The organism is Streptosporangium sp. G12 (assembly GCF_052983175.1).
On record NZ_JBRIQO010000006.1, the window covers coordinates 1 to 57,671 of the forward strand.

At 70.8% G+C, this 57,671-nt stretch carries 46 protein-coding genes (1 of these 46 running past the window's edge); 19 read left to right on the forward strand and 27 right to left on the reverse strand.

The window, feature by feature from the left end; genetic code table 11:
• The 11 genes from ACVCAG_RS10800 to ACVCAG_RS10850 all read right to left on the reverse strand — a co-directional run.
• On the reverse strand, window positions 1-437 hold a 437-nt coding region (locus ACVCAG_RS10800; protein ID WP_440083184.1), incomplete at its 3' end, for a helix-turn-helix domain-containing protein.
• Window positions 438-948: 511 nt separating this feature from the next.
• Window positions 949-1,572, reverse strand: a complete 624-nt coding sequence (locus ACVCAG_RS10805) for a TetR family transcriptional regulator (protein ID WP_440083185.1) — start codon at window positions 1,570-1,572, stop codon at window positions 949-951.
• Between the two features lie 68 nt (window positions 1,573-1,640).
• Window positions 1,641-2,168, reverse strand: a complete 528-nt coding sequence (locus ACVCAG_RS10810; RefSeq protein ID WP_440083186.1) for a VOC family protein — start codon at window positions 2,166-2,168, stop codon at window positions 1,641-1,643.
• A 436-nt stretch (window positions 2,169-2,604) separates the two neighbouring features.
• Window positions 2,605-3,216: a WD40 repeat domain-containing protein gene (locus tag ACVCAG_RS10815; RefSeq protein WP_447189792.1), complete on the reverse strand. Its 612-nt coding sequence runs from the start codon at window positions 3,214-3,216 to the stop codon at window positions 2,605-2,607.
• Between the two features lie 43 nt (window positions 3,217-3,259).
• Complete coding sequence (locus ACVCAG_RS10820; protein ID WP_440083188.1) at window positions 3,260-4,780, reverse strand: condensation domain-containing protein; 1,521 nt, start codon at window positions 4,778-4,780, stop codon at window positions 3,260-3,262.
• A 448-nt stretch (window positions 4,781-5,228) separates the two neighbouring features.
• The gene (locus tag ACVCAG_RS10825; RefSeq protein ID WP_447189793.1) at window positions 5,229-6,596 is read right to left on the reverse strand and encodes a pectate lyase family protein; all 1,368 of its coding nucleotides are present in this window, start codon (window positions 6,594-6,596) and stop codon (window positions 5,229-5,231) included.
• Between the two features lie 766 nt (window positions 6,597-7,362).
• Window positions 7,363-11,169 (reverse strand): beta-ketoacyl synthase N-terminal-like domain-containing protein, encoded by a 3,807-nt coding sequence (locus tag ACVCAG_RS10830; RefSeq protein WP_440083190.1) that lies wholly within the window; start codon window positions 11,167-11,169, stop codon window positions 7,363-7,365.
• Window positions 11,170-11,235: 66 nt separating this feature from the next.
• Entirely contained in the window at window positions 11,236-12,279 is a 1,044-nt protein-coding gene (locus ACVCAG_RS10835) for a ketoacyl-ACP synthase III family protein (protein WP_440083191.1), read from the reverse strand.
• A gap of 19 nt (window positions 12,280-12,298) precedes the next feature.
• Window positions 12,299-12,574, reverse strand: coding sequence for a hypothetical protein (locus ACVCAG_RS10840; protein WP_440083192.1), 276 nt, complete (start codon window positions 12,572-12,574; stop codon window positions 12,299-12,301).
• Window positions 12,571-13,581 (reverse strand): ketoacyl-ACP synthase III family protein, encoded by a 1,011-nt coding sequence (locus tag ACVCAG_RS10845; protein WP_440083193.1) that lies wholly within the window; start codon window positions 13,579-13,581, stop codon window positions 12,571-12,573. The genes ACVCAG_RS10840 and ACVCAG_RS10845 overlap by 4 nt, the downstream gene beginning before the upstream one ends.
• Before the next feature lie 409 nt (window positions 13,582-13,990).
• Complete coding sequence (locus tag ACVCAG_RS10850) at window positions 13,991-15,292, reverse strand: cellulose binding domain-containing protein (protein WP_440083194.1); 1,302 nt, start codon at window positions 15,290-15,292, stop codon at window positions 13,991-13,993.
• Between the two features lie 574 nt (window positions 15,293-15,866).
• On the opposite strand from ACVCAG_RS10850, the gene ACVCAG_RS10855 reads away from it, so the two are divergent.
• The 5 genes from ACVCAG_RS10855 (at window position 15,867) to ACVCAG_RS10875 (ending at window position 20,150) form a co-directional block, all read left to right on the forward strand.
• Entirely contained in the window at window positions 15,867-16,085 is a 219-nt protein-coding gene (locus tag ACVCAG_RS10855; protein WP_440083195.1) for a hypothetical protein, read from the forward strand.
• Window positions 16,086-16,449: 364 nt separating this feature from the next.
• The gene (locus ACVCAG_RS10860; protein ID WP_440083196.1) at window positions 16,450-16,809 is read left to right on the forward strand and encodes a PRC-barrel domain containing protein; all 360 of its coding nucleotides are present in this window, start codon (window positions 16,450-16,452) and stop codon (window positions 16,807-16,809) included.
• Between the two features lie 282 nt (window positions 16,810-17,091).
• Window positions 17,092-18,312 (forward strand): Tm-1-like ATP-binding domain-containing protein, encoded by a 1,221-nt coding sequence (locus tag ACVCAG_RS10865; protein ID WP_440083197.1) that lies wholly within the window; start codon window positions 17,092-17,094, stop codon window positions 18,310-18,312.
• Window positions 18,309-19,130, forward strand: coding sequence for a phosphoenolpyruvate hydrolase family protein (locus ACVCAG_RS10870; RefSeq protein ID WP_440083198.1), 822 nt, complete (start codon window positions 18,309-18,311; stop codon window positions 19,128-19,130). Before ACVCAG_RS10865 ends, ACVCAG_RS10870 begins: the two co-directional genes overlap by 4 nt.
• A 270-nt stretch (window positions 19,131-19,400) precedes the next feature.
• Window positions 19,401-20,150, forward strand: coding sequence for an HAD-IA family hydrolase (locus ACVCAG_RS10875; RefSeq protein WP_440083199.1), 750 nt, complete (start codon window positions 19,401-19,403; stop codon window positions 20,148-20,150).
• Between the two features lie 575 nt (window positions 20,151-20,725).
• Here ACVCAG_RS10875 and ACVCAG_RS10880 read toward each other — a convergent pair.
• Window positions 20,726-21,340: a TetR/AcrR family transcriptional regulator gene (locus ACVCAG_RS10880; RefSeq protein WP_440083200.1), complete on the reverse strand. Its 615-nt coding sequence runs from the start codon at window positions 21,338-21,340 to the stop codon at window positions 20,726-20,728.
• 95 nt (window positions 21,341-21,435) lie between these two features.
• Between ACVCAG_RS10880 and ACVCAG_RS10885 the strand changes: the two genes are divergently transcribed.
• Window positions 21,436-23,628 carry an MMPL family transporter gene (locus ACVCAG_RS10885; RefSeq protein WP_440083489.1) on the forward strand — a complete coding sequence of 731 codons (2,193 nt, stop codon included), beginning with the start codon at window positions 21,436-21,438 and terminating at the stop codon, window positions 23,626-23,628.
• Between the two features lie 1,188 nt (window positions 23,629-24,816).
• Here ACVCAG_RS10885 and ACVCAG_RS10890 read toward each other — a convergent pair.
• From ACVCAG_RS10890 to ACVCAG_RS10900, 3 genes are all read right to left on the reverse strand, one after another.
• Window positions 24,817-25,575 carry an SDR family oxidoreductase gene (locus tag ACVCAG_RS10890; protein WP_440083201.1) on the reverse strand — a complete coding sequence of 253 codons (759 nt, stop codon included), beginning with the start codon at window positions 25,573-25,575 and terminating at the stop codon, window positions 24,817-24,819.
• Window positions 25,576-25,670: 95 nt separating this feature from the next.
• Window positions 25,671-26,633, reverse strand: a complete 963-nt coding sequence (locus ACVCAG_RS10895) for an alpha/beta hydrolase (protein ID WP_447189794.1) — start codon at window positions 26,631-26,633, stop codon at window positions 25,671-25,673.
• Window positions 26,634-26,688: 55 nt separating this feature from the next.
• On the reverse strand, window positions 26,689-26,994 hold the full coding sequence (locus tag ACVCAG_RS10900; RefSeq protein WP_440083203.1) for an antibiotic biosynthesis monooxygenase: 306 nt from the start codon (window positions 26,992-26,994) through the stop codon (window positions 26,689-26,691).
• Window positions 26,995-27,151: 157 nt separating this feature from the next.
• On the opposite strand from ACVCAG_RS10900, the gene ACVCAG_RS10905 reads away from it, so the two are divergent.
• The 3 genes from ACVCAG_RS10905 to ACVCAG_RS10915 all read left to right on the forward strand — a co-directional run bounded on the left by ACVCAG_RS10905 (window position 27,152) and on the right by ACVCAG_RS10915 (window position 30,913).
• Window positions 27,152-28,054: an AraC family transcriptional regulator N-terminal domain-containing protein gene (locus ACVCAG_RS10905; protein WP_440083204.1), complete on the forward strand. Its 903-nt coding sequence runs from the start codon at window positions 27,152-27,154 to the stop codon at window positions 28,052-28,054.
• A gap of 120 nt (window positions 28,055-28,174) precedes the next feature.
• A complete protein-coding gene (locus ACVCAG_RS10910; RefSeq protein ID WP_440083205.1) occupies window positions 28,175-29,440 on the forward strand; it encodes an aminotransferase class I/II-fold pyridoxal phosphate-dependent enzyme in 1,266 nt (421 codons plus the stop codon).
• A 246-nt stretch (window positions 29,441-29,686) separates the two neighbouring features.
• A complete protein-coding gene (locus ACVCAG_RS10915; protein WP_440083206.1) occupies window positions 29,687-30,913 on the forward strand; it encodes an acetyl-CoA acetyltransferase in 1,227 nt (408 codons plus the stop codon).
• Between the two features lie 217 nt (window positions 30,914-31,130).
• Here the strand turns inward: ACVCAG_RS10915 and ACVCAG_RS10920 are convergent, their stop codons facing one another.
• The 3 genes from ACVCAG_RS10920 to ACVCAG_RS10930 form a co-directional block, all read right to left on the reverse strand.
• Window positions 31,131-32,087, reverse strand: a complete 957-nt coding sequence (locus tag ACVCAG_RS10920; protein WP_440083207.1) for a hypothetical protein — start codon at window positions 32,085-32,087, stop codon at window positions 31,131-31,133.
• Window positions 32,084-32,644: a sigma-70 family RNA polymerase sigma factor gene (locus ACVCAG_RS10925; protein WP_440083208.1), complete on the reverse strand. Its 561-nt coding sequence runs from the start codon at window positions 32,642-32,644 to the stop codon at window positions 32,084-32,086. The genes ACVCAG_RS10920 and ACVCAG_RS10925 overlap by 4 nt, the downstream gene beginning before the upstream one ends.
• A gap of 110 nt (window positions 32,645-32,754) precedes the next feature.
• Window positions 32,755-33,771 carry a carboxymuconolactone decarboxylase family protein gene (locus tag ACVCAG_RS10930; protein WP_440083209.1) on the reverse strand — a complete coding sequence of 339 codons (1,017 nt, stop codon included), beginning with the start codon at window positions 33,769-33,771 and terminating at the stop codon, window positions 32,755-32,757.
• A 249-nt stretch (window positions 33,772-34,020) separates the two neighbouring features.
• Here ACVCAG_RS10930 and ACVCAG_RS10935 point away from each other — a divergent pair, with 249 nt between their 5' ends.
• From ACVCAG_RS10935 to ACVCAG_RS10955, 5 genes are all read left to right on the forward strand, one after another.
• A complete protein-coding gene (locus tag ACVCAG_RS10935) occupies window positions 34,021-34,617 on the forward strand; it encodes a hypothetical protein (protein WP_447189795.1) in 597 nt (198 codons plus the stop codon).
• Window positions 34,618-35,049: 432 nt separating this feature from the next.
• Window positions 35,050-37,809: an AAA family ATPase gene (locus ACVCAG_RS10940; protein WP_440083210.1), complete on the forward strand. Its 2,760-nt coding sequence runs from the start codon at window positions 35,050-35,052 to the stop codon at window positions 37,807-37,809.
• A gap of 216 nt (window positions 37,810-38,025) precedes the next feature.
• A complete protein-coding gene (locus ACVCAG_RS10945; RefSeq protein WP_440083211.1) occupies window positions 38,026-38,166 on the forward strand; it encodes a hypothetical protein in 141 nt (46 codons plus the stop codon).
• A gap of 298 nt (window positions 38,167-38,464) precedes the next feature.
• On the forward strand, window positions 38,465-39,892 hold the full coding sequence (locus ACVCAG_RS10950; RefSeq protein ID WP_440083212.1) for a hypothetical protein: 1,428 nt from the start codon (window positions 38,465-38,467) through the stop codon (window positions 39,890-39,892).
• 252 nt (window positions 39,893-40,144) lie between these two features.
• Window positions 40,145-41,038 (forward strand): tetratricopeptide repeat protein, encoded by an 894-nt coding sequence (locus ACVCAG_RS10955; protein ID WP_440083213.1) that lies wholly within the window; start codon window positions 40,145-40,147, stop codon window positions 41,036-41,038.
• 343 nt (window positions 41,039-41,381) lie between these two features.
• Here ACVCAG_RS10955 and ACVCAG_RS10960 read toward each other — a convergent pair whose 3' ends face one another.
• The 9 genes from ACVCAG_RS10960 to ACVCAG_RS11000 form a co-directional block, all read right to left on the reverse strand.
• Entirely contained in the window at window positions 41,382-42,080 is a 699-nt protein-coding gene (locus tag ACVCAG_RS10960) for a neutral zinc metallopeptidase (RefSeq protein ID WP_440083214.1), read from the reverse strand.
• Window positions 42,081-42,352: 272 nt separating this feature from the next.
• Complete coding sequence (locus tag ACVCAG_RS10965) at window positions 42,353-44,812, reverse strand: tetratricopeptide repeat protein (RefSeq protein WP_440083215.1); 2,460 nt, start codon at window positions 44,810-44,812, stop codon at window positions 42,353-42,355.
• Window positions 44,809-45,159 carry a hypothetical protein gene (locus ACVCAG_RS10970; protein ID WP_440083216.1) on the reverse strand — a complete coding sequence of 117 codons (351 nt, stop codon included), beginning with the start codon at window positions 45,157-45,159 and terminating at the stop codon, window positions 44,809-44,811. Before ACVCAG_RS10970 ends, ACVCAG_RS10965 begins: the two co-directional genes overlap by 4 nt.
• A gap of 171 nt (window positions 45,160-45,330) precedes the next feature.
• The gene (locus ACVCAG_RS10975; RefSeq protein WP_440083217.1) at window positions 45,331-46,344 is read right to left on the reverse strand and encodes a substrate-binding domain-containing protein; all 1,014 of its coding nucleotides are present in this window, start codon (window positions 46,342-46,344) and stop codon (window positions 45,331-45,333) included.
• 366 nt (window positions 46,345-46,710) lie between these two features.
• Entirely contained in the window at window positions 46,711-47,193 is a 483-nt protein-coding gene (locus ACVCAG_RS10980) for a YdcF family protein (RefSeq protein WP_440083218.1), read from the reverse strand.
• A gap of 273 nt (window positions 47,194-47,466) precedes the next feature.
• Window positions 47,467-49,500: an amylo-alpha-1,6-glucosidase gene (locus ACVCAG_RS10985; RefSeq protein WP_440083219.1), complete on the reverse strand. Its 2,034-nt coding sequence runs from the start codon at window positions 49,498-49,500 to the stop codon at window positions 47,467-47,469.
• Entirely contained in the window at window positions 49,497-50,906 is a 1,410-nt protein-coding gene (locus tag ACVCAG_RS10990) for an MGH1-like glycoside hydrolase domain-containing protein (protein WP_440083220.1), read from the reverse strand. Before ACVCAG_RS10990 ends, ACVCAG_RS10985 begins: the two co-directional genes overlap by 4 nt.
• On the reverse strand, window positions 50,903-51,721 hold the full coding sequence (locus ACVCAG_RS10995; RefSeq protein WP_440083221.1) for a TIM barrel protein: 819 nt from the start codon (window positions 51,719-51,721) through the stop codon (window positions 50,903-50,905). The genes ACVCAG_RS10990 and ACVCAG_RS10995 overlap by 4 nt, the downstream gene beginning before the upstream one ends.
• Before the next feature lie 14 nt (window positions 51,722-51,735).
• A complete protein-coding gene (locus tag ACVCAG_RS11000) occupies window positions 51,736-52,782 on the reverse strand; it encodes a zinc-binding dehydrogenase (RefSeq protein WP_440083222.1) in 1,047 nt (348 codons plus the stop codon).
• Window positions 52,783-52,971: 189 nt separating this feature from the next.
• Here ACVCAG_RS11000 and ACVCAG_RS11005 point away from each other — a divergent pair, with 189 nt between their 5' ends.
• The 5 genes in view from ACVCAG_RS11005 to ACVCAG_RS11025 are tightly spaced (at most 34 nt apart) and all read left to right on the forward strand, a layout consistent with a single transcriptional unit that may run on beyond the window.
• Entirely contained in the window at window positions 52,972-54,330 is a 1,359-nt protein-coding gene (locus ACVCAG_RS11005; protein ID WP_440083223.1) for an extracellular solute-binding protein, read from the forward strand.
• Between the two features lie 34 nt (window positions 54,331-54,364).
• Window positions 54,365-55,378 carry an ABC transporter permease subunit gene (locus ACVCAG_RS11010; protein ID WP_440083224.1) on the forward strand — a complete coding sequence of 338 codons (1,014 nt, stop codon included), beginning with the start codon at window positions 54,365-54,367 and terminating at the stop codon, window positions 55,376-55,378.
• Window positions 55,375-56,241, forward strand: coding sequence for an ABC transporter permease subunit (locus ACVCAG_RS11015; RefSeq protein WP_440083225.1), 867 nt, complete (start codon window positions 55,375-55,377; stop codon window positions 56,239-56,241). The genes ACVCAG_RS11010 and ACVCAG_RS11015 overlap by 4 nt, the downstream gene beginning before the upstream one ends.
• A gap of 21 nt (window positions 56,242-56,262) precedes the next feature.
• Window positions 56,263-57,489: an ROK family protein gene (locus ACVCAG_RS11020; RefSeq protein ID WP_440083226.1), complete on the forward strand. Its 1,227-nt coding sequence runs from the start codon at window positions 56,263-56,265 to the stop codon at window positions 57,487-57,489.
• A protein-coding gene (locus tag ACVCAG_RS11025) for a Gfo/Idh/MocA family oxidoreductase (protein WP_440083227.1) crosses the window boundary here: on the forward strand, window positions 57,486-57,671 show its start. It continues 699 nt past the right edge of the window; the window shows 186 of its 885 coding nt (coding positions 1-186); the start codon lies at window positions 57,486-57,488; its stop codon lies off the right edge, out of view. The genes ACVCAG_RS11020 and ACVCAG_RS11025 overlap by 4 nt, the downstream gene beginning before the upstream one ends.

Sequence of the window (57,671 nt, forward strand, 5' to 3'; positions counted from 1 at the left end):
TCGGCCTCCACCCGGATCGCTCCGGTGGTGAACCGGCACGAGGAAACGGCGCGGTGCTTGGACTTGAACCGGGGAAATCCGACCTTGGGCCCCTTGCGGGTGCCGTTGCGGGAGGCGGCCCAGTTCTTCAACGCCCGCGCCACCCCGTCGAGGCCGGTGGTGTAGGCCTCTTTGGAGTTGTCGGCCCACCACGGCGCGACGTCGCCCTTGGCGGTGTTCCACGCCCGGCGCAGACCGTACAGCGACCACGCCACCTCGGTCAGGTGTTCATCGGGCACGCCGTAGGACTTCTCCGCCTCCCGCTGGGACAAGGCGGCCTTGATGCGGGCCAGGCCCCAGTTGAAGGCGAACCGCGCCGCGCCGCAGTGGGAGGCGAGCAGGCGCGCCTGCTCGGGGGTGGGGTCCAGGGCGTAGCGGTAGGCCTGGTGGACCCGCATCAACCCTCCCCGTCACGGTACGTCGCCGACCGTCAACGTACCGTAGGAGTCATGATCGATGACTACCCGATCGGCGAAGAGACAGACGCCTGCCTCGGTAGCGCAGGAAGCCGCAGACGGAGCCGGTGGCCTTGCCGGCGGTGTCAGTGGCGGTGGCGGTGGCGGTGGCGTCGAGCTGGATCTCGCAGCCGCCCGCGACCGCCGAGGTGGGGCCGGTGGAGGCGGGCGCACGCCGAGGAAGACGCCTGCGCCGAAGAGACGCAGGCGTACCCCACGGTGGTTGCGCCGTGCGAGGCGAGGGGATCGACGTCTGCGACCAGGATCAGCCGTCCGGCCTTACCGGCGGGCACGGGCAGGATGCCTTCCCGATACCACCGGTAAGCGGTGATCGGGTGGACACCTTGCGCCTTAACCCACTCTTTCACGATCACTCACACATACTGATACACGCTCAACCACCAACTGCTTCCAACCCCGCGCCTGACGGTCGCCGACCTGATCGGCGCCGACGTCATCGAGGCGGGGCCGTAGAGGGGGCGCGCAGCGGGTCGAGGCGGCGGATCAGTTCGATCGCCGCCTCGATGATCCGCTCCGCCTCCGCCTCGCCGTCGCAGGTCGCCACCTCGCGGCCCGCCTCGCCGATGACCGACGTCAGGACGGCGACCGTCAGGCGGTCGAGGGAGGTGCCGCCCGCGCCGAGCAGGACGCCGTTCTGCCGTACCCACTCGCGACCGCGCGTGCGGCGCATCAGCTCGAACCCCGGGGGCCCGCCCCCGTCCATGAACAGCCGGGCCAGATCCCGCCGTTCCCACGACCCCTCGAGAAAGGCGCGGGCGCCGGCGACGAACAGTTCCAGGGGATCGTGGGTGCCCGACTGGCGGGCCTTCGACACCGCGGAGGCCGCGTTCCTCTCGTGCTCGGCCTGGTGGCTCTCCCACAGCGCGAGGAACAGCTCGGTCTTGCCGCCGAAGTGGTGGTAGAGGCTGCCGATGCTCAGGCCGGCGCGCTCGACGACGTCGGCCACCCCGGCGTCGGCGAAACCGTGCTCGGTGAAGACCTCCCTGGCGGCACTGAGCATGCTCGTACGAGTCTGCGCCGTGCGGCTCCACTCCCAGGCGCCTGGCTTGCGTGTCATGTGCCTCTCCGCTGTCCGCCGGACGGAGAGGCTCCGGAACCCCGTCCTGTCCGATGATGGTTCCGTGTTCAGGCGGGGCTGGGAATCCCGTTGCCGCGGAATCCGCGTCCGGCCAGCACGTCGTCGAGGGAGGGGACGGGTACGGAGTCGCGCGGACCGGGCTGCGCGAGCTGGACCAGCACGCCGTGGGCCTCCTTGGGGTGCAGGAACACCTCACGCCACCTCGGGTCGCCCAGGTTGAGGCCGTGCAGGCGGTAGCCGCGCTCGGTGAGCAGGGAGACCGCCAGGTCGATGTCGACCACGTGGAAGTTGAGGTGGTGCACGCCGCCCCGGCCGCGCGTCAGCTCGAAGAAGCTGTCGAAGAAGGTGGATCCCTCGAGCGGCTCCATCAGCTCGATCTTGCCGCCGCCGGGATAGGTGAGCTGCATGGCCCGGTAGCCGCCGAGCTGGTTGTCGCCGCCACGGTGGAAGGTCCCGCCCAGCAGGTCACGATAGACCGGCAGGAGATCCCTGATCCGCGGTGCCGCGACGGCGGTGTGGTCGAAGACGGCGCCGAGTTCCCGAAGTGCCCGGAGCTCCGGTGAGACGTCGTGCACGTGGGCTCCTCGCGGTCGGGGGCCGGGAGACCGGCCAATCCTAGAATTGCATTCTAGTGGCCTCGTCCGTACCGCGCGTCTCGCGGGCGGGGCGTCCGGCCCGCCTCCGCGCGGCGACCTCTCCACGCAGGCTCTCCACGCGGGTGGGACGCCGAACGGAACGTCGAGGGAAAGCGGACCGGAACACCGAACGGAACGCCGGGGAAGGGGAGGCTTCGCCACGCGTTACGGGGTGAGCACGCCGTCACAGGACCAGATGTCCTCGTCGGCGGCATGGTCGAAGTCCTGCCCGTCGATGTGGCGCTCCCGGAAATCGTGCGAGATCCCGGCTCCCCCGTGGCGACATACGCTCCTGAGCGGGTCCCGGTCCACCTCTGAGAGATCCTAGACTCGCGGACCGCGCACCACGCTGCCCACCACGGCGGTCCGTCCGTCTTCACTGAGGGCGACCGTCTCCGTGCCGGGGCCCGGCTTCAGAGCCGCCAGCTTGACCGGTTTCGACGGCTGTGACAGGTCCCAGCGTGGCGCGCCCTTGAAAGTCGGCAGCGAGCACCAGGTCGCCGTTGCGGGCCAGGGCAACGGCGTACACGTCGCGGAAGTCGTCGTCCATCGTCGCCCTGTGGACGGGCTTCGTACGGTCGCCGAGGTCCCAGACGTCCACCCCGCCTTCGCTGGTGCCGAGCACGACCCGACGCCCGTCATGACTGAGCGCGGCAGTCCTCTCGGCGTGGTCCTTGTGATCCAGCTCGGCGACGGTCGCGGGACGGGCCGGGTCCGTCAGATCCCAGACGATCGCGCCCGTGTCGTCGTTCCGAACCGCCACCGCGGTCTTTCCGTCAGCGCTGACGGAAAGACCGTACAGATGGGATCCGGGCACCTTCAGCGTCGATCGGCGAGCCGGATGTGCCTTGCGCCTCAGGTCCCATACCTCGACCACCACGGCCTCCGGTTCGTCCAAGCCGTTATATGCGACCAAGGCCGTCTTCCCGTCGGGAGTCATGGTGATCTGATAGATGAATCCCACCCTGTCGACGTCCGCCTTCGTCATCCTCACCCGGGCCGCACGGCCCGCCACACGGATCGATCCGTTCTCAGCCGGCGGCGCGCACGTAGTCGCTGGGCGCGACCACGCCGTGGCGTCCTTCGCGCAGGACCGCGTCGGCCACCGCCCTGGCGGCCGCGGAGACGTCGGCGTCGCGCCCGACGTGGGCGATGAGCTCGTCGCCGGCGGCCTCGATCCGCGCGACGCCGGGGCCGAGGGCGAGGTCCGCCGCGGCCTGGACGCCGGCGAGGTCGACCCAGCACGAGCGGGCACGCACCCAGCCCGGCCCCCGTTCCACCGGGGGGACGCCGAAGCCGGCCGGGTCGACGTCGCCGTCGGCGGCGGCGACGATGAGCCGCTCGACCCCGCCGAGGATGCCGGCGGTCTCGTCGGCGGTGGCCAGGCGGGCGTCGAGGCCGAGTCCGCAACCGAGCGTGCCTTCCAGCCGGTAGATGTCGAACTCCGCGGGGGCGCCGAACACGCGGTCGCCCGTGCCGGGTTCCACACCGGCCCTCGGCAGGATCACATGCGAGTGACCGGTCGTGTTGTTGACGACCACGTCCCGGTGGCAGCGCATGCCGCGGGCCCGTTCCGCCTCGCCCTGCGCCTCGGAGAGCCGAACCGGGTCGTACCGGCCGTACTTGTAGGCGGCCAGGGCCGCGGCGTTCGTCTGGGAGACCGACCGCAGGAACGAGGGCGACGCGCTGAAGGGAATGATCGTCTCCTGGGCCACCGTGCCGACGTAGTCGCGCAGCTCCGGGGAGAAACGGTTGTTGCACAGGCAGTTCAGCTGGCATCCCGGGGCTCCGGTCCAGTTCGTCAGGAGCGACGCGAACGCGGCCATCACGACCGCCGGCGGCCGCGCGCCCGTCTTCGCCGCGACGTGGGCCAGCGCCTCCGCGGCGGGCCGCGAGCCCAGCAGGACGTGATGATGGCCGCGGGCGCCGGGAAAGCGGAAGGGCAGGCCGAGCGCGCACAACGGCTTCTCGGCCATCTGGCGGGCCCAGTACCTGACCGAACCCTCCAGCCGGCGCTGCCCGGCCGGGGTGAGTTCGTAGGCGGCCTGGTCGGCGGGGTGGTACGCGGCGGGGGGAAGCGGCCGGCCCGCCAGCAGGGCGGCGAGTTCGGCGCGCAGGATCGTCATCGCCGACAGGTCCGCCGCCACGTGCGACACGTGCAGGACGACCAGGAACGGAGCTCCCGACCGGGTCACCACGCTCGCCCTCACCGGAAAGTCGGCGGCGGGGTCGAAAGCCCGGCCGGGCGGGAACCAGTCCTGGCCGGTGCCCGTGGCCTCGACCACGTCGGCGACGAGCGTTCCCGACGCGTGCACGAACTGCTCGCCGTCCCGCAACAGGGTCCGCAGCGCCTCCTGGCGGCCGATCAGCGCGCCCAGAGCCGCGCCGACCGCGTCCATGGTGCTTCCCCGGGGCACGCGCACCATCGTCGACAGGATGTCGGCCGGCCCCGGCAGGTCCGGACTGATCCACTCCAGCACGTTCTTCTGGCCGACCGTAATGGGCCAGCGCCCCGATCGGGAGCCCGAGAAGCAGACCTTCAGGTCGTTCACCTCCGACCACTACCGGTCATCGCGGTCTGCCTCGCACGGGGGCCGCACCGAACCCGGTGCGTGTCCCCCGGCGGTCACCGGCGTGCGGTCCGGCCGGGAGTGATGGCCCTGGCGAGTCGCCTCTCCGCGCCGGCGATGCCCGCCGCGGCCGAACGGCTCGTTCAAGCCCACTCCTTCGCGCCCATCACGTTGCCGTCGAGACACATGCCAATATGGCACTCGACCAAATTGTTGGATCGAGTGCCACATTGGTATTCGTCATCGATCGGCCCGCTCCCGATATCGGTGGGAGAATGGTAAGGAGCGCCATTGGGGTCGTCAAGACGTTAAGTAATATCCGGCTCCTTCTCTTTCGGCCTCGGGCCGGTACTTCCCCGGTTCGGCCCCATGGGGCGAGGACACTCTACGGGGCGGGCCGAACGACTTCGGAAATCGGTTTCACGGTCGTTCAGAGATTGATTTTTCCTGCTCCCGCACCGGAGGTGACGATGGACTTGACGCTGGATGCTCCGTCAAGGCTGTAGGAATACGGGATGGAGGCCACCGAACCGCCTTGCTGCCCGCTGCCGGAACCGGTCAGGTAGTTGTTGCGGGCCACCAGGGTGCCGGGGCCTGACGCGGCCTCGCCCAGGTGGTACGGGTCGTCGACGTTCTCGAAGTAGTTGCCCTCGACCAGCACGCCGGCGCCTTCGGTGGAGGCGACACCGTATCCGCTGACGTTGGAGTAGTAGTTGTTGTAGACGTGCACCGGGTTGCCGAAGCGCACCCGGGGGTTGCGCTGGTTGGTGCCGTCGAGCCAGTTGTGGTGGTAGGTCACGCGCAGGTGGCCCCTGTCCTCGGCGCCGTTGTCGTCGCTGTGCCCGAGCAGCATGGCCTTGTCGTGGGAATACAGACGGTTCCACGACACGGTGACGTAGTCGCTGGCGCGCTTGACGTCGATGGCGCCGTCGTAGCCGTTGGACAGCGTGTTGTGGTCGATCCAGACCCGGGTCGAGTACTGGACGTTGATCGCGTCGTCGTTCCAGTTCCTGAAGGTCAGGTTCCGGATGATCACGTTGGAGGCGTTGGAGACGTTCAGGCCACAGCCGACGATCGCCGCGCCGGAGTTACCGATGATCGTCTTGTTGGAGCCGACCCTCAGCATGCCCGAGCAGGAGATCGTGCCCGACACCCGGATCACCGCCGCGCCCGTCCCCGAGGCCGCGCCGGTCAGGGCCGACGCGCTCGTCACCGTGGTGGCGGACGCACTGCCACCGCCCGTCGTGCCGCCCCCCTGGGTCGCCCAGCCGACCAGGCCGGTGGGGTTGGGCGGTGGCGGTGAGGTGGTCGGAGTGGGCGTCGGGGTAGGGGTCGGGCTGGGGGACGGGCTCGGTGACGGCGAGCCGGTGACCGAACCCGTGCACGCGACCCCGTTGAGGGTGAAGGAGGCAGGTATCGGGTTGGATCCGCTCCAGCTTCCGTTGAAGCCGATCGTGGTGACGGCACCGGTCGCCAGGTCGCCGTTGTGGGGGGCGTTCGCGGCGGTCACCGCGCTGCCGCTCTGGGAGAAGGTCGCGTTCCAGCCCTGCGTCACGGCCTGTCCGGCCGAAAACGACCATTTCAGCTGCCAGCCGGTGAGCGGGTCGCCCAGATTGGTGATCGCGATGTTCGCGCCGAACCCGTCGTTCCACTGGGAGCTCACCGAGTAGCTGACCTGGCAGCCCGGCGCCGCTGAGGCCGGCGCCGCCGAGGCCGGCGCCGTGACGAGACCCGCCGCCAGGCAGAGGGCCCCCGCCGCACCCCCGAGGATCGCCAGGTGTCGTTTTCCCAAGCTCATGCTCTCGCCTCCCTCTTGGGCGTCGGACCGGAGCCGAGCCCCTGAAACCGCAGGTCATTCCCGTGGTTTCGGTGAGCCAAGTTCACTTGAACCCTCACGTCAAGGCGCCGGTCCCGGGCCGGACCTGATCGACCGCCCCGGCGCGGGGAGGCACCGTATCCGGCCAAAGGTCCACGACACCTGTCGTCGGCGTCTCCTGGCTGGTGAGAGGAATGAGCCGTCCCCCGGCCGGGTTCTCGAGGCGGCGGTCGAGGCACCCGCGGTCCGTCCTCAGGCCCCGCCGGCACACGCAAGATCGAAGAAACTTTCATCGCCGGCCCGTGAGAGACGTGAATCAGCGCGGAACATGGACAGATCTCATGCCACGGGCCGGTGACGACACGTACGAAAAGCACAAGAAGTGTCGTCGAAGCTCAACCGTTCAAGTGCTTTCGTAAGAATTCCTGACTCGAAGGCGTCATTCAAATAAGAGGAGAACGACCCGGCGCCCGGCCCGTCGGCGGTCGAAGGGCGGGCAGAAAGATTCAGGCATCGCAGATATGCCGCGCCGGTGTCGTTTTCTCCGAGCCGGACGGTCCGCTCATCACGATCGGCAGCCGAAAACCCACGGGCTCCGTATCCTTTCAGCGTCCTTTCAGCGTCGACGCCGAGGAGCGGAGGGCGGCCGAGCGGCCGGGACGCGGCGGGTGGTGCGACCGGCTCCCGCCGAACGCGACGGCCGGACGGCCCGGGGGGATCGCCCCCTCGGGCCGTCCGGCCGGCGGCCTCAGCCCCCGATCGCGGGTGCGCTCTCAGGAACGGTCTCCGCCACCGCGTCCGGTCTCGGAGTCGCGAGAAGCCCCGCCAGGTGGTCCGCGATCGCGGAGATGGTGGGCTGCTGCCACAGCAGGGTCGCGGGGAGACGGCGGCCGAAGCGCTTCTCCAGGCGCCGCCGGACCATGACGGTCATCACCGAGTCCAGCCCCTGCTCGACGAGGGGACGCCGGGTCGCCAGATCCTCGGGGGCCAGCCTCATCACGGCCGCGATCTCCGCGCGGACCTCGGGCAGGACGCGCTCGCGCAGGTCCTCGGGCGCCAGGCCGGCGAACGACTCCGCGGGTCCCCGGAGATCCTCCTCGGCCGGGGCGGGCGCGTCGATCACCGGATAGCGGAGTCCCGTGAGGTGTCCCACCACCCGGCCGTCCACGTCGGCCAGGAGCGCCCGGACGGTGTCGTCGGCGGCCGGGTCCACGGCCGCGTCGATGATCACCGTCGAGGGCGGCGTGCCGGTCAGCACCACCTCGTCGATGTGCACGACCATGCGCAGCACCGGATCGCCGGGGAACACGCAGGGCGCCACGGACATCGCCGCGTCCAGCGCCGGCGCCCAGCTCCCCGGTTCCCCGGCGCGGGCGGTACGGACGGTGGCCCGCAGCACGCCGTCTCCGCCCAGCAGCGTCTCGATCGTCCAGTCGAAGCCCGTCGAGGGCACGCCGACGGTGGCCAGCCGCCCGTGCACGAACCCGGGATCGATCGGGGTGAGCGCGCCGGCGTCCGGCAGCACGTCGGGTTTCACCTGGCCCGGAGCGGCCACGTTCGCGGTGACGTGCACCAGCCAGGCGGGTTCCGGCTCGTCGGGGCCCGCCGGGGTGCGGGCCGCGAGCCGTACCGCCGGAGGCTCGTGCACGACCTGGACCTGCCTGCGTTCCGCGGTCATCAGCGGATGCATCATCTCCACGTCGGTGAGCGTGACGTCCTCGTCCTCGACCGCGTTCAGGAACGTGTTGACCAGCACGGCGGCGGGCACGATCTCGACCCCGTTGAGGGCGTGGCTGCCCGGGTAGGGCCGGTTGGCGTCCTCCACGCTGGTCCGCCACACCCGGGTCCGGCTGCCCGCGAGGCTGCTCACGGCTCCGAGCAGGGCGTGGGAGTGCACGTCGTGCCCACGGTTGCCGTCCTCGGCGTACGCCTCGCGCCAGTGGCGGCGGTGCTGCCAGGCGTACGGCGGCAGATCGGCCAGGCCGCCGGACGGCTGCAGCCGGCTCCAGTCCACCTCGACACCGTGACAGTGCGCCGTGCCCAGCGCGACGAGGAAGGTCAGCGGCTCCGGCTGGTTCCTGCGCAGCGACGTGCCGACGAACACGTCCTCGAACCCGTTCTCCGAGAGCGTCTCGCTCACCGAGTGCGCGACCACGGGGTGGGGGGAGATCTCCAGGAACACGCGGTGGCCGTCCTGCGCCGCGGCCGCCGTCGCCGCGACCAGCCGCACGGGGTCCCGGAGGTTCGCCGCCCAGTACGCGCCGTCCAGGACGGGCGTCGAGCGGGGGTCCGCCAGCGCGGTCGTGTACATGGGGATGCGCGGCGCCCCGAACGAGAGATCGGCGACGGCGGCGGCCAGCTCGACGGCCAGAGGGTCCATGTGCGGGCTGTGGAAGGCGACGTCCGACGCCACCCGCCGCACCACGATGCCCTCGACCGGCCACTCGTTCACCACCTCCTCGACCGCGGCGACGTCGCCGGACAGCACGGTGGAGCCGGGGGCCGACGCGATCGCGGCCACCAGGTCGCTGCGGCCGGCCAGCCTCTCCGCCGCCTCCTCGAAGGACAGGTCGACCATCACCATGGCCCCCTTGCCCTCGGCCCGGCGCAGCAGCCGGGAGCGGCGGCAGATCAGCCGGGCGCCGTCGGCGACGGTCATCGCGCCGGCCGTCACCGCCGCCGCGAGCTCGCCGACGGAGTGGCCGATGACGGCCTTCGGAGCGACCCCGTACGCGTTCCAGAGCCTGGCGAGGCCCAGCTGCATCACGAAGATCATGGTTTGCACGCGGTCGATGGTGTCGAGATCGCCGTCGGCCAGGACCTGCCGGGGGGAGAAGCCGATCTCCTCGGCGAAGATCGGCTCCACCTCGTCGACCAGGGACGCGAACTCCGGCACGGCGAGCAGTTCCCGCCCCATCCCGCGCCACTGGCAGCCCTGCCCGGAGAAGACCCAGACCGGCCCCGGGCCGAGCTCGGGCAGCACGTCGCCGGTGAGGACGGCCTCGGCGGGCACGTCCTCCGCGAGCCTGCGCAGGCCGGCCGCCAGCTCGCCCGCGTCCGCCCCGACCACGACGGCGCGACGGGCCAGATGGGTGCGCCGGAGCGCCAGCGTGTGCCCCGCCGACGCCAGGTCGAGCCCGTTGCCGAGGTGGTCGGCGAGCTTGCCCGCGTACTGCCGCAGAGCCTGCTCCGACGCGGCCGACAGCGGGAACAGCCGCTCTCCCGTCCCCTCGCGCAGGGGCGTCTCCCGGGACTCCCGGGCCTCCTGGACCGGAGGAGCCTGCTCGAGCACGATGTGCGCGACCGTGCCGCCGTACCCGAAGCTGGAGACGCCCGCCCGGCTGGGGTGGTCGCGCTCCGGCCAGGCCGACCGCTCGGTCACCACCCGAAGGCCCGAGGTCTCCCACGAGATGGCCGGGTTGAGACTGGTCAGCACGCTCGGGGGGATCTCGCCGCGGTCGAGGGCGAGCACCGCCTTGATGACGCCGGTGATGCCGGCGGCGCCTTCGAGGTGACCGATGTTGGACTTGACCGAGCCGATGAGGCACGGGTCTCCGGGGGGTCGCCGCGTGCCGTACACGGAGGAGAGCGCCCCCGCCTCCAGCGGGTCGCCGAGCCGGGTCCCGGTGCCGTGCGCCTCGATGTAGTCGACGGTGGACGGCTCGACGCCCGCCTGTCGGCAGGCCCGGACCATCACGTGTTCCTGGGCCTCCCCGCACGGCGCCATGATCCCGTTGGTGTGCCCGTCCTGGTTCACGGCGCTGCCGATGACGAGCGCGAGGATCCGGTCACCGTCGCGCCGCGCGTCGGACAGCCGCTTGAGCACGACCACGCCGCAGCCCTCTCCGCGTCCGTAGCCGTCGGCCGACGCGTCGAACGACTTGGACCGCCCGTCGGGGGCGAGGGCCCCGGCCGTGCCGAGCGTGAGGGTCTGGCCCGGGGTGACCAGCAGGTTGACGCCGCCGGCGAGGGCGACGTCGTTCTCGCCGAGCCGCAGGCTCTGCGCGGCCAGGTGCAGCGCGACCAGCGACGCCGAGCAGGCGGTGTCGATCGCCATGCTGGGTCCGCGCAGGTCGAGGGAGTAGGAGATGCGATTGGCGACGGCGCAGGTCGCGGCGCCGATCCCGGTCCACGCCTCGATCTGGGGCAGGTCCTCCAGGAGGCGGCCTCCGTAGTCGGCGGTGCAGACTCCCATGAACACCCCGGCGTCGGTGCCGGCCAGCTGGTGCGGCGGCAGGCCGGCGTGCTCCAGGGCCTCCCACGCGGTCTCCATCAGGATCCGCTGCTGCGGGTCCATCAGCTCGGCCTCGCGGGGCGACAGGCCGAAGAACTCCGCGTCGAAGCCCTCGATGTCGCTCAGGAAGCTGCCGTGACGCACGGCGTCACGCAGCGCGGCGGCGTACTCGGGGCTCCGGTTCTCGTACCGGCGCCAGCGTTCGGCGGGCAGCGGCCGGGTCGTGTTCCGGCCGGCGCGCAGCAGGTCCCAGAACTCGTCCGGTGAGCGGACGTCGCCGGGAAGGCGGCATCCGATCCCGATCACCGCCACTGGTTCCACCCGGACTCCGCGCGGACTGTCGACCATCTGCGTTCGTTTCCCTTCGGTTCAGGCCCACTCTTCGGTTCAGGCCCACTGAGGATTGTCGATGATCTTGATCACGGCGCTGGAGACGGTCACTCCCGGCCCGGTGCCGAGCATCAGCATGTGGTCGCCGGGGCCCAGCTGCCCGGTCATGAGCAGGTGGTCGAGGGAAAGGATCTGGTCGCTGGCGCCGCAGTGGCCGATGGTGCGGCCGTAGTCCCAGGTCGAGTGGGACATGGGCAGGTCGAGCATGGCCATGCACCGCTGTTCGACGATCTCCTCCGAGTAGTTCATGAACGCCACCCGGGTGAGATCGCGGGCCTCGATCCCGCTCTCGGCCAGCGCGCGCTCGACGACCTCCATCAACGCCCGCTGGATCTTGAACAGCGCCGCGGTGGCCTCGCCCTTGGACATGACCTGCTGCCGAAACTGCTCGTTCCTGGCCGCGAAGCTCATCTTGCGCCCGACCGTGACGCCCGGGGGGAACAGGGGTTCGCTGCCCCGGTGCAGTTCCTCGGCCTCGGTCACCGTCGTCGTGCAGACCGACGTCAGGCGCGCGAAACCCGTCCCCTTGGCGAGCACGAGCGCGCTCGCGGCGTCCCCGCCGATGTAGCCGGGGCCCATCCGCCACCGGTCCATCAGCGGGGTGCCGTAGTTGTCGGCGGCGACCAGCAGGGCGGCCTGCCGGCCGGGGGCGGCGTCCAGGTGGCCGGCCGCGAGTTCCAGGGCGATGAACATCCCGTTGCAGCCCTGCCGGACCTCGGTGGCCAGGACGTCCCCGCCGACGAGATGACGCTGCAGGTAGGAGTGCGGGGGCCAGCCGTCCGGTCCCTGGTGCCAGGTCGAGGCGTACAGGAGGAGATCCAGGTCGGCCGGCGCCCGCCCGCTGCGCTTGATCGCGCTCCGCGCCGCGTGCAGGGCCATCTCCGGTGCCGGTACGTCACCGGCCACCACCGCCCCGGCCAGGTTGTGCAGCTCGGCCTCCTCGGCCGGGTACCAGCCCTTGGCGACGGCTTTCTCGACGCTGACGACGGTCCGGGGGAGGAAGGCTCCCACTCCGCTGATGTACGTGTCCGCCAACTGCATGACTCTGCCCTCGCCCCGGCTAGACGGTTTCGAGTTCTCTGACCATCGCCACGATGGTCACGACGTCCCGGAAGTTCTCGGGGTCGAGCTTCGCGGCGGGGACCGGGACGCCGACGTCCCTGCGGAGGAAGTTCAGCAGCCGCGCCGTTCGCAGGGAGTCCAGGAGACCCGACACCAGGAGCGGGGTCGTCTCGTCGACCTTGATGTCGTCGCCGTCCTGGACGAGATTCTCCTGGATGAAGTCGACCAGCCTTCGCGTGAGCTCGGTCGTGCGCGTGTCCGTGAGCTCGGTCATGCGCGTGCCCCTTCCGTGACGGGAGAGGTGGAGAGGATCCTGAACGCCGCCGCGGCGACGGACGTTCCCGAGCCGAACCCGACCATGAGCAGGTGATCGCCGGCCACGAGCCCGCCGGTCGCGATCAGATGCTCGAAGGCGATGAACTGGTCCACCGCGCCGCAATGGCCCACGCGCCTCCCGTAGTCCCAGGTCGTCTGGTCCTCGTCGATGCCCAGCCAGGACATCTGCCCGTCCAGGTCCTCGCGGCGGCCGTGCGGCAACGCCACCCGCGTGATGTCGGCGAGTCCGATCCCGGCCTCGTCCAGGGTCCGTTCGACCTGCTGCATCATCGTTTTCTGGATCGTCAGGTGGATCCCGGTTCCCTGCGCCTTGAGCAGCCGCTGGCGGAACTCCTCGTGGCGGTCCCCGAAGCTCAGCCCTCTGCCGACGGTGGCGTCCGGGGGGAACAGGGGGTAGGCGCCGTCGTTGACCGCGTCGGCCTCCGGGATCACCGTCGCGTTCACCGACAGGAGCTCGGCCATGCCGTACCCCTTGCCGAGGAGGAGCGCGGCCGCGGCGTCGCCGATCAGCGCGCCGGGGGTCATCCGCCAGCGGTCCACCAGCGGGGTGCCGTGGTTGTCCGAGGAGACGACCATGGCCGTCTCGCGGTCCGCGTCTGCCTGCAGATAGCTCGCCGCCAGCTCGAGCGAGCTGATCATCCCTACGCAGCCGCTCCGGATCTCGAACGCCGGCACGTTCCCGCCGAGAAGGTGCATCTGCAGGTAGTGCTGGGGCTGCCAGCCGTTCGGGCCCTGGTGCCAGACCGAGGGGTAGAGCAGGAGGTCGAGATCGCGCGGGGAGGACTCGCCCCAGCGCTCGTACGCGTCCAGGACCGCGAGCCGCGCCATCTCGGGCGCGGACATGTCGCCGGCCACCGCCGCGCCGATCTGCTGGAACCTCTCGACCTCCTCGGCCGGGTACCAGCCCTCGCGAACCGCCTGCTCGACGCTCACACTGTCAGGCACATAGACGCCGAGACTCCTGACGAACATGTTGGATGTACGCACACGTTTCCTAACTCATCAACTCATCGACGATCCCGGACAACGGCCTTCGGGCAGCGGAAGGCGGCTTATCCGATTTATTTCGGGGCTCGGGATGTCAAGCGATACCGGCCGGTCGACGAAAACAACGGAAAATAGGTCGGCGAGCCGTCAGGGGCAAGAGTAGGGGCGGCTCATCGGGTAAAGCAATATGAACACGAGCAATCCGGCCGGTGACATTCCGTGATCAGGGTCCGACGGAAAGTGTTCGCCTTCGGAAATGCGCCTTTCCGCTCCACGTCGCGGTTTCCCCGAATGTAACTTTCAGAATCCGGGCGAGGTGAGAACGGCGCCGGGCCGTCGCCATTCGGCTCGGGCCCGGCGCGTCGTCTCAGGCGGGCACTCTCGTGCAGACGGTGTTGTTGAGCTTGAACTGGGCCGGAATGGCGTTCGTCCCGGTGACGGTCGCCGTGAATCCGAGGCTCTGACTGGAGCCGGGGCCGATGAAGGAGTTACTGCCGACGTCGCGGGCGGTCACCTGGGTGCCGACCTGGGTCACCGCGGCGTTCCAGGCGGTCGTGATCTGCTGGTTTCCCGACCAGGCCCACGTCAGGGTCCAGTCGTCGACGGGGGTCGTGCCGGTGTTCCTGACGGCCACGTTGCCGTTGAAGGCGCCGTTCCAGGCCCCGGTGGCCGCGTAGGTGACCTCGCAGGAGGTGCCCATCTTGAGCCCGCCGCGCAGGAAGTTCGCGAAGTTGGCCCAGGTGGGGTTCAACGTGCCGGTGCCGACGGTCTCGGTGCAGTCGGTGGTGGTGCGGACGGTCTGCATGCCGTACTGGGCGGGGTCCATGATCTGGGGCATCATGTGGTCCGCGGCGGGCACCGAGACGAACGTGGCGTCGCCGCACTGGGCCTTGATCCTGTTGTAGAGCAGGACGCTCTGCCCGTGCGGTACCAGGAAGTCGGCCTGGCCGTGCAGGAACATCAGCGGCGGGTCGTTGGCGTCGACGTAGGTCATCGGATTGGCCTGGGCCACCGTGGCCGGGCAGGTCTGGATCGGGCAGCCGACCAGGAGGGACTCCGGGGAGGCGGGAGAGTTGTGGTCGAGCCCGCCGGTCGGCAGGTTCTGCGCGTTCATCTGCAGGAAGTCGGTCGGGCTGTAGAAGGCGAGTCCCACCTGCACGGCGCTGGAGACGCCGGTCGTGCCGACGGTGCCCTCCATCGCCGCCACGCCGCCGGACAGGGTGGCCATCTCCGTCAGCCAGCCGCCCGAGGAGTCGCCCATGATCGCGAAGCGATTGGGGTCGAGCTGGTAGGTGGCGGCGTTCGCGCGCAACCAGCGGATGGCCGCCTTGATGTCGTGCACCTGGGCCGGGAAGATCGCCTGAGCGCTGGACCGGACGCTGACGCCGGCCACGGCGAAGCCCAGAGGGTTGAAGATGGCCGCGATCGCGTCCGCGCCGGCCTTGCCGTCGTCGCTCGTCCACGCCGAGCCGGTGTGCCAGATCAGCAGCGGCCGGGGCGTGATGCCGGTGGACGGCAGGTGGAGGTCCAGCAGATGCCCCCTGCTGCCGGCTGGTTGTGCGGGCGCGTAAGCGATATCGGTGATCACCTGCATGGCGTGAGCCGGCGGCGCGAAGGGCGCTGACAGGCCGACGGCGGCCAGCATGGTCATCGCAATGCCGACAATCATGGCCCTGCGGATTGGAACTTGCATGGTGCGACTCCGGTCGGGTCGGATGATCGCCGCTTCCCCGGTGACCGTCCGTGTCTCCTCCCGTGCCGGGGCAGCCATCATCGGCATGCCGACCGTGGTGCCTGCGAGAACAACGTCCTGCTCGAGTGTCGCGACTTACATCGATATGGGCGGGGCGACGATATGACACGTAAGTGACGATGGTCAAAGTCTTCCGCATGTCGTTTCCATCGAACAGGAAAAATGGCATAAATCGTACTTTGGAGAGCATGTAGTGCGAACACCCTACAGATCATCCATGGCATGCACGGGCGGTCGGATACGCTCCTACAGGGCCTTTCACGGCCGCCAGGTCTGGAATTGGACGACGGCCGCAGCCCTCGAGAAGGGGCGACCAGGGAAGCGGCACCGCCTTTACCGGCGGTGAATACCCGTGGAACACGCGCACCCGGCGACAGTGCCGCCGGAAGTTTCGGCTCCTTTCCTCGATTGATTCGGGCACACCAATATTCCTGGTGCGTGGTGAGTGATAATGTCCACGGTCATGATCTCCACAGTCACAGGAGGACGAATGCGAAAGGTACGCGCTGTTCTCGTCTCGGCCGTCATGGTTCTCGGGGTGTCGCTGACGATCGGTGCCGCCCCGGCGCACGCCGAGAGTCTGGCCGGCGTCTTCAGGGACCACTCGGAGTGCGAGCGGATCGGAACCCAAGGCGTCAACCAGGAGTGGTGGGACGACTACTCATGCGAGTGGGAGAGCCGGTACCGCTATTACTTCCTCTACGCGTGACCCCGTGAGACGCACGCGCCCCCGCTCCGACCTCCCGCCCCGGCAGACCGTCCACCGGCACTTCGCGTGCCGGGAAGACCGGGGAGTGACCCGGCGAACCGTGGACGCGCCGCGTCGGAGGGTTCGCGGCAGGACCGGCGACGTCGGTTGACCTGACCACCCGGCTCGTCGGCAAGGGAACGCTCTCAAGGCGAGGGGATTTCGAGCCCCTCGCCTCTTCGGCGCGAACGAAGATCCTCCGGGCGTGTTTTCGCCCGCGGTACGGCCCGCCTCCTGGCGGAAGACCGCCATCCGATGCACCGTTTACCTCGGCCGCCACGGGTAGGCGGGGGGCCACACACATCGCGACGAGGAGAGCCCGCACATGACGAGCGAAGGACTGTGGAGCTATCGCGAGGGCGTTTACGGTCCCGACGAGACGATGAGCGTCATCGGCTTCGACGTGGAGGCCGTCGACGGCAAGGTCGGCCTGGTGGAGGAGGAGAGCAACGTGACCGACGACAGCTACGTCGTGGCCGACGTCGGTTCCTGGCTCTCCGGCAGGAAGGTCGTGCTCCCGGCCAGCACGGTGATCCGGATCGACCGCCAGGAGCGCAAGATGTACATCTCGCGGACCAAGCAGGAGATCCAGGACGCGCCGGAGTACGACGCGGCGACATACCGGCAGAGCGTCTACCGCCAGGAGCTGGGCGGTTACTACGGCGCCTTCTCCGCCGCCCTCTGACCGCTACGGCGACGAGACGGCACCACACCACCACACGGCACACGGCGACGAGACGGCACAGAGCCGGGGAGAGCCCGCCCGCCACCGGGCCCCCGTCCGGCGGTCGCGTCGCCGTCCGGCGGCGGGGGCGTGATCCGCGGACCACGGGGCCTCCCGGGGCGGGAACCGGAACGGGTCTCCCGCCCGCAGAGATCGTCCATCGGGTCCGGCACGCGTCTCCCGGGGCGGTCAACACGATCGACGTGGCGAAGAAGGTCCGCGAGCAGAGAGGCGTGGCGCGAGATGCCGACGATAGGCCTGGTGGGAACTCTGGACACCAAGGGATGGGAGTACGCCTGGCTCCATGACCGGCTGCTCGCCCTCGACTGTGACGTCGTCCTGGTCGACGCGGGCATCGGCGAGGCGCGGGTGCCCGCCGACGTCGGCAACGACCGGGTCGCGCTGGCGGCCGGGGCCGACGTCGCGACGCTGCGCGCGACCGGTGACCGGGGAGCGGCCGTCACGGCGATGGGCGAGGGCGCCGCCGCCGTCCTCGCCGAGCTGTACGCCCAGGGCCGCCTCGACGGCGTGCTCGCGGTGGGCGGCAGCGGCGGGTCCTCGATCGCGGCGCGGGCCGTCAGGGACCTGCCGATCGGGCTGCCCAAGCTCATCGTCTCGACCATGGCCTCCGGCGACGTGTCGCCCTACGTGGGGACCAAGGACGTCACGCTGATGTACAGCGTCGTCGACCTCGCCGGGATCAACCGCGTCTCCGCGCGCATCCTCGGCAACGCCGCGGCGGCCATGGCCGGCATGGTGAGCATCCCGTCCCCGGTCGTCGAGGACGGCCGCCCGCTCGTGGCCGCGTCGATGTTCGGCGCGACCACGCCGGCGGTCGACGCCGCCAGGCGACGGCTGGACGAGCTCGGCTACGAGGTGCTGGTCTTCCACGCCACCGGCTCCGGCGGGCGGGCCCTGGAGTCGATGGCCCGGAGCGGCCTGATCTCGGGCGTGCTCGACCTCACCACCACCGAACTCGCCGACGACCTGGTCGGCGGGGTCCTGTCGGCCGGCCCCGACCGGCTGACCGCGGCCGGAGCGCGCGGCGTGCCCCAGGTGGTCGCCCCCGGCGCGCTGGACATGGTCAACTTCGGTCCTCGCGACACCGTTCCCGAGCCCTTCGGTGACCGCCTGCTGTACGTCCACAACCCGGCCGTGACCCTGATGCGGACCACGGCCGAGGAGATGGGTGAGCTCGGCCGCCGGATGGCCGCCAAGCTGAGCTCGGCCACCGGCCCGACCGTGCTGTTCGTCCCGCGCCGCGGCGTCTCCGCCCTCGACGCCGAGGGGGCGCCCTTCCGCGATCCCAAGGCCGACGAGTCCTGCTTCGACGCCCTGGACGAAGGGCTGCGCGGCTCGGCCGTCGAGGTCGAGAAGCTGGACCTGCACGTCAACGACCCCGCCTTCGGCCGCGCCATGGCCGACCGGCTGCACCTGATGATCACCGCGAGGTACGCCGCGTGAACCGGGGGGACGTCCTCGCCAGGCTGCGCCGTACCGTCGCCGAGGACCGGCCGATCATCGGCGCGGGCGCCGGCACCGGGCTGTCCGCCAAGTGCGCGGAGGAGGGCGGCGTCGACCTGATCATCATCTACAACTCCGGCCGCTACCGGATGGCGGGCCGGGGCTCGCTCGCCGGGCTGTTGCCGTACGGCGACGCCAACCAGATCGTCGTGGAGATGGCCGCCGAGGTGCTTCCCGTCGTCAGGGACACCCCGGTGCTCGCCGGGGTGTGCGGCACCGACCCGTTCCGGCTGATGCCCAGGTTCCTCGACCAGCTCGTGGCCATGGGCTTCGCCGGGGTGCAGAACTTCCCGACCGTCGGCCTGTACGACGGGGTCTTCCGGCAGAACCTGGAGGAGACCGGGATGGGCTACGACCTGGAGGTCGAGATGATCAGGCTGGCGCGCGAGCGCGACCTGGTCACCGCCCCCTACGTCTTCGACCCCGCCCAGGCGCGGGCCATGGCCGAGGCGGGCGCCGACGTCCTCGTCCCGCACGTCGGGCTCACCACCAAGGGCAGCATCGGCGCCGGCACCGCGCTGTCCCTGGACGAGGCGGTCGAACGGGTCCAGGCGATGCGCGACGCCGCGGTGGCGGTCCGCCCCGACGTCCTCGTGCTCTGCCACGGCGGGCCCATCGCCGAACCGCGGGACGCGGCCCACGTGCTGGCCCGTACCGAGGGCGTGGTGGGCTTCTTCGGCGCGTCGTCGGTGGAGCGCCTGCCGACGGAGCGCGCCATCACCGAGCAGGTGCGCGCCTTCAAGTCACTGACGTTCTAGCCGCTGAGGTAACCCGCGGGGAGGCCTCTGAGGGTTGGTGGGCATGGTGTTGTGGGGGCCGGTCCGGCCTCCACCTTCTTCGAGGAGGGCCACCGTCGCTCGCGTCCGATGAAGGGTCCCACCAGGTGCCGCAGACCGTACGCGTAGAGGCAGGGACGGCAGTGATTCAACTGATCGTTTCAGAACGAGGTCCCGGGACGGCGGACCGCGGGTCGGCCCTGACCATGGGCTGTCTGTTGAGCCGCCGCGCGGGCCTGGCAGGATTGTCGGATGATCCGGTGTCGTCCCACGCATCTTCTCTTCGACTTCTTCGGCACGCTCGTCGACTACTCGCCGAGCCGGACCGGGCAGGGCTACCAGCGCTCCCACGCCCTGCTGCACGAGTTCGGCGGACGGCTGGGTTATGAGCGGTTCCTGGATGTCTGGTCGGCGATCTGCGCCCGGTTCGACCAGGAGAGCGCGCTCGATGACCGTGAGTTCTCCATGGCCGACATCACGACCGCGTTCCTGCGCGAGGTGCTTCCTTCGGAGCCGACGCCCGGACAGGTGGACGCTTTCGTGAGGACCTATCTCGCCGAGTGGAATGCCCCGGTGCGCCCCCTCGCCGGTATCGACGTCCTGCTCAGCGGGCTGAGCTCGGAGTTTCGCCTGGCGGTGGTGTCCAACACCCATAGCCCGACCATGGTGCCCGAACAGCTCACGGCGATGGGGGTGCTCGGCTTCATGGACGCGGTCGTGCTCTCCGTGAACGTAGGCAGGCGCAAGCCCCACGCGGACATCTATCGGGCGGCACTCCGCCGGCTCGCGGTCTCAGCCCGGGACGTGTGGTTCATCGGCGACTCCTACGAAGCCGACTACGCCGGCCCGCGCCGCATGGGTATGGAGGCGTTTCTGATCGATCCCCAGGGCAGGACATCCGTCCCGCCACATCATCGGCTGGACACGGTTTTCGATCTGCCTCATCGCTTGAGTCCGACTCTCTCGGACCTCCCGGCCGCGACACCACCGCCCAGAACGTGATCTATTGATCGTCCGACGCGCGTTCTCGGATGCCGCGGGCCGGTTCGAGCAGGCGGAGCCGTAACTCCTGGCGCTCGGCGGTCAGCCCGCCTCCAGGGATACCGCACGCCTCCGGTGATACCGCAGCGGACGACCAGCCGTCAGTGTGACTCGATGCCTCAGTGACTGCGGAGGCCACCTTCAGGAAGGTCTTGGCAACCCGTTCCAGCGCCGCCTGGCGAAGCCCGATGTTCAGCGGGTGTACGAGGGCTTGAGGTATTTGAAAGCAGTCATGCCGGAATCGTGGCCAACCGTGTCTGAGCCTGGATCCACCGAGCCGAATCTGACACGAATGCCGTAAAACGCGAGGAATTGCCCTCCGGCCTGGGATGATGGGAGTTCCTGAGGCTTCCGTCAACCACTTCGAGATGGCACCTTCAAAGTGCAAGTCTTTCATGCTCCGGCCAAGACCCATGCGATCTTCGACGAGGAGCACCTGGTCGCCTATGCGGGGCTGGTGTCGGTGATGCGGCTGGCCGAGCGCTGCGGTCTGGACGGGCGGGTGGGCGAGCACGTGGCGAGCGCCGACCCGCCCCTCACTCGCCGAGTGCGGGGGTCAGGTAGCCCACCAGCATCGTCTTCAGCTCGGCGATGAGCTCGGCGGAGCGCTGCGGCGGCGCCGAGGCGACCAGCGGCATGACCGCCTTCACCGTCGCCAGCGACATGGTGGCCAGCGTGAGACAGCGCTCCTGATCCAGGTGCGGGGCGCGTATCGAGAGGACCTGCGCGACGCGCGTGGCGATGCCCACATGGAGCTGCTCGGAGGCCCAGGCCAGGCGGTCGCCGGTCGCCGAGCCGTGCAGCAGTGCCCAGTAGGCGGGGCGGCTGCCCTTGAAGTCGGCGATCTCATCGACGAGTTGGTCGACCAGCTCGGGCAGCGGTATCCGCGTCACGTCGCCGGTCAGCCGCTCGTTCCAGTGCTGCCGCCTGCCGTCGGTGAACCGGGCGAGCAGGGCCTCCAGGATCTCTTCCTTGTTGTGGAAGAACTGGTACAGCGAGCCCGGCGACATCCCGGCTCGCGCGGCGATCGCGTTGGTGGTCGCCTCGGCGTAGCCGATGTCGGCGATCACCTCCTCCGCCGCGTCGAGGATCTCCTCCATGCGTTTGAGGCCGCGCGCCTGGCGGCGTACGGGCTTGCGTGTCTCGACCACGGATCACCGTCCACGTTGACAAATGCGAGCTTTTACTTGTATTTCTGGTTCCAACACTAAATGCGAGTAGTTTACCGACTTCGGGGTTGATCAAGATGATCGTCCGCACCCATGCCCCTCCGGTGGCCGCGCCGCCGGTGCCCCCGCTGCGCCGCCTCGGCTACCTGCTGGTACGGCGACGCCGCCTGGTGATGATCCTGGCCCTGCTCGGCACGGTCGTCATGGGCGCGCTGGCGGCCGGCACCGTGAGCGGGCTGTCCCTCGCCCGCTACGACGCGCCGGGCTCGGAGTCCGACCAGGCGCAGAACGAGCTGGCCGAGCGGTTCGGCACGGGTAGTGCCGACCTCGTCCTGCTCGTCACCGCCAGGGGCGGGAACGTGGACGACCCCGCCGTGGCCGCCGCCGGCCAGGAGCTGACGAGCCGGCTGGCGGCCTTCGACGGCGTGGCCGAGGCCGCCTCCTACTGGTCGCGGGGCACCCCCGCGACGCTGCGCAGCGAGAACCGCGCGCACGCGCTCGTGCTCGCACGCATCCCGGGGGACGCCAACCTGGTCAGGGGACGGATCCTGCCGCGAATCATCCCCGAGGTGACCCGAGGCGACGACACGATCACCGTTCAGGCGGGCGGCGGGGAGGAGGTCTACCGCCAGACCGTCCCGCTGGCCAGGCAGGACTTCGTGCGGGCCGAGATGGTGATCTTTCCGCTGGTGTTCATACTGCTCTGGATCTTCCTGCGCCGCCTGGTGGCCGCCGTGGTGCCCATCGTGCTGGGCGTCTTCGTGATGGTGGTCTCGCTGGCCCTGATCCGCCTGCCGCTGCTCTACTCCGATGTCTCCACCTTCGCGCTCAACCTGACGCTGGCGCTCGGCCTCGGCCTCGGCATCGACTACGCGCTGTTCATAGTCTCGCGGTTCCGCGAGGAGGTACGGCTGGGCCATGACCGGCACGAGGCGGTCGCCAGAAGCGTCGAGAAGGCAGGCCGTACGGTGATCTTCAGTGGGGTGACCGTGGCGGCCTCGCTCGCGGTGCTGCTGCTGATGCCCTTCGACTTCTTCCGGTCCTTCGGCTACGCGGGGATCGCGGTGGTCATCGGGGGAGTGGTCGGTGCCATGATCGTCTTGCCCGCGGTGCTCGCCGCGATCGGTGACCGGGTGCTGCCCCGCCGTACGAAGGAGGAGAACGGCACGTTCTGGCGCGGCCTGGCCACGCGCGTCATGCGCAAGCCGCTGATCTTCGGCGGAGTGGCGACGGCGGTGCTCCTGCTGCTCGGCTCGCCCTTCCTCGGGCTGAACTTCGGCGTCGCCGACGATCGCATCCTGCCCACCTCGGCGCCGGCGCGGCAGACCTCCGAGGTGATCCGGGCGGAGTTCCCCGCGGAGGAGAGCGACGCGCTGCAGGTCGTCTCCGCCGGGGCCGCCGACGCGGCGGGGGTGCCCGGCTACGCGGCCGCGCTGTCGCGGCTGCCCGGGGTCGCCCAGGTGGACTCGGCGGCGGGATCCTACGCCGAGGGGCAGCGGGTCGGCGACGGCGATCCCGGGCGGTTCCAGGGCGACGAGGGGACCTGGCTGTCCGTGGTGCCGACCGCGGAGCTGATGGAGCGTGATCCGGTGGGCCTGGTGCGGGACGTGCGGGCGCAGGCGGCGCCGTTCGAGGTGCTGGTCGGCGGCTACCCAGCAGAGCTCGGCGACTACCGGCAGGCGGTGGTGGACCGGCTCCCGCTGCTGCTCGGGCTGATCCTCGTGGTGACGTTCGTCATCCTGTTCCTGATGACGGGAAGCCTGCTGATCCCGTTGAAGGCCACGGTGCTCAACCTGCTGAGCCTGTCGGTGATGCTGGGCGCGCTCGTGTGGATCTACCAGGATGGGAACCTGTCGGGCCTGCTCGGCTTCACCGCGACGGGCACCCTCGATCCGAGCATTCCCATCCTGATGTTCTGCATCGGGTACGGGCTCTCGATGGACTACGAGGTGTTCCTGCTGTCGCGGATCAAGGAGGAGTACGACCGCACGGGCGACACCGTCGCCGCCGTCACGGCAGGGCTCCAGCGCAGTGCTCCGCTGATCACCGCCGCCGGTGCGATCCTGGCGATCTCCTTCGCGGCCTATGTCACCGCGGGCGTCTCCTTCGTGCAGATGCTCGGCGTCGGGATGGCGGTGGCGATCCTGGTGGATGCCACGATCATCCGGGCGATCATGGTGCCGGCCTTCATGCGGCTCGCGGGCCGGGCCAACTGGTGGGCGCCCGGCCCCCTGCGGCGGCTGCACGCGCGGATCGGGCTGAGCGAGTGATCCGGGCGCGCCCGGTTGTTCGCGTCCACCCGGGCGCGCCCGGGGTTCAGGTGAGGTCTCGGGCCCAGATCTGCTCCACGACGGGCTCGCGCTGCTCGGCGACGCCGCACGCGACCGGGTCCTGGTGTTGGTCACCGACGGCCAGGTCGACAACGAGGACCAGATCCTGGAGCGGGTGAGCGCGGGCCTGTCCGGGGTGCGGGGCCGCGTCTCACCAACCGAAACGGCCCTCGCGGAGGAATTGGACCGAAGAATGCTCACAAGAATTCACGCCGTGGATCCAGGCTGAGAGGAATGCTTCTCCGGCAATTTGATCTCTACGCGAGATGGTCACGCACAGCGCCTTTGACGATGCTCGCGAGGATATTGTGAATCGCCTCCAGGGCACTCGATGTAAGCCCCTTACGTGAGGAAATCTAAGAGTCTATGGCAAGAGGCCCGACGCCAAGGTCTTCCCGCATTATCGCTCGTAGGGCCACAAGCGCGAGCGTGTACGACTTCTCTGCTTATTCGAAGGCAGACGAATTATCCGCGCCGCTGACAACGACCGCAGCCCTTACCGATCGCAATTGTGCTATTACGGTCTCAGCCGCATCCACTACTGTCTACGGGGCAGTGATCAGCAAGCGTTCACCTGCGCTCCAGACCTGGGAATCGTGGAGTATCTCTCGTGCTGCCTTCTCGTGCGACCGGCCGTCCGGAGCGCCCCAGTTGGCCAAACGCCGGTATGACTCGCGAGCACTGTGGAGGGCTCCCAGGAACTCGACATAGACGGATCGCCGAGTATCGCGCATTCGTTGGTCTTGATCGCGTCGCCATTTTGCGCGATCGACCACGAGCGTGGATCCCACGCCGATGAATGCCCCAAGGAGTGTCGTCGCGAACGGCAGCCAATCCATACGTCGATCATAGAACGGGCTCATGATCTCCGACTTGACTTTCTCGCTCGGTATGCGACTCTTCAGCCGATCGTACCCGGCGACGTCCATGTGCCGGCGACCGCCGATGCGGTGAGGCTTTTCATCCCGATGGCCTGGTGCGGCAGATCCGCGTGGAACGGTGCCCCCGGTGAACTCGCGAGAACTTGCAGCGGGGTGATCCACCGGCTGACTGTGAGCGGTGCGGGGCCGTGCGATCGATGTCCGGCCGGTGGCCGCACCGGAGGCCACCGGCCGCGGGGCGAGGCGGTCAGAGGTTGTAGCCGCCGGAGACCTCGATGTCCTGCGCGGTCATCCAGCGGCATTCCTCGGTCAGCAGTGTCGCGATCACCATGCCGATGTCGTCGGGTTCGCCGAGCCGTCCGAGGGCGGTCCTGGCCGCGAGCGCGGGGATCACCTCGGGGTGGCGTTCGAACGCGTCGCCGCCGATGCGGGTGCGGGTGGAACCGGGGGAGACGGAGTTGACGCGGATACCGCGCTCGCTGAACTCCTTGGCCAGATAGCGGGTCAGCACGACCAGACCGCCCTTCATGGTGCCGTAGGCGGAGTAGCCGGGCTCCAGGCCGGAGAACAGGGCCGCGTTGCTCGTGGTGTTGACGATCGCGCCGCCGTCGGCCAGCAACGGCAGCAGGGTCTGGGTCAGGAAGTACGGGCCCTTGAGCAGCACCCGCATGAGCGTGTCGAACATCTCCTCGGTCGTGTCCTCGAACATCGCCATCTGGCCGAAGCCGGCGTTGTTGACCAGGAAGTCGAACGTGTCGCGCCGCCAGGTGTCGCGCAGCGCCCCGGCGACGGACTCGCGGAAGGCCGGGAACGTCTCCGAGCGGCCGACGGCCAGCGGCAGCGCGACGGCGGTGCCGCCGGCCTTCTCGATCGTCGCCACCGTGTCCAGGGCTCCGGGCTCGTTGCCGTGATAGGTCAGGATCACTCCCGTTCCGCGCCTGGCGATCTGGATGGCGGCGCTCTGCCCGATACCGGAGCTGGCACCGGTGACGATGGCTACCTGCATGATTGGACTCTCCTGTTCGTTCGTGGAGGGGGCACCGGCTCGGCGGTGCCGGCTTTCGTGTGTTCAGGCCGACGGGTCCGGGATCCGCGGTGTGTTCAGGCCGCCGGGTTCAGGACCCGGGCGAGCCAGTCGCCGCGCGTCCGGCGCGCCGTGGCCGAGACGCGCGCCTGCGGGTACAGCGCGTCGAATCCGTGGAAGCCTCCCGCCCAGACGTGGAGCTCCGCCTGACCGCCCGCCGCCCAGATCCTGGTGGCGTAGTCGACGTCCTCGTCGCGGAAGACCTCGGCCGTGCCGGCGTCGATGTAGGTGGTCGGCAGGCCCGAGAGATCGTCGGCCACCGCGGGGGAGACGTAGCCGGGCACGTCCTGGCCGGCGAGGTCACCGAGAACCGATCGCCATCCGAACTCGTTCATCTCGCGGGTCCAGACGCCTTCCCCGCCGGAGAACTGCCTGCTGGAGGTGGTGACGTTGCGGTGGTCGAGCATGGGGCAGATCAGCACCTGGGCGGCGATCGCCGGGGCGCCGCGGTCGCGTGCCATCAGCGTGACTCCGGCGGCGAGGCCACCCCCGGCGCTGGCGCCCGCGACGACGACGCGGGTGGGATCGACGCCCAGCTCGCCGGCGTGCTCGGCGACCCAGAGCAGACCGTGGTAGCAGTCCTCGACCAGCGTCGTGCCGCCGGCCTCCGGCGCCAGCCGGTAGTCCACGGAGATCACGACGGCGCCGAGCCGGTCGAGCCAGTCGAGGGGGATGTCGATCTGCGAGAAGCGGTCTCCCATGACCATCCCGCCGCCGTGGATCCAGTAGACGCACGGTGCCGCCGCGGCGCGATCGGTGCCGGCGGGGCTGAGGACCGACAGCGGGAGCCGCGTGCCGTCCGGGGTGGGGATGGTGAGCTCCCTGCGGTCGACGGCACGGCCGTCGAGGAGGGAGTCGATCGGCGTCGACGGGAACCGGCGCAGCTGGGCGAGCACATCGGGGTTGAGCTCGGACATGAGCGGCATCTCCGCGAGAAGAGCGCGCAGCTCGGGGTCGAGGTCGGGGCGTGCCGGTGTCATGGCGGGGTTCCTTTTACTGAGGTTCGCTGGGGTCGGCGGGGGTCGGCCGGGGTTCTCAGAAGGCGGCCTTGCCGCCGACCGGCACCTCGTCGGTGTACCGGGACTCGCCGGCGAGCAGCGGCTGGAGTTTGGCGACCAGCGCCTGCGCCTCCTCGGTCGCGAAGAACCTGCCGTGGGCCTCTTCGCTGGTCCAGCCCTCGGTGACGGAGACGATGTCCGGGTCGCCGGCCGATCGGCTGACCAGGAAGACGACGCAGTCCTCGTTCGACAGGGACGGTGCGTCGAGCAGGAACGCGACCAGCTCGTCACCCCTGCCGGGCTGCGCGGTCATGGTGGCGTGGAAACCGTGGTCGACGGCCATGGGGGTATCTCCTCATTCGTGGAGCGCTCTTGCGCCCCTGGGATTTCGATATGCCCATGTAAGCATCGCTGCCAGCGGAAACGTTAGAACGATGCTCTCGACCTCTTGCCTGATCCTATCGCTGTGAGAATTATCAGGCTTGTGCTTCAATCGGGTCATGGACCTTGACGAGCTGCGCGCCCTGCTCGCCCGCCATGCCCGGCCCGACATGACCACCGACATCGACGGCGTCCTGGTCTCGAAGGTCGAGGAGCCGGATCCGCCGTCGCCGTCGATGTCGGGCACGGTGCTGGCACTCATCGCGCAGGGCGCGAAACGGATCGCGCTGGGCGACCGCGTGTACGAGTACCGTGCCGGGCAGTATCTCGTCGCCTCGGTTGACATGCCGATCACCGGCCACTTCACCGAGGCGAGCCCCGAGCGGCCGGCGATGGGCTTCGGCCTGATCCTGCACCCGGCCACCGTCGCCGAGCTGTTGCTGCAGGCGGCCCCCGGCGACCTCCCGCCCGGTGGCGGCACGCCGTCCGGCATGGCCGTCAGCGACGCGCCCGACGCGCTCGTCGACGCGGTGATCCGGCTGCTGCGCCTGCTCGACCGGCCACGCGACGTGGCGGTGCTCGCACCGCTGATCAAGCGGGAGATCCTCTGGCGGCTCGTCACCGGCGAGCAGGGCGCCGTCGTACGCCAGCTCGGCCTCGCCGACAGCAACCTCACCCACGTCGCCCGGGCGGTCCGGTGGATCCGCGACCACTACACGCAGTCCTTCCGGGTGGAGGACGTGGCGCAGCTGTCCGGCATGAGCGTCTCCGCGTTCTACCGCAACTTCCAGGCGGTCACCGCCATGAGCCCCATCCAGTTCCAGAAGCAGATCCGGCTGCAGGAGGCCCGGCTGCTGCTCGCCGCACATCCCCACGACGTCACCGGGGTCGGCTACCGCGTCGGCTACGAAAGCCCGTCCCAGTTCAGCCGCGAGTATCGCCGCCAGTTCGGCGCGCCACCGAGCGAGGACGCCGCCCGCCTGCGCGGAAGGACACCCGGCACCGCACCGGCCCTGGTGTAGGAGCCGGGGCGGATCGTCGCTGAACCAGCTCGTATCCAGGTGCGTAGCTGGGGGTGTCAGAGGCGTTGGACGTCCGCCAGGAGGAGGCCCCAGTTGGCCGGTCCCACCGATCGCAGCCGAGTGCGCACCGCAGCGCACAGCCCGTCGTACTTCTCGCTCATGCGGGCCGCGCCGGAGCAGCCGGAGCAGGGGGAGGAACTGGTCGACTTCTGCATCCCCTGCAACCCCTACTTCCCCACACCCGAGGTCTTCGGCATCCTGGAACGCAACCTCGGCACGATCCTGAAGTTCTACCCCAGCGACGCCGACACGATCACCGCCGAGCTCTGCGGGGTGCTGGGCCTGAACCCGCAGACCGTCGTGATGGGCAACGGGTCGACGGAACTCATCACCTGGATCGACCACCTGCTGGTCAGGGAGAGCCTGGCCGTGCCGATCCCCACGTTCGGCCGCTGGACCGACCAGCCGATGGAGACCGGCAAGCGGGTGGACATGTACCCGCTGCCGGAGAACCAGGGGTTCGCGCTGGACGTGGACGCCTTCGTCAACTTCGTCCGGCATCGCGGCTCCCGGGTGGCGGTCATCTGCAACCCGAACAATCCCGACGGGGGCTACCTGCGCCGCCACGAGGTCATCGCCCTGCTCGACAGGCTCGTCGACCTCGACCTGGTCGTGGTGGACGAGTCGTTCATCGACTTCGTCGACGCCGAGCCGTACCCGAGCGTCGCGAACGAGGCCGCCATCCGGCCCAACGTGGTCGTGCTGAAGAGCCTCGGCAAGAACTTCGGGCTGCACGGCATCCGCTTCGGCTACATGGTGGCCAACCCCGCGCTGGCGGGCAGGGTGCGGCGCGCCCTGCCCAAGTGGAACCTGAACTCCTTCGCCGAGACCGTGGTCTTCATGATCCGCCAGCACATGTCCGAGTATCTGGACAGCCTCCGGCTGCTCGCCCTGGACCGCGAGTCGATGCGCTACCAGCTGACCCGGGTCCCCGGCCTCACCGTCTTCCCCTCCCAGGGCAACTTCCTGCTGGTACGGCTCCCCGGCGGCAGGGACGGCGCCGCGCTGCGCGACCAGCTGCTCGACGAGCACAACCTCTTCGTCCGCGAGTGCGGCGACAAACTCGGCATGACCAGCCAGTTCATGCGCCTGGTGGTCCGGCCGGAGCGGGACGTGCGGCGCCTGATCAGCGGGCTGTACGCCGTCCTCTACGAGAGCGGGAACCGGTCGCTGAGCTCGGTGCCGCCGCCCCTGCCGGCACCGACCCCGACGCCTCTGTACGACCCGCTGCCCGCGTCCCTCTCGACACCCCTGCAGACGCAGACGCCCCTGTACGAGGGTGACCGCCGCTTCGACATGCTGTCGGCCGTGCCGCCCTCCATCTGAGACGCCCGCACCCGGCCGCCGGGCCCTCGCCGAGGATCCGGGAGTCCACGAAGCCGGCCGAGGGACTTCTCCGTGCGGACCTGGAAGAACGGTTCGAGGCGCGTTGACCGCATACCCTGCTCGTTGTGGCAGACCGCGTACTCTTTTTGTCGTAGTACGTCGTAGTACGTCGTAGTACGTCGTAGTACGTCGTAGTACGTCGTAGTAAGAGCCGGACAGTGGACGGATCTCAGCGAGGAGGCACCCGTGCCGGACGCGGTATGGATCCTGGGCGGCTACCAGAGCGACTTCGCCCGCAACTGGTCGCGGGCCGGTCAGGGGTTCGCCGAGCTCACCGGGGAGGTCGTGCGCGGCACCCTCGACGACGCCGGTCTCACCGCCTCCGACGTGGACGTCATCCACGTCGGCAACGCCTTCGGCCAGCTCTTCACCGGACAGGGGCAGCTGGGCGGCATGCCCGCCACCGTCGAGCCCGGGCTGTGGGAGATCCCCTCGGCCAGGCACGAGGCGGCCTGCGCCTCCGGCGGCGTCGCCGCGCTGGCCGCGATGGCCGACATCGAGTCCGGGCGCTACGACTGTGCCCTGGTCCTCGGCCTGGAGCTGGAGCGCACCGTGCCCGGCGACCTCGCCGCCGGGCACCTCGGCGCCGCCGCGTGGGTGGGCCACGAGGGACAGGACGCGAAGTTCGTGTGGCCCCACATGTTCAGCGCCCTCGCCGACGAGTACGACCGGCGCCACGGCCTCGACGACGCCCATCTGCGGGCCGTCGCCGAGCTCAACTTCCGCAACGCCAGGGCCAATCCCAACGCGCAGACGCGCGGGTGGACGTTCACCGAGGCGAGCTTCGCCGCCGACGACGAGGCCAACCCGGTGGTGGAGGGCAGGCTGCGGCGTACGGACTGCAGCCAGATCACCGACGGCGGCGCCGGGGTGGTGCTGGTCGGGAAGCGTTTCCTGTCCCGCCACCCCGGACTCGCGCGCGAGGGCCGCCTCGCCCGGGTGCTCGGCTGGGGGCACCGGACCGTCGGGCTCCCGCTGGCGATGAAGCTGGAGCGCAGCCGCGACGAGCCGTACGTGCTGCCGCACGTGCGCAACGCGGTGCTCGACGCGTTCTCCCGCGCGGGTGTCGGCGGCGTCGACGACCTGGACGGCATCGAGACGCACGACTGCTTCACCATGTCGCAGTACGCCGCGATCGACCACTTCGGCATCACCGGACCCGGTGAGAGCTGGAAGGCCATCGAGAACGGCGACCTGGAGATCGGCGGGCGCATCCCCGTCAACCCGAGCGGCGGTCTCATCGGCGGCGGCCACCCGGTCGGCGCCACCGGGGTCCGGATGCTCCTCGACGCCGCCCGCCAGGTCACCGGCAGGGCCGGTGCCTACCAGGTCGAGGGGGCGCGCCGGTTCGGCACGCTCAACATCGGCGGCAGTACCACCACGACCGTCGGTTTCGTCGTCGGGGCCGGGTAGTCGAGGCGGAGGGCGCCCGGGGGGCCGTCGCGGCGCTGGACGCGCACGGCCACCCGTACCGGATCCTGCACGTCGCGGTGACGGACATGCGTCATGTCAAGATTCGCCGGAAAGGCCGGCAGGCGGGCGGCTGAACCGGCAGGCTCCCGCCCTCCGGTGAGGGCGGGAGCCGGTTCCCGCGCGATCAGGAGGCGGGCGGGAGCCGGTTCCCGCGCGATCAGGAGGCGGGCGGTGGCGCGCTTCCGTTGTAGAACGGGTTCTCGGGCAATCGCCCGGGCGTGACGAGCAGCCGGATCACCCCGGCCTTCACCTGCCAGGCGTTCCAGACGGTCCAGTCACGTCCGACGCTGTCGGCGGGGAGCGGCTCGAAGGACAGCCCGCCCGTCTTCGCGTCGATCCGGATGAGGCTGAACACCGTGGCCAGGTCGCGTTTCCGCGCCTCGGTCAGGATCTCGTCCACCGGGCGGCCGTCCCTCAGCCGTACCCCGGCGAACATCTCGCCGGGAGCCATGGCCAGGTCGAAGTTCGCGTACTCCTCTCCCTGCCTCGCCTGGCGCCCCAGCCTGACGTCCACCTTGCCGGTGAATCCGGCGGGAATCCGCATCACCATCACGCACCCGGCGTCCCTGCCCGGCTCGCATCTCCCGGGGGCCGTCTCCATCGAGAGGGGGACACCGCCGAACCGGGGACCGGAGGGATCCGGCGGCGTCCCCGTGTCGGGCCCGTCGTCACCCGAGATCATCATTCCCATGATCTCTCCGACGCCGCCCGGCGAGACGGGCACCGGGCGCAGCGTGATGTCCAGGCCGACCGCGCGGAACGCCTCGGTGTACCTGGCGTGGTCGGCGAACGGGTCCTTGATGCGGGCGACGTACTGCTCACCGTCCAGCACGATGTCAACGGCGGAGTTCGCGTAGCTCGTGGCGCTCCCGTCACGCAACAGGCCGGGGCCGGCGACGAGTGCGGCGACGAGCACCCCGGAGGTGAGCGCCCCGGTCACCAGGCGCGGTCTCCACGACCGGCGGTGCGACGGCGAGGCCGCGGGGACCTCGGACCCGGATTCGGACACGATCGACGCCAGCAGTGCCCGCGCCCCCGCGGCGGACACCTGACCGGCCAGCTCGTCGTCGCGGACGCGGGGCGGCGGGCCCACCCGCTCATCGGTGTTCTTCACGAGGACCTCCACGTCGGGACCCGTGCGGCCCGGCTCATCGGGGTGAATTCGATCCCGGCCTCCGCCAGCCCGCGCGAGAAGCGCCGGCGGGCCCGGTGGAGCCGGATGCGTACGGCGTTGCGGGAACGGCCCAGGACGGACGCGATCTCTCCGGCGTCCAGGCCCTCCCAGACCACGAGCGACAGCACCTCGCGATCGTCGTCGGACAGTTCACGAAAGACCCGTCCGATCGCCCCGAGTTCCATCCCCTCCGCGGGCGGCGCGGCGCGGGCGTAGAGATCGGCGACGTCCTCGCGCAGCGCCGTCTGGTGGGTGTGACGGCGGATCAGGCCCCGGCGGTGGTTGGCCAGGACGTTGCGTGCCACGCCGTACAGCCACAGCCTCGCCTGCTCGCCGGGTGGCAGGTCGTCCACCCGGCGCCACGCGATCTCGAACGTCTCGGCCACCACGTCGGCCGCGTCCTCCGGGGAGTCGCAGCGGCGCGTCGCGTAGCCGAGGATCCGTTCGTACGTGTCGAGATAGACCTGCTCGAACCGGGCTCTTCGGTCGTCAAGCACGGGCGGTTCCCATGGCAGGAGGCCTCCTCTGGTGGGGGTCGTGGACACCCATCCATGTCGAAGGCGCCGACATCATTTCTCTCAGACCCGGAAATTTCTGGAAACGCCGCTCAGCCGGTGGCCGGTGCCCGGCCGATGCCCGCCTCGACGCGCTCGACGGCGATCATCGCGCCGAAGGCGAGCAGGTGCAGCAGGCAGTGGTCGCTGTACCGGTCGCCACGCCAGCGGGCGACGTCGTCCTCGGTGACCTGGTCCGGCGCCAGCGCCGCGAGGATCGCCAGGGTCGCCCCGGCGCGGTCGCCGGGGGACAGCGCGTCGAGCGAGGTGGCGGGCCACCCGTCGTCGGCGGGGAGATAGTCGCCGAGGTGACGGCCGACGGTGTCGCGTACCGCCGCGCGGGCGTCCTCGGACAGCAGGAACCCGCCCTTCGCCGCCGAGTCCCGCAGTGCCGCGTACGCGGGTCCGACGGGGCTTTCCCCCGCCCAGGCGGGTACGGGCCCGGCCTCGCCGTCCTTCAGAAGGAGAAGGCCGTCGCCGGAGCGGCGCCGCTCGACGGCGCGGGCGATCGGCGCGCCCTCGAAGGGGCGTGCGGTGTCCGACTCCCGCATGCCGCCGGGAAGCAGGTGCTCCGCGAGCAGTATCAGGACCATGCGGTTGACGAAGTGCAGCGCCAGCGCGGTCCCGACGTACTCCGGGGCGAGCGCCTCGGGGACGGGCGGCGCCCCCGGGGCCGGCGAGCCCGGGGCGCCGGTGGACCTCGCCCACCGGACGACGGCCGCGGCGTCCTCGTCCGCCGGGTCGTCACCGCGGCGGAGCGCCCGCGCGATGTCGCCTCCCCCGGACAGCTCGAGGAAGACCAGATGTCCGGCTATGTCGTACTCACACCGGTTGACCTGGGAGACGGAGACCGCGACGGCCTCCTTGTGCCGGCGGGGAACGGACCCGGCCAGCAGCGACTCGCGCAGCAGCGCCCAGCCAGGGGCGAGCAGTTCGGGGGCGGGGGACATCATCATGACCGCCGGGCCGATGCTGCTGAACTCGGCGTCGACCTGGTCGTAGACGGCGGCCACCTGCCCGGTGGCGGTCTCGGGCGGCACCGGGGTGACGTGGCGGAAGAGGGAGGGCATCGAGCGGTCCTTTCGCTGACGGTCGCGCTGCCGGAGGGGGTGTGCCCGGAGCACACCGGGTCGAGGCGTGCCGGGACGGTTCCCCCGAACGAGCGTGGGCTGCGATCGTCGCCCCTGTGCCGGCCCGCGGTCGTGGTACCCGGGGAGGTTCTTTCGGCTACGCCGCGAGGAGCAGGGGAGGCGGCGGAACTACCGCGCCGGGATCAGCGCCGCCACCGCACGGGATCGACGGTCGCGTCCGGCCTTCCGGTGACGCCGAGGACGGGGACGCCTGAGAACCGGGACGTCTTCGAGGCCGCCGGGGAGCGCGGCGGTTCCCGCGGTGGCGGTGCCGCGCGAGGGGAGCACCCCGTCCCTCTCGGCGGCGCGCTGCGCGTGGCGGACGGGACGGTGACCGAATGGCTGGAATACTACGACCGGGCCACCCCGCTGCGCGGGACGGCTCCCGGTACGGACTTCGCGGCATGGCGACCCCCGCCCCGCAGGGCTCGGGGCACTCGGTTCCGCGACGCCGGACTCCGGGACGCCGGGCTCCGAGGTGTCCAGGCCGGGCCCGCCCGGTCATCGTCCGTCCGGGTCCGGCTCGTGGGGGGCCGGACCCGGCGGGCCGTCGGCGGCTCCCGGGGAGCCGCCGTGACCGGCGAGGACGTGACCCGCCACCTCTCCGGGCGGGTCGCGGGCCACCGGAGGCGCTTCGGGCGTCCGCCGTCGACGGGCTTTGCGCGCGACGCGGCCAGGAAGGTGCGCGAGGAGGTGCTCACCGGCCCCGGCCGGAGCGCTGAGCGAACGCCTCGGACCGTGGTCGGGAAATCGCACTCGGTATCCGTCGTGTACTTTCTCGCGTAATGTGCGAGGTATTGCACACTTCGTGTCACCGGATACTTACCGAACGCAGAAATCGTCGAACGCGCGAAATCCGGCCGCACGTACGGCCATCAATGGCCACGGCCTCTTCACCGCCGGCCGCATTCGTGAACCGCCGTACGCGTTGGCGTGAGTGGATCGGTCCCATTCCGGGAAAACCCGCATGAACTCCAGAGAACACCAGGTGGGAGCGGGTGGGAGTGGGCATCGCGAGTCTCCCGGGCGGGTTCTCGGCGTGTCCGGGCGGTCGCGGTCCGCGTCCGGAGCGTTCCGCGGACGAGGGAATCCGGCTGATGTGAAATTCATTCGGATCCGTTTCGTGAAGAATCTTCAGATGAAATCCATGCCGATAGGCTGATTCCTGACCCATAATCGCCGTCAAGAACATGGGGATCGTGAAAAGGGAGCGCTGCGTTGCACGGCAGAACCTCTCCGCTGTTCATCGGCCGGAAGCGGGAACTCGACTTCCTCGGGGAGGCGTGGGGCGAGGCCAGACGCCGTGACGCGCGGATCGTGGGTGTCCGGGGGGCGTCGGGGATGGGCAAGACCGAGCTGGTCGAGCGCTTCCTGCGTACCGTGCCCGGCGTGCGGATCGTCCGCGCCTTCGGTGACGAGGACGCGCTCGCCCACCCGTGGGGGGTGCTGGAACAGATCGCCGAGCAGCTGCCGACCCCGGCGCTCGCCAGGACGCTGTCGGGCCAGTCCGAGGCGGCCTTCGTCGGACAGGCCCTCGCGGCGGAGTTCGCCGCCGCGGACGCGCTGATCGTGGTCGTCGACGACGCGCACTGCGGCGACCGGCAGTCGATGGCCGCGCTCCGCCTGGCGGCCCGGCGCCTGCGCAACGCCCAGGTCATGCTCCTGGTCGTGCACCAGGCCCCCGGGTACGCGACGGGAGCGGCGCCGGACGCTCCCCGCCTGGAGCTCCACGAGGGATGGGAACGGATCTTCGACTCGGCGCAGGGGCGCCTGCTCCAGGTCGAGGGGCTCCCCGCCGACGACCTCGTGAGGCTCGCCGTCGCGACCGGCCACGACGGGCTCACCCCCTCCGGCGCCAGGAGGCTGCACGAGCACACCAACGGCAACGCGCTGCACTCGGTCCTCCTGCTTGACCAGGTGGAGATGCACTCGATCAACTTCGGCAACGGCCCGCTGCCCGCCCCCCGCGGCATGACGCAGGCCGTCGTGGCGCGGCTGGCGTCGTGCGGCCGCCGTACCCGCGAGGTCGTCGGCGCGGCGGCGGTGCTCGGCCGCCGCTTCGGCCTGGCCGACCTGCGCGCGCTCTCCGGCGTCGCCGACGCCACGACGCCCCTCGCGGAGGCCGTCGACGCCGGGCTGGTCAAGGAGATTCCCGGGACGGCGGGGCAGGAGTTCGCGTTCACCACCCTGCTCGTCTGGGACCGCATCTACTACGACTCCGGTGTCGAGCGCCGCCGTGCCCTGCACCGCAGTGCCGCCCTGCTCGGCGGTCCCGGCGCGCTGTGGCACGGGATCGCGGCGTCCGGCGGCGGTACGGACGGTGAGCTCGCCGCGCTGGCGCAGGAGGAGGCCCAGTCCCTGCTGTCGCGCGGCAGGCTCCCCCTGGCGGCGGTGTACGCCCGCCACGCCGCGGAGCTGACCCCGCCGGGACCGGACAGGGTGGCCCGCCTGCTGACGGCAGTGGAGACCCTGCTGGTCTCCGGTGACGCCACCGTCGCCCGGCGCTACGAGAGCGAGATCCTCGCGGCGCCGCGAGGCCCCTGGCGCGACTACGTCGCCGGTTACCAGGCCCTGATCTCCGGGCGCGTCGCGGAGGCCAAGCTCCTGCTGGTCCAGGCGCTGGGCGCCGCCGGGCGCGACACGGCGGAGAGCCCGCACACGCCCGCGGACCTGCGGGCGCGCATCGCGGCCCAGCTCGCGATCATCGGGGTGGTCGAGATCTCCTACCCCGAGATGGTCGAGTACGGCACGGCGGCCGTCGCGGCGGGCAGCGACGAGCCGTGGGTACGCGCGTTCGCCTGGTTCGCCCAGTCCCTGGGCTGGACCCTGGCCGGACGGGCCGAGGAGGCGCTGGCGTCCCTGGCGGACGCCGACCTGCCGGGTTCGGTGGCCGGGCTGGACGGGCTGGTGGCCAGAGGAATGATCCGGTTGTGGACCGACGACCTGGAGGGCGCGTCCGCCGACCTGCGTGAGAGCGTCGCGCGGGCCACGCGCGGCGAGGCGCTGCGGGTCGGCCAGGCACTCGGCTTCCTGGGCGAGGTCGAGTACCGGCGGGGCAGGCTCGACGACGCCGTCCAGTTCACCCGGCTCGCCGTCGGCGACGCCGAGGAGAACGAGCGGGTCTGGGACTACGCGCTCCTGCACTCCCTGGCGTGCTTCCCTCACGCGGCCCGGGGAGAGTGGGACCGGGCGCGCGAGCACGCCCGCCAGGCCACGGAGTGGGCGCCGCTCGTCGAGAGCAGGGCGAGCCTCGCCTACGCGGCGGGCGCACGCGCGGCGGTCGCCCAGGCCCAGGGCGACGTCCAGCGGCTGCTCAGCGCGGCCGAGGCGATCGAGCTGCACTACGACTCCCTGGAGCCGGGCACCCACCTGTTCGGCCCGATCGGCGCCGACGCGCTCTCCCAGCTCGGCCGGGCCGACGAGGCGGACGTCGCGCTGGGCGTCTTCAGCGACAGGGCCGCGTCGAGCGGGCGCCGCTCGACCCTGATGTCCATCGCCAGGGTGCGGGGCCAGATCGCCGCCGTCCGGGGCGACCACGCGGGCGCCGTACGGGAGTGCGAGGAGGCCCTCTCCCTGGCCCGCGAGGTGGGCCTGCCGATCGAGGCCGGCAGGATCGACCTGGTGATGACGCGCTCCCAGCACGCCCGGGGCCGCCACGCCGAGGCGGAACGGCTGCTGAGGCGGGCACTGGTCGCCTTCAACCGTACCGGCGCCGCGGCCTACGCCGCCCTCGCCCTGAAGACGGCCGGGGAGCTCCGGCTTTCCGTGGACGGCCCCAACGCCGCCTTCAGCAGTCTCACCGGGGCCGAGCGCGAGGTCGTGGCGATGGTCTGCGAGGGCATGACCACCCGTCAGATCGCGCAGAAGCGCCTGGTGGCGATCAGCACCGTGGAGACGCAGCTGAACCGCATCTACGCGAAGCTGAACGTCACCAGCCGGGTCGAGCTCCGCGCGGTCCTGTCCGACCCCGACGAATGACGAGTGACGAGTGACGAACGAGGCGGTAAGGCGGACGGCCGGCATCCGGCTCGCGCGGAACGGTTCCGCGGCCATGCCGGCGTACGGGAAACGGGCATGTCGAGGTTTGTCGTGCCATCCGTAGGGGTGGTACCTGGACGCTTTCCCGGTCTCCGGCCACTACCGTGAGCGACTGCCAGAGTGCCGGGAGAGCGGCGCCGCCGACAGGAGGCCGGAATGCGGTTGACCATCGACGTCCAGAGGACCGCCACCGGTCACATCGCCGGGACGGTCGAATCCGATGACTCCGCGCAGCCCGTCCCCTTCCACGGTGTCATCGAGCTGGTCACCCTCCTGGAAACCCACCTGGACGGATGATCGCGCGAGAGGGTGCCGCGTGTCCGCCGGCGCGGGAGGCAGTCGTCCACGGAGTGTCACGCCAGGGGGGAGAACATCAGATGGGCACCACGTCCCACCTCGGGAGGGAACTCGGGAGGCAACACCGTCGCCGGCCGGCGGCGGGACGGGCGTACCACCGGCCGCCGGTCGTGACGGTCCCGCGGGCCGTAAGGGCCGTAAGGACCGCGCCGGGCAGGCAGGGCGCGCCGGGCATGCGGGGCGTTCCGGTCGTACGGGCCGGGTGGAACGGCCGCGCGGGATCGGCCGGGGCCGCCACGTGAACGCCACCATGACGGCCTTCGTACCGCCGACCGAGAGCGGCCACGACCTGCTGGACAACTGGATACGGCCGATCTGCGCGAGGCTGGGGGTCCGCCTGGCGGTCGCTCTTCCCGGTGCCGGCCAGACCACCGCGCTCGCGGCGCAGCGGGCGTCGACCTTCGTCGTGTGGGACTGCTCGGTCGAGGGACCGGAGGACGTCTACGCGGCCTTCAACATGCGCGCCAAACTCGACCCCGGCAGCATCGTCCTCAGCCGCACCCCGCTGCCCCGCAACGTGCTGACCCGCGCCAGCCACGCCCCCGTGCACGGCGAGACCCTGGGCAACCCGGAACTGGGCGAGTGGCTGGAGCGGCGCCTGCGCCGCGTGCTGGGCACGGTCCGCACGCCCGCGCCGCGCCTGCCCGCGCCCCGGGAGCACTACTGGATGTTCGACAACCCGGCCGACTACTTCCTCAGCTTCCACGGCGACCACCGGCAGGAGGCGGGGGAGTGGCGCGCGGGCTTCGAGAAGGCCCACTCGGTCACCGTGCGGATGGTGCCGCCCCGCGAGTACTCCTACCCGGCCGAGGTGGTCACCCGGCAGCAGATGTGGGAGGGCGTGGCGCGGCTGATGTACGAGATCATCGCGACGGGGAGGGCCGTCGTCCATCCCGCGCCTGACTACTTCTCGTCGTTCTGGACGGTGAGCGAGCTGCTGGCCACGCTGTGGCTGCTACCGCGCGGTTCCACGCCGCCCATGATCACCTCCGCGTACGCCGCCCGGCCCTCGGGCGGCATCCGGCGGCTGGAGCACCTCACCGCCCGTGCCGTCCTGGGCGTCCCCCTGCTGGGCGACGCCCACGCCGACCGCTTCGCCAGGCTCATCAACAACTCCGACCCGATCACCACCGCCCCGCGGATCCGCAGGCCTCCGGCGGGCCGGGGAGAGGCCGTCACCGAGACGGTCAAGCAGGCCGGCCGACACGATCCCGAACTGGCGGCCTCACGGTTCTGGGACGAGATGCGGGTGCCCTGCCCGGTCTGCGCCCCCCGGGGCAGGGCCGCCGCGAAGGTCGGCTGGGACCGGCACATGGACCTGTCGTGGGACGAGCGGGGAGTGGACCACTACGGCTACTTCACCGCGCGGCGCGAGGACCTCGGCACCGAAGGAATCCGCTGCCCCGGGTGCCGTACCCACCTGAGGCTCGTCAACGAGCACGGCGTCCGCACGCTCTGGACACCGCTCTCCGAAGGGGAGCCCGAACGGGATCGGCCGGTCATCCGGTGCGATCCGGTCTGGCAGGTGCTGCCGGACGGCCCGCGGGACGCCGGACCGCTTTCCAGGAGGCTTTCCAGGAGGAAGGACGCCGACGCCGTTCTCGACCTCCAGGGCAGGGGGTCCACCGCCGAGACGAGATGGGCGTCGGCGCGCAGCTTCGTCTGACCGCGCGAGGCTCCCTTCGGGTCTCGTCACCCCACCGACGGGAGCGTTCCAAAACATCGGCCGGCCTGGTCATCGCCCTCGACGGGGCCAGACCGGCGAGAGGCCGGCGAGTGCCCGGTGAGAGGAGGTTCGGTGAGAGGAGGCGAGAGGGATCCCGTTGACACCGCCCAAGCAGAGTTCCCACTCTCGAGGAGAACGGATGAACGCCATCCCGTCCCGGTCCGCGGGCCGGGACGCCGGGGTGAGGCGCCGGTGAGGGCCCCGGACCGCGAGCGCCGCCTGGCCCTGTCGCTGAGCCGTCGCTCCAGCGAGCTCGCGGCCGCCGGACGCCACGAGGAGGCGCTCGCCGCGAGCGAGGAGGCGCTCGAGATCACCCGGCGGCTGGCCGGGGACGACCGCGACACCTACCTCCCCGACCTGGCCCTGTGCCTGGCCGGCGCGGTGATGCGGTACGTCCGGCTGGGCCGCAGGCACGACGCGGTCGACGTGGGGCGCGAGGCGGTGGCCGTCAGGCGTGAGCTGGCGGAGGCGCGTCCCGACGAGTACCTGCCCCACCTGGCGGGTTCGCTGAACGGCCTCGCCTGCGACCTGGGCCGGATCGGCATGCCGGAGGCCGCCCTGGACGCCGCCCGCGAGGCGGTCGGCATCTACGAGGGGCTCGCCGTCCGGAGCCCGGCGGCACACGAGCCGAGCCTCGCGATGGCGCTGCACACGCTGGCCCAGCGGACGGCGTCGCTGGGGCGGCTGGAGGACGCCGTGCTCCACGGCACGAGAGCCGTCTCGATCCGGCGGCGGCTCGCCACGGAGAACCCGCCCGCCTACTCGGCGGCCTTCGCCACCGCGCTGCACGGCCTCGGCTGGCAGCTGGCCGCGCTCGGGCGCCGCGAGGAGGCCATCGCCGCCTACGCCGAGTCGGTCACGATCCGCCACCGGCTGGCCCGCTCGGAGGACGCCCAGGCCGCCGACCACGACTACCTGGCCGCCGTGGCGGGGGAGTGGGCGGACCTCCTCATGGACGCGGGGCGCCTCCCGGCGGCCATGGAGCCACTGGAGATCGCCAGAACCGCCTCCCTGCACGCCGGCGACACCGAACGGGCGAACCGCCTGGCCGCCCTGATGGAACGTTCCGGAAACAGCCGCGTCTGAGCCTCCGCCTCCCGTACGGGCCGGTCGACTCCGGCTTCCGTAGGGAGGGGAACGGAGGTGAGGGCGGGATCCGCGTCCCGCGCGGGAGGAGGGGACTCGCGCGGGCCGGGGCCCGCGTGCGGGAGGGGAGACCCGCACGCGGGCCGTGAGCAGGCGTGCGGGTCGGGGACGCGGGTGCGGGTCAAGGGCACGGGTTTCGTGACCCCGGCCCGGGTGACCCCTCCATCACCCAGGCCGGGGTCCTACCCGGCGGTGGGCCGGGTGCTCTGGCGGTCGCGGGCGCGCTCGTGAGGGTGGTCGCGAGCGGGATCGTGGGTGCGGCCGCGTGCCGGGACCGCCCTCGTCACGCGAAGCATCCGCCCACGCCCTGGCGGGCGCCCCGGTTGAAGGCGCCCAGTCGTTGCGCGGCGGTGCCGTGGTCGCTCACATCGGTCCAGGGAGTGTCGTCGGCGTGCTCTCGCAGAGCCGCCGAGATCTCCGCGGTGTCGCCGGTCTCGAAGTACAGGACGCCGTCATCGGCGGCTCCGAAGAGCGCCGCCCCGGCGAGGCAGTCGGCCTGGAGTTCGAGCTGCCGGGACAGCAGCCTCTCGGGAAGGCGGGCCTGGACGGCGTGGGCCCATTCGTGCGCGATGATCAGATAGACCCAGGCGTCTCCCTGCCGGTATCCCATGCGCATGAGGTCGACGTCCCACGCGACGAAGTCGTAGGGCGGCCAGCAGTACAGGGCGTTGTCATCGGGAAGGGGATATCCCTGGCACGTCGGCGCGTCGCCCCACGCGCCGTCGTACGCGCCGAGAACGCGCGGGGGCGAATACCTGCCGGGGAAGAACTCCGACCAGTGCGTCGCCCAGAACCGGTTGATGGCGTACTGGGCACTGCGAATGTCCGCGTTGATGTCGTCGAGGCTCCTCGCGGCGGCGGGCCCCACCGGGGCGTTCCCGCTCGTCGTGGCGGCCGCGGTGCCGGCGGGGACCGCGATCAGCGCGCCGACGAGCAGTGCGACGAGTGCGAGACGAGTGGTTCTCCGTCGTGAAGCGGCCATGGGCTTCTCCCCTGTCGCTGGCGGCCACATACCGGATGCAATGGTTTATCGCAGGGTTTTTTCGCAGAGCACCGTCACCATATGGGGAAATGTAATACGAGAGAAGCGCTATCGCGAGATCGTATGGAATATCGCGTTAATTAGTCGCTGGATTCGGGGGATTAGAGGCGCGTCGTAAATCGGTGCGAAGCGGAAGCGGTTACCGGGCAGGGCTGAAGCGTTCTCGTTTCTGAGGGATCCATTCATGTCATGTTCCAGCGGGCGACCGGTTGTCAAGCTCCCGTCTGTTCGGCTTGAACGGTGATCAGGAAGGCCCGGATATCCTGCAGTCGGCGGGAGAAGCTCTGGTGGTTGGCGGAGGCCAGAGCCGTGTACAACCTGGCGGCGTCGGTCAGGCATTCGACGGCCTCGGCCGCGTTGCCCGGAGCGAGCCCTCGTCCTTCCCACAGGAGCCGGCCGAGCCCGTGCAACACGCTGGCCAACTCCGCGTCGTAGTCTCCCAGCACTTCCTTCGCCTGACCGCGCCGGATCTCCACCGCCTCCCTCACGGACTCGATCGCTCCCGCGAGATCTCCCGTCTCTTCCCTGGCCCATGCCAGATTGTGCAGTGCTCCGGCCAGCTCAAGGTTGCCGTTGATCAGGAGGCCTTCCGACCACTCGCGATTCACCTCGACCGCGATGTTCGCCCAGGCCAGACGCTGCGAGGGCGTCAGTTCCTGTCGCGCCGCCAGATTCGCCAGCATCCGGCCCAGGCTCAACTCCAACTGCCCCCTGTTGAAGACCTCGTCCAATGCCGGTCCAGGGACTTCTCTCACCGATGCCGATCCAAGGACCATGTCGAGCTCTTCGGACAGGGTCTCGAGATCCGCCGTTATCAGATCCGCGACATCCGGGTTGCGTGCACGCATCAGAAGGCAGTGCAGGTGAATCCCCTTGACGGTGGATGCGAGTGCCTCGCGATGCCCGCCGGTCAGGTGCAGGGTGATCCCGAGGCTGACATGGGCCCACGCCAGGTCTTCCGCATGCCTTGCCTGGGCTCGAACGTCGCCCGATTCGAACGCGTCGTGCAGCAGTCCCTCGTACAGGGTGATGGTCACCAGGCCGAAGGCGAGCGCGTCCTCGTGAAGTGCGGCGGCGTGCAACCACCACTCGACCCGTCTTGAGTGTTCCGCCCGTTGGGCGTCACTCATTCCGCGGGTTTCCTTCAACGCCATGTGGCGCCGGACAACGGCGGCGATACCTACGGCACGGTAGACAGGGGCGCCTTTCTGGCTGGTCAGAACCGGGATGATCGCCTCCAGCGTCGCGACATCCAGGGCCGGGATCTGAGTGAGTCGAATCAACGCCGCATTGTCTATGTGGGAGGCGATCCGGGGATTCGCCCGAAGGATCGGACACAGATGGCGGGCCGCGAGATGCTCCCAGCGGTTGGCGGCCTCGATCAGGACCGTCATCGCCCGGCTCACCAGCACGGGTTGCGCCTTCGCCCCATCATCTGTGCTCAGTAATCGCGTCAGAGCGTGCGTCGTCCAGGGGTCAGGGGCATGATCGAACTCGTGGCCCACGGTCGTCAGCGCGACGAAGTCCTCGGCCAGCAGGTCAGGATAGATCGGCTCCAGTGTGAGATCCCCCTCGAAGGAGGGATAGCAGCGCTGGTGGGCGGCGAGCACATGTTCCGCGAACGTGACGTCGGCCCTGTTCAACGCGGTGCCGGCGATCTCGTGGGGTAGGGGCCCCGCGAGGATGGCGATGTAGACCGCACGGCCCAGAATCGCCGGTGTGACGTTCGACGACCAGGCGGGGTTGGCGGCCAGCACGTCCTGCCAGTGTCTACGCTCGCGAGAGATCAGATACTCGGAGATCCGAACCTGGTCGGCGGGAACGGCGACTCCCTGTTTCCTCGCGTCGACGAGCGCGAGTGCCGCCATGTGAATTCTCAGCACCAGGCCGTACTCGTCCTCCGCGAGCTGGTCCGGGGGATCGATCGTCATGGCCTCCGCCGCCGGCAACCCCAGCCATCGTGCGTACTCGTCCCGCGCCCTTTCGAACAACGTACTGCGGTTGTCCTGATCGTCGTTCGCGCTCAGATGTTCCAGGCTCATTCGGCCGGACGAGATCGACTTGTCGTCCAGCCATGCTTTGACATCGAGCCACCAGTCGCCGGCGGGCCTCGCGACGAGGAGGATCCGCGTCCGCCTGCGACGTCTCAGCAGAGGATCGCTGAGCAGGCCGTGAAGCGCGCCCTGCGGCCAGCGTTCCGCGTAGTCCACCAGGAGGAGGGTTCCCGCCTCGCTCGACGCCGGAGCGGAGACGGGACGCTGTTCGGCGAACTCCGCGGGATGTGCGGAGGCACGCCAGACGGCCCATTCCCGCTCGGCGGACATTCGAGCGAATTCGGCGGCCAGTCGTGTCTTGCCCTGCCCGCCGGATCCGTGGAGCAGGAGGATGGAGGTGCCACTCTCGTCAGGGTCGTCACGCCATCGCGCCAGCCGCGCGAGTTCCTCCACCCGCCCGGTGAACTCGACGACTTCGTGCCTTGCCAGCAGGAGCGCGGAAGGGCGTCTTCTCACCTGCTCCCGTGTCATCTCGATGGGGGCCGGCGTGAACCTCTCGATATGGTAGGCCGGTTTCCACTGGTACAGATTCAACACGCCGTGCTGGACGGCGTTGACCTGATTCCCTTTGTTGGTCTGGAGGTACGAGCCGACGGCCTCGTCCCGCTCGCCACTCATGGACCGGCCTGATCATCGAGAGATCTCATCTCGGAGGGCAGCGGTCGGTAGATGTTCAGCGGACCATGCTGCACGGCGTACACGGTGCCGTTCTCCGCCCGGTTCTCCTGAATGAAGAGGCCAGGGGGCGTGGGAGCCGCGGAATCGGCGCGGGCCGTGCGACGGTGGCGCAACTCGGCGACCAGGAACGTGATCAGCCCGACCGTCGCGCCAATCACGCTCGCCACCATGTCGGCATACTTCAGGGCAGTCTCGAAGGGTATCGTCAACAGCACATACGCGATGACTCCCGCTAACGTGGCCATGCCGACCGCGATCAGCAAACGCCAGATCATTCGATCCCACATGAACCCATTCTGAAGTCACGCGGCGGCGTCCCGGCGGGATGAGCGAAGGAATTTCCCGTTGTCACCCACCAGTGAGCCTTTTTCCAACCTGTCGGCGGTCGGCGCAGGCGTGAAAGGTCAGGTCGTGAGACGTTCCGGTCTCGATGGAGGCTCGTTCTCCTGACCTGCGGGTCAGGGTGCCGGGGGAGCGGAGCTCTCGCGGACGACGAGGTCGGTGGAGAGCTCGACCCGGCGCGGCTCGGGTGACTCGCCGCGGGAGATGCCCAGGGCCATCCGGGTGGCGAGGAAGGCCATCTCCTCCAAGGGCTGGCGGACCGTGGTGAGCGGCGGCCAGGCGGACCTGGACAGGGGCAGGTCGTCGAAGCCGACGACGCTCAGGTCGTCGGGGACGCGCAGCCCGCGCTGCCTGGCCACCTCGAAGACGCCGAAGGCCTGCAGGTCGCTGCCGGCGAAGATGGCGGTGGGCCGGTCGGGCAGCGAGAGCAGGGTGTGGCCGTGGTCGTGGCCGGAGCCGACGAGGAAGTCACCGTGCAGGATCAGCGCGGGGTCGACCTCGACCCCCGCCGTCTCCAGCGCGGCCCGGTAGCCGTCGATGCGGGCGCGGCTGCACAGCACGTCGGGCGGGCCGCCGATCATGCCGATCCTGCGGTGGCCGAGCTCCAGGAGATGCCGGGTGGCGGTCAGGCCGCCCTGCCAGTTGGTCGCGCCCACCGAGGCCACGCCGGGAGCCGGCTCGCCCTCGGGGTCGACGACCACGAAGGGGATCGAGCGGGAGTTGAGCCGGTCGTACCGCTGTGCGGAGAGCCGGGAGCCGACGATGATCACGCCATCGGTGCGGCGGGCGGCGAGCCGGTCGAGCCAGTCGCGGCCGGGACCCTCGTGGGTGTGCAGGACGGAGATCACGATGCTGGCCTCGGCCTCCGCGGCGGCCTTCTCCGCCCCGCGGATGAGCTCCATCGCCCACGGGCTCTCCAGCTCGGCGAAGATCAGGTCGATCAGGCCCGCCGGGCCGTCGGTGCCGGTCGCGCGCCGGATGTAACCGTGCTCGCGCAGGAGCCGCTCGACCCGCCTGCGGGTCTCCGGCGACACCTCGGACCTGCCGTTGATCACCTTGGAGACCGTGGGGGCTGAGACGCCCGCCTCCTCGGCGATACGGGCGATCGTCACCCGGGGCTTACCTGGCATGTTCGGCAGCATATCCGAAACCTTTCGGAGTGCGGCCGGTGGCCTGGGGGTACGGTTCTTTCGTTCTTGCAGAGCCCTCGCGTGGTACGCCATCCGCGCCTGAATGTTTTCCGCGAGGCTCGGACGAAAAATTTTTGTGATCGACAGAAATGTTCACCGGCTCGCATCGCGGTCGCGAGCGCCACACGCGGGGGGTGAACGCCCGTCGAGCAGAGTTTCGCGCTGTTGCACCGGTTCCGCCGCCCGCGCATCCGCCGGGAGATCGATGACGACATCCGCGAAGCGTTCCTCCGGCCGGCCCGCGCCATCATCTGCTGGCGCAGGCTCGACGACCACCGCTTCTGACGCCGGCGCGACAGCGGCCGGCTAGAGCGAGATCTTCCTCTCGTCGTCTTCGAGGCCGCGGAGCGTCCAAAGTCCGTACAGTGCCAGCAGCGGTTTGACGATCAGCCACTCGCCGGGACGGTAGTCATCCGCGAGCACGAGCCTGTCGGCGAGATCAGGGCGCTGGCGCCGCAAGTATGCGCGGGCTTTGAGCGCGTGAGCCGGTTGGGAGGCGATCTTGATGCGGTCGACGTCCTCAAGGAGCGGGATCACGTTCGTAACGTTCTCCCATGTCGTTCTACTTTGGTCTTCGAGGAAAACCGTGCCTTCGAAATCGAGCACCGACTTCGCGTAGTCAGCCATCAACCGGGCCTCCGCGGCGCCGGTGCCGGTCGCACCACCGCTGAAAATCACGCGCGTGTCCCGCTCGCGGTCGGCGGCGATGGAGCGAAGGCCGGCACGAACTCGCCAGCGGTTGACGAGGTTCGCCGTCGCTTGAGGGTTCCGGTATCCCAGCACGACCACGGCCTCGGAAACGCCCCTGCTGTTCCCTACGAGGGCTCGAGACCAGCGCCAGTTCAACCATTCCCCCCAGGCCAGGGCTACTACCCCGGCCACAGCCAATCCTGTCCGTCGTCGCATGCGGCGACTCTAGGACACCCCGGCATCAAACAGCGAAGACAGCGGCCACGCGACAGGCAACGCATCCCGGCATGTCCCGGTGACGTGCCCGGACGAGGTGCCGCACGAAACCGGGCGGCACGGGCGGGAACCCCCACCCCCCAGGGTGGGGGCACGTCAACGGTGCGGTACGGCGGAGGAGAGCGGCCCGGAAGCCGTGCCCGTCTCCCGCAGGGCGGTGAGGAGGGCGAGCGGTGTCGCGGCCGCCCAGGCCTGGGGGGAGGACGAGTGCGGGTAGGGCACCGGGTCCGGATGCTCGTCGCGCCCGTATCCGGCCATGACCTCCGGCAGCCGCCAGCCGTGCCCGGCCGCCGCCCGCACCAGGCCGTGGGCGACGGTCCGGGCCTCCTCGGCGAGCCCGCGGCGCGCCAGGCCGAGCACGATGACGGCGTTGTCGTGCGGCCAGATGCTGCCCAGGTGGTAGGAGAGCGGGTGGTAGGGGACCTGGCCCGCGGCGAGCGTGCGGATGCCGAAGCCGGAGAAGAAGTCCGGCCGCAGCAGCCGCCGGCCCACCGCCCGCTCCTCGTCCGGGGACAGGATGCCGGACCACAGCAGGTGCCCGGCGTCCGAGGCGAGCGTGTCGACCCGCCGGTCCGCACCGTCCAGGGCGAGCGCGGGGAAGGCGTGCTCGGGCATCCAGAAGTCGCGGCGGAACCGGTCCCGCAGGTCGGCGGCGGCCTCCTCCAGGAAGCCGGCCCAGCGCGGGTCCCCCCACACCGTGCGGGCGAGCCGGGCCGTGCGGACCAGGGCGTCGTAGGCGTACCCCTGGACCTCGCAGACCGCCAGGGCGCCCTCGGCCCGCGCGCCGTCGGAGAAGCGGATGGCGTCGGCGGAGTCCTTCCAGTTCTGGTTGACCAGGCCGCCGCCCGCCGCGTCGGAGGTGTAGCGGAGGTATCCGTGCCCACCGAGGCCGCCGTCGCGGAACATCCACTCCACCGCCGCGCGCGCCTGCGGTTCGAGGCGCCGGGCCAGCGCCGGGTCGCCGGTGGCCGCGGCGTGGGCCTCCAGCAGCACCAGGAAGAGCGGGGTGGCGTCGACGCTCCCGTAGTAGCGGCCATAGGGGACCTGCCGGAAGTGCGCGAGCTCGCCGTGCCGCACCTCGTGCACGATCCTGCCCGGCTGCTCCAATCGGGAGGGGTCGTCCCGCGTCCCCTGTACGGCGGCGAGGGCGAGCAGGGTGTCGGCGGCCAGCGCGGGCCGGTACGGCAGGGCGAAGAGCGAGGTCAGCAGGGAGTCGCGGCCGAACAGGCCGAGGAACCAGGGGACGCCGGCCGCGGGCACCCGCAGCGCCTCGCCGGCGGGGCCCGAGGTGGGGACGCGCAGCCGCGCCAGGTCGGCCAGCCCCTGCTCGCAGGCCCGGGCCAGTTCCTCCCAGGAGGTGAGGTCGCGGGGGCGGGGCCGCGCGCCGGCGAACGCGCCGGTGTCGGCCTCCAGCCGTTCCCGCACGGCGCCGGGGGAACCGGGTGGGGACGGTTCCCCCGTACCGTGCGGGACGGCCAGGGCGGTGAGCCGCAGATCCGCCGCGCCGTGGGCGGGCAGCGCGAACCGCCAGGTCAGGACGCGGGCGGTACCCTCGCCCTCGCCGTCGGCGGGGCGGATCCGGTGCGGCGGCGGCGAGGCGGCGACGGTGGTCCGTGAGGACCAGCTCTCGCCGCGCCGGTAGTGGAAGGCGACCCCGTCCGGGGTGTCGTGCGCGGTGCGGCGCGCGCCGGGTTTCTCGTACGCGCGATGGTCGGCGCGCAGCTCGAACTGGTCGGCGAAGTCGGCGTCCACGTGGAGTTCGAGCTCCACGACGGCGGGTTCGCCGCTGTTGCTCACCAGGCGGACGTGCTCGGTGAGGGCGCCCTCGGCCACCGCCTGCCGCCGGAAGACGGTGTAGGCGGGAGGGTGGTCGCGGGTGCCGGCCGGGGTGAGCACGCAGCCGTCGCCGGAGGAGGTCAGCAGGGTCAGCGGGGTCGGCAGGGTCGGCAGGGCCGGTGCGCTCGGCGGGACCGGCGCCGCGCCGCCCGCGGTCAGCAGCCACCGGCTCAGGTGCCGGGCGTCCCTGACGAACAGCCCGTCCGTCGCGGTGCCCCGGGTGCCGTGGACGTCCCCGTGGGCGGTCACGGCGGCGAAGGTGCCGCTGTTGACCAGCAGGCGGCCGGCGCTCATCGGGCGGAGCCCTCCTCGCCGGATCCGCCTCCGGGCGCGTCGCCCTCGGACACGCTTCCGGAGGAGTCGGAGGCGTGGAGCAGGTCCAGGGCCAGGGCGGCGGTCCAGCTGAAGCGCCGGACGCCGCGCCCCTCCCCGGTGTACGGCTCCAGGTACTCGGCGAACCCCGTGCTGTGGGCCGCGTCCAGGACCTGCGCGCGCAGCCGGCCCGCCGCCCTCGCGTCGCCGTGCCGCACCAGGCCGCGGTGGACCAGCCAGGCCATGTTGAACCAGCTGGGACCGCGCCAGTAGCGGTTGCCGTCGAACTCCTCCGCCGTGAGGTCGTAGCTGGGCACGAGCCGGACCTCTCCCAGGCGGAAGCGCGGTCCGCGGGCGGTCCGCACCAGGGCCGCCGCGACGTCCTCCGGCAGGCCGGGGACGATCAGCGGGACGAGCCCCGACACGCCGTACCCGGCGATGGGCTCGTCCGTCACCAGGTCGCGGGGGAGGAAGACGCCGGCGGCCGGGTCCCACAGCCGGTCGAGCAGGGCGCCGGTCGCCGCCTCGGCCCGCCGCCGGTGCGTCCCCTCGTCCGCGCCGACCACCCGGGCGATCGCGGCGAGCGCGTGCTCGGAGGCGATGAGCAGGGCGTTGAAGGAGGGGTCCTCGACGGCGAAGGCGTGCGGGGTGCGCGCGTCGTCGTAGCCGTGGTCGCGGTAGGTCGCGGCCAGGCGCACGTACCGCGCGTAGTCCAGGTCGGTGGGCCGGTCGGCGGGGGAGCCGTGGTCGAGGTCGGCCCGGCGGAAGGAGTCCCGCGGCGCGGGCTCGACCCTGGCCAGGGCCGCGTCCCAGCTCGGGCTGTTGTCCAGTCCCGGCTCCCACGGGTGCGTCACCGCGGCCAGCCCGCCGCCGCCCAGGTCCCTGGAGGTGGCCAGGTAGCGGTGCCAGGCGGCGAGCCGGGGGTAGACGCGCGGCAGGAAACCGCGGCGCCGCGACTCGGCCGGGTCGGCGAGGTGCACCAGCCAGGCGGCCAGGGCGTGAACGGGCGGCTGGATGATTCCGGAGGTCTCGACGGTGGAGGGCGCGCCCGTCCTCCGGTCCGTGCCCGAGGAACGCCAGAAGTCGGGGCTGGGGAAGTAGGCCCCGAGCGGTACGGACGGGTTGAAGATGATGTGCGGGATCCGGCCGTCGCCCCACTGCGCGCCCAGCAGCGTCTCCAGCTCGCGCTGGGCCCGGCGCGGGGCGATGTGGCGCAGCCCGATGGCGACGAAGGCCGAGTCCCAGCTCCACTGGTGCGGGTACAGGGCGCGCGAGGGAACGGTCGCCGTCCCGGTCCAGTTGCCGAGCAGGACGTGCGTGGCGGCCCGGCGCAGGTGGGCCCGGCGGCCGGTGCCGGAGGTGGCGGCCGCTTCGAGGACGGCGGTCATCCGGCCGGCCGGTGCGGGAAGGAGGCGCGCCGCAGGAAGGGCGGGATCGAGCGTACGGCCTGGACCGGGTCTCCGGTGAGCCTGCACTCGACGGCCAGGTAGCCGTCGTAGCCGATGGCGTCCAGGGCGCCCAGCCAGGCGGGCCAGTCGAGGTGGCCCGCTCCGGGCTGCATGCGGTTGGAGTCGCTGACCTGGGCGTGCCCGACCAGGGGCGCGGCGGCGAGGACGGCGGCCGCGGGGTCGGTCTCCTCGATGTTCATGTGGTAGCTGTCGATGCCGATGCGGACCGAGTCCAGGCCGACGGCGCGGATCAGGTCGGCGGCCTGCTCCAGCCGGTTGACCATGTGGTCCTCGTAGCGGTTGAGCGGCTCGAGGAAGAGCGTGACGCCCTCTCCGCGGGCGTGCTCGCCCAGCTCGGTGAGACCCTCGAGCAGCACCTCGCGGTCCCGCTCCTCGCTGCGCGGCGGCTCGAACGGCGGCAGCCGGCGCGAGAACATGCCGTAGGAGGCGGGCGTCTGGGCGCCGAGCCCGCCGAGCTCGCCGATGACGGACAGCTGCGACTTCATCTGCTCGAGGGCGTCGCGGCGCAGGTCGTCGTCGAAGGCGCCGAAGAAGTGGAGCATGTCCACGCACACGGTCGGCATGACGACGCCGTCGGCGAGGGCCTTGCGCAGCTCGGGCAGCCGGTCGCGGAAGTGGAAGGCCCCCTTGCCGCGCAGCTCGATGGCGTCGTAGCCGGCGTTCTGCGCGAACTCCCACTTCTCCTGGAGCGTCTCGCCGGGAAGCAGCTGCTCCTGGCAGGCGATTTTGAGCATCGTTCGTCAGCCTCTCAGAACTCCAGGACGACCTGGAGCGCGTCGGCGGGACGCTCATCCAGGAGGACGTATGCCTCGGCCGCGTCGGCGACCGGTACGACATGGCTCACCAGGGACTTCACGTCGACGTGGCCGTCGGCGACGAGCCGCAGGAAGGTCCGCTGGAGGCGGTCCACGCTCCAGCGCCCGGCGAGCTGCGGCGGGAGCCCGCCGATCTGGGAGGACACGAGCTGCACGCGGTTGTGGTGGAACTCGTCGCCGAGCCGCAGCCCCACGCCGTCTCCCTGGTAGAAGCCGGAGGCGACGACGCGTCCGCCCACGGTGACCGAGCGGATGGCCTCGTGCAGGGCCGGGTGGGCGCCGCTGATCTCGATGGCGACGTCGGCGCCGAGCCCGCCGGTGGCCTCGCGGATCCGCTCCGCGACGGCGTCGGTGCGCGCGTTCAGGGTGCGTGCGGCGCCGTACTCCGCCGCCTTGGCGAGCCGGGAGTCGAGCGCGTCGACGGCGGTGACGCGGGCGCCGCTCAGCTCCGCCAGCCGGGTGGTGAGCAGGCCGATCACACCCTGGCCGAAGACGGCGACGTCCTCGCCGAGATGGATGTCGGCGGCGAGGACGGCGTTGTACGCGATGGCCCCGACCCTGGCGAAGGCGCCCGCGATCGGCGCGAGCCCGGTGGGCAGCACGTGGCCGATCATCCGCTCGGCGGGGACGAGGCCCTCGCCGCGGTGTCCCCAGATGCCCCACACCAGCTCGCCGGGCCGGGGCAGCTCGGGGGTGCCCGCGAGTTCGGGGGAGACCTCGACGACCTCGCCGACCTCCGAGTATCCCCAGCCCGCCACCGGGTAGGAGATGCCGGGCCCCGCGTCGCGGAAGATCCTGGCCTCGGGGTCCCAGGTACGGGTCAGGTAGGGGTTGGTCCCCCGATAGGCGGTGAGTTCGGTGCCCGCGGAGATGCCGGAGTACAGGGTCCGGACGCGCAGATGGCCAGGTGGCAGGGGGAGTGACTCGCCGGTGGCGATCTCCACCTGACGGGGGCCGGTGAACTGGACGACACGTTCCACAGGAGCTCCGGAAGATCGTTTTTGTATATCGGTTGGACAAATACCGCTAACTTGTGTCGAAGATATCCCAAACTTAGGTCTTGTCAATAAGCAAAAGTGGTGCTCTGATGCAACACGTACGTAACACGGCGGCAGTGAGGAAGATCTATGCGCAGGCGGTCTCGAAGGTCGAGGGCACTGGCGGCCGCTGTGGCCGTAGCGCTGGGAATCGGGCTGATGTCCGGTTGCGCCGCGCGGGGTGAGAGCGCTCCGGACAACAGGATCACGGTCTGGAGCCTGGAGAACCTCACCCCCCGCATGGAGGTGACCAAGAAGATCGTCGCGGCCTTCGAGAAGGAGAGCGGCGTCCAGGTGGACCTGGTCGGGATCGACGAGGGCCAGCTGCCACAGCTGATCATGTCCGCGGCCGCCGCGGGCACCCTCCCCGACGTCCTCGGCGGCGTCCCGCTCGCCTCGGTCTGGCAGATGTACACCAACGGCCTGCTCGACACCGCCGCGGCGGGCAGGATCGTCGAGGGGCTCGGCGCCGGCACCTTCAACCGCAACGCGCTGACGCTGACCGGCGACAAGACCACCCGCCTCAGCGTCCCCAGCGACGCCTGGATGCAGATCCTCGTCTACCGCAAGGACCTGTTCGCCAAGGCGGGGCTCTCCGTCCCCGATTCCTACGACACCATGCTGCGGGCCGCGAAGACCCTGAACGGCGGTGAGGTCAGCGGCATGTCACTCGCCACCGACCCGAGCGACGTCTTCACACAGCAGAGCTTCGAGGACCTCGCGCTCGCCAACGGCTGCAACCTCGTCGGCCCCGGGGGCGACGTCGGCCTCGACAGCCCCCAGTGCCGGCAGGCCTTCGCCACCTACCACCAGCTCGCCGCCGACTACGGGGCCCCGGGCACGCAGAGCGTGGACTCGACCCGCGCCACCTACTTCGCCGGCCGTTCCGCGATGATCGTCTGGTCGACCTTCCTGCTGGACGAGCTGGCAGGCCTGCGCGCCGACGCGCTGCCCAGCTGCGCGCAGTGCGCCCAGGACCCCGCCTTCCTCTCGGACAACAGCGGGATCGTCACGGCCCTGAAGGGCCCCGGCGCCGCCGAACCCGCCCAGTTCGGCGAGATCTCCTCCTGGGCGGTCACCCGGACCGCCGAGACCGCGGCCTCGGAGAAGTTCGTCGAGTACATGATGAGCACCGGGTACGAGGGCTGGTTCGGGATGGCCCCCGAGGGCAAGATCCCGGTTCGCGACGGCACGGCCGAGGATCCCGACAGATACCGCGAGGCCTGGCGCGCCAGCGACGTCGGCGTCGACACGAAGAAGCCGATGAAGTCCGTCTTCTCCGCCGAGTTCCTCGACCAGCTCGCCTCCGGCGTGAGCGACATGCGGCGCTGGGGCCTCACCGAGGGTCAGGGCGCGCTGGTCGGCGCGACACTCGGCGAGCTTCCCATCCCGAAGGCGGTCGGCGCCATGACCTCCGGCCAGATATCCCCGGAAGAGGCCGCCAGGGAGGCCGACGACGAAGTCACGGCCCTGCAGAAGTCCCTCCAGTGAGCCCCCGCGGCCCCGTCCCCCCGAGGAACCCACGATGAGCACCACACAGGGCGCCGAGCGGCGCCGACCCCCCGAGACGAGCCCGCGACCCGAGGCCCGGCGGGACAGGACCATCACCCTGGCCCAGCGCGAGAACAGGACCGGGCTGGGCTTCGTGACGCCCACCGTGCTCGTGGTCCTGGTCGTCGTCATCCTGCCCATCGCCTGGACCGTGCTGCTCGCCTTCCAGCGGGCACGGCTGGTCGACATCCAGGGCATGGGCCTGCTGTCCAACTGGACCTGGGAGAACTTCGCCGAGGTCTTCACCTCGCCCGGCTTCTGGACCTCGCTGTGGACCACCCTGGTCTACACCGCCGGCAGCACCGCCGGGTCGATCGCCCTCGGGCTGGTCGCCGCCCTCGCCCTGCGCCGGCCCTTCCGCGGCCGTGCCCTGATGCGCGGGTCGATGCTGCTGCCCTACGTCGCGCCCGTGGTGGCCGTCACGTTCGTCTGGGAGATCGCCCTCAGCCCGCAGTTCGGCATCGTCAACGAGCTGGGCACCCGGCTGCTCGGCTGGGAGAAGCCGATCGCCTTCCTGGCGACCCGCTCCCACGAGGTCTCCCTCCTCGGCTGGCAGGTGGAGCTGCCGCTCGCCCTGCTCACCGTCATCGCCTTCGAGATCTGGCGGTACTTCCCGTTCGCCTTCCTGTTCCTGCTCGCCCGCCTGCAGGCCGTGCCCGCCGGGATAGAGGAGGCCGCCACGGTGGACGGCGCCACGCTCACCCAGCGCTTCCGCCACATCCTGCTACCCCAGCTGATGCCGGTGATCGCGCTGCTGTCGGTGCTGCGGTTCATCATGACGTTCAACAAGTTCGACGACGTCTACCTGCTCACCGGGGGAGGCTCGGGCACCGACGTCGTCGCGGTGCGGGTCTACGACTTCCTCACCGCCCGCTACGACGTGGGGGCGGCGGCCGCGCAGGCCCTGGTCCTCGCGCTCGTCCTCGCCGTGCTGCTCGGCATCTACTTCAAGTTCTTCGCCAAGAGGGTCCAGGAGGAGGCGTCATGAGCCGCGCACAGGTCGAGGAGAGGACCTTCGCCGTCCTGCGGTGGGTCGTGATCGCCTTTCTCGCGGTCATCACGCTCTTCCCCTTCTACTACATGCTGCTGCTGTCGGTGAAGCCCATCGACCAGCTGCTGCTCGACCCCGGCCGGCTGTGGGTGACCCTCTCGGAGCTCACGTTCGACACGTACCGCAACGTCCTGCAGTCGGTCGAGGAAGGCGGCCAGGGCTTCCTGCGGATGCTCGGCAACTCCGCGCTCGTCGCCCTCGCCACCGTGGCGCTCACCCTGCTGGCCTCGGTGCCCGGCGCCTACGCGGTCAGCCGCCTCAGGTTCCTCGGCGGACGCCAGGTCAGCGCGGTGTTCCTCGCCGTTTATCTCTTCCCGTCCACCCTGCTGGCGGTCCCGCTGTTCGTGATGTTCGCCAAGATCGGCCTGCAGGGCAGCCTGACCGGGCTCGTCATCGTCTACATCGCGCAGACCGTGCCCGTCTCCATCTACATGCTGAAGAACTACTTCGTCACCATCCCCAAGAGCGTCGAGGAGGCCGCGGCGCTCGACGGCTGCTCGCGGGCGCAGATCCTGCGCAAGATCGTGCTGCCCCTGGCCGCGCCCTCGCTCATGGCGACCGGCCTGTACGTCTTCATGATCGCCTGGAACGAGTTCCTCTTCGCGCTGCTCTTCCTCGCCGCCGCCCCCGACCAGTGGACGGTCTCGCTGGGCCTGCAGCAACTCGCCAACGGCATCGAGGTCCCCAAGACGGTTCTCATGGCGGGGTCGGTGGTCCTCACGATTCCCGTGGTAGTTCTTTTCTACGCCGCGGAGAGACTCCTTACCGAGGGTCTCACCAGCGGTGCGGACAAGAGCTAGAGCCGAGGAGAGACACACCGGATGGCAACGCCCTGGAGCACCGCAGGCCACCTCCTGGAACTGATCCGCACCGGGCAGGCGCGCACCCGGGGCGAGCTCCAGCGCGTCACCGGCCTGTCCCGCTCCACCGTCGGCCAGCGGCTCGACCAGCTCTTCGACGCCGGTTGGCTGCGCGCCGTCCCCGGCGGGCAGTCGACCGGGGGACGCCCCTCCAACCTGCTGGAGTTCGACACCGGCCACGCCGTGGTCCTCGCCGCCGACCTGGACGTCACCCACGCCCGCGCCGCGGTGATGGACCTGGCGGGCGGCGTCCTGGCCGAGCACACCGAGGCCCTGCCGATCGAGGACGGCCCGGAGGTCGTCCTGGACCGGATCGGCCTGTGGTTCGTCGACCTGCTGGCCGCGGCGGGGACCGCTCCAGAGGCGGTCTGCGGGGTGGGCCTGTCGCTCCCCGGGCCCGTCGACTCCTCGTCGGGACGGGTCGTACGACCGCCGATCATGCCGGGCTGGGACGGCTACCCGGTTCCCGGGCGGATGCAGAGCTCGCTCGCTCTGCACGCCGGGGTGGACGCCGCCGTGCCGGTCCTGGTCGACAACGACGCCAACCTGATGGGACTGGGCGAGCAGCGCCACGCGTTCGCCGACTGTTCCGCGTTCGTCCTGGTCAAGGTCTCCACCGGCATCGGCGCCGGCGTCGTCGTCGACGGCAAGGTCTTCCGCGGCATCGACGGCGGCGCCGGCGACCTCGGCCACATCCGCCTGCACGACCAGTCGGAGGCCCGCTGCATGTGCGGCTCGTACGGCTGCCTGGCCGCCGTCGCCAGCGGCCGCGCCCTGGCCGGGCAGCTCGCCGCCCTCGGCGTGCCCGCCCAGTCGGGCGCCGACGTACGCGCCCACCTCGACGCGGGCTCCCCCGACGCGGGACGCCTGGCCCGCGAGGCAGGACGGCGCTGCGGGGAGGTGCTCGTCACCGTCGTCACCCTGCTCAATCCCGGCGTGCTGATGATCGCCGGAGAACTGGCGGAGACCCACTTCGTCACCGGGGTGCGCGAGCTGCTCTACCAGCGCGCCCTGCCCCGGGCCACGCGCAACCTGCAGGTCGTCACCTCCCGGCTCGGCGACCGCGCCGCGCTCGCCGGGGCCACCGTGATGGTGGTGGAGTACCTGTACGCCCCCGACCAGGCCGACGCCCGCCTGACGGCGCCGGCCCGTCCGCACCACCACTCACCTGCCGGAGTCGAATCGTGAACACCACCACACCCGTCGAGGTCGGCCTCATCGGCGCCGGCCCGTGGGCCCGCACCATGCACGCCCGGATGCTGGCCGCGGGCCCGGAGACCCGCCTCTCCGCCGTCTGGGCGCGCCGCGCCCCCGCGGCCCGGGAGATCGCCGAGCCGTACGGGGCGGTCGTCGCCGGCACGCCGGAGGAA

Excerpts from the sequence above, each read along its gene's own strand:
- ACVCAG_RS10900 (WP_440083203.1), bottom strand. The coding sequence starts at position 26,994 with ATGGCCGTCGACCACGGTTTCCACGCCACCATGACCGCGCAGCCCGGC.
- ACVCAG_RS10995 (WP_440083221.1), bottom strand. The coding sequence starts at position 51,721 with ATGCTCAAAATCGCCTGCCAGGAGCAGCTGCTTCCCGGCGAGACGCTC.
- ACVCAG_RS10815 (WP_447189792.1), bottom strand. The coding sequence starts at position 3,216 with ATGACGAAGGCGGACGTCGACAGGGTGGGATTCATCTATCAGATCACC.
- ACVCAG_RS10960 (WP_440083214.1), bottom strand. The coding sequence starts at position 42,080 with ATGGCCGCTTCACGACGGAGAACCACTCGTCTCGCACTCGTCGCACTG.
- ACVCAG_RS10905 (WP_440083204.1), top strand. The coding sequence starts at position 27,152 with ATGGACCTTGACGAGCTGCGCGCCCTGCTCGCCCGCCATGCCCGGCCC.
- ACVCAG_RS10985 (WP_440083219.1), bottom strand. The coding sequence starts at position 49,500 with ATGAGCGCCGGCCGCCTGCTGGTCAACAGCGGCACCTTCGCCGCCGTG.
- ACVCAG_RS10945 (WP_440083211.1), top strand. The coding sequence starts at position 38,026 with ATGCGGTTGACCATCGACGTCCAGAGGACCGCCACCGGTCACATCGCC.
- ACVCAG_RS10990 (WP_440083220.1), bottom strand. The coding sequence starts at position 50,906 with ATGACCGCCGTCCTCGAAGCGGCCGCCACCTCCGGCACCGGCCGCCGG.
- ACVCAG_RS10860 (WP_440083196.1), top strand. The coding sequence starts at position 16,450 with ATGACGAGCGAAGGACTGTGGAGCTATCGCGAGGGCGTTTACGGTCCC.
- ACVCAG_RS10930 (WP_440083209.1), bottom strand. The coding sequence starts at position 33,771 with ATGCCCTCCCTCTTCCGCCACGTCACCCCGGTGCCGCCCGAGACCGCC.
- ACVCAG_RS10970 (WP_440083216.1), bottom strand. The coding sequence starts at position 45,159 with ATGTGGGATCGAATGATCTGGCGTTTGCTGATCGCGGTCGGCATGGCC.
- ACVCAG_RS10865 (WP_440083197.1), top strand. The coding sequence starts at position 17,092 with ATGCCGACGATAGGCCTGGTGGGAACTCTGGACACCAAGGGATGGGAG.
- ACVCAG_RS10965 (WP_440083215.1), bottom strand. The coding sequence starts at position 44,812 with ATGAGTGGCGAGCGGGACGAGGCCGTCGGCTCGTACCTCCAGACCAAC.
- ACVCAG_RS10855 (WP_440083195.1), top strand. The coding sequence starts at position 15,867 with ATGCGAAAGGTACGCGCTGTTCTCGTCTCGGCCGTCATGGTTCTCGGG.
- ACVCAG_RS10850 (WP_440083194.1), bottom strand. The coding sequence starts at position 15,292 with ATGATTGTCGGCATTGCGATGACCATGCTGGCCGCCGTCGGCCTGTCA.
- ACVCAG_RS10825 (WP_447189793.1), bottom strand. The coding sequence starts at position 6,596 with ATGAGCTTGGGAAAACGACACCTGGCGATCCTCGGGGGTGCGGCGGGG.
- ACVCAG_RS10975 (WP_440083217.1), bottom strand. The coding sequence starts at position 46,344 with ATGCCAGGTAAGCCCCGGGTGACGATCGCCCGTATCGCCGAGGAGGCG.
- ACVCAG_RS10805 (WP_440083185.1), bottom strand. The coding sequence starts at position 1,572 with ATGACACGCAAGCCAGGCGCCTGGGAGTGGAGCCGCACGGCGCAGACT.
- ACVCAG_RS10895 (WP_447189794.1), bottom strand. The coding sequence starts at position 26,633 with ATGACACCGGCACGCCCCGACCTCGACCCCGAGCTGCGCGCTCTTCTC.
- ACVCAG_RS11010 (WP_440083224.1), top strand. The coding sequence starts at position 54,365 with ATGAGCACCACACAGGGCGCCGAGCGGCGCCGACCCCCCGAGACGAGC.
- ACVCAG_RS10835 (WP_440083191.1), bottom strand. The coding sequence starts at position 12,279 with ATGCAGTTGGCGGACACGTACATCAGCGGAGTGGGAGCCTTCCTCCCC.
- ACVCAG_RS11020 (WP_440083226.1), top strand. The coding sequence starts at position 56,263 with ATGGCAACGCCCTGGAGCACCGCAGGCCACCTCCTGGAACTGATCCGC.
- ACVCAG_RS11015 (WP_440083225.1), top strand. The coding sequence starts at position 55,375 with ATGAGCCGCGCACAGGTCGAGGAGAGGACCTTCGCCGTCCTGCGGTGG.
- ACVCAG_RS10840 (WP_440083192.1), bottom strand. The coding sequence starts at position 12,574 with ATGACCGAGCTCACGGACACGCGCACGACCGAGCTCACGCGAAGGCTG.
- ACVCAG_RS10890 (WP_440083201.1), bottom strand. The coding sequence starts at position 25,575 with ATGCAGGTAGCCATCGTCACCGGTGCCAGCTCCGGTATCGGGCAGAGC.
- ACVCAG_RS10875 (WP_440083199.1), top strand. The coding sequence starts at position 19,401 with ATGATCCGGTGTCGTCCCACGCATCTTCTCTTCGACTTCTTCGGCACG.
- ACVCAG_RS10885 (WP_440083489.1), top strand. The coding sequence starts at position 21,436 with ATGATCGTCCGCACCCATGCCCCTCCGGTGGCCGCGCCGCCGGTGCCC.